We start from the raw sequence: 54332 nt of genomic DNA, 5'->3' as shown, positions 1-54332 counted from the left end.
CGCCGCGGTCGTCCCTCGGGAAGACGGGCGTGGCTACCGCGTCGATCTCATCGGACACGGCCTCGCACCGACTGCCGACTTCTTCCGGTCGCTGGAGATCACACCTGACTGGTCCGTCCAACGGGACGTCACGCTCGAAGAGGCCTACCTGGCGTTCATCACGAAGGTCGGAGCGGCGTGAGGACGCTGGCCCTGCTCACGTGGTTCCACGGGCGGCAGCTGCTCCGCATCCCGTTCTTCGCACACCAGTGCGTCTCGTCCGCCCTCGTGTTCGAAGTGCTGCGGACACTGGGGCTGTCCGGGTCCGGCCGCGCAGTCCCCCACGACCTGTGGTTGGTCGCTGGCATCGCTGGCGTGTGGTCGACGACGACCCTGGCCGTCGGGATCATCGGCTTCCAACGGTTCCAGGGCACGCTCGAGCACATGGCGATCAGCACGCTCCCGCCCGGGATCGTGTTCGGGAGCCTCGCTTCCGCAGCGGCGCTCATCGGTCTGGTGGGATTCCCGTTGACCCTCGCAGCGCAGTTCGTCACCGGCGGTCATCCGACCGTGACGGGCGGAAGCGTCGTCGTGATCGCCGCCTGCGTCATCGCGTGCAGCGCGTCGGCGTCCGTCCTCGCAGCGGTGTTCGTGGTCCTCCGCGGGGCAACGGTCTACGAGTCGTTGATCGTGACACCCGTCTGGTTGGCCTCCGGTGTGGTGATCCCGCTCGGTGCTCTCCCGGACTGGATCGTTCCGGTCGCCTACCTCTTCCCGATCACCTCCGCCGTGTCCGCCGCCGATCAGCCCGACCTGATGACCACCGTCGCGTTCTCCTTCCTCACGGCCGCGACTTCTGCCGTGTGGTTCGTCGCGGCCGGGATCGCCATGCGCGCGGCCGTCCGGAGGGCGACCATCTCCGGGACCCTGGGTCTGAGCTGATGCGAGGGTTCGTGAACGCCATGGTGATCGCAGTGCGGGCCCGGCCGGAGTTCCTGAACGGTCCGACGGTCTTCGTTGTCCTCATCGGGTCCCCGACGCTGCTCGCTGCGCTCTACCTCGCGGTCGCGTCCGCGAGCGGCACATCGAGCATCGAGCCGCCGGACGCGGTCGCTGCGGGCCTGGCGGTGGCTGGCGTCATGTCGACGATGTCGTCGTCCTCGCTGCTGAGCGCGGATCAAGTGCACGCGACCCTCCCCTTCATCGTGATCGCGCCAGCGAACCGCGCGCTGGTGTGGACTGCCCGCGTGTTCGTCGTGACCAGCATCGGGGTGGTCCAGGGAATCGTGAGCGTGGTCGCGAGCTTCGCCGTCACGAGGAACGCCCCCTCGATCGCCCAGGCCCTCCCGGTCTTCGGGCTCATCGTCCTCGCCGCCGTCGTCTCGGTCGGCCTCGGCCTGTCGATCGCCGCGCTGGGGCTCGTGCTCCGCGACAGCATGCTGGTCCCGAACATCGCTGAGCAGGGGCTGACCGTGCTGTGCGGCGCGGTCGCGCCGGTGGCGACGCTCTGGTCGCCCCTGCAGTCGATCGCCCAGGTCCTGCCCGTCGCACACGTGGTGGCAGCAGGGAGGGCAACGGCGACGGGCGGTCCACCGCTCCTGATGGAGTCCTCCCTCTCGGTCATCGCCGGGATCGCGTGGGGCGTGGTCGGGGTCGCGATCTGGCTGGTCCTCGAACGTCATGCACGCCGAACGGGTGCGATCGAGTCCATGTCCATCGGATGACGGGTGGCTCGTCGACCCGGCGGGCTGGGAGCGTTCGGAGACACCGGGCGTAGAACCGTGCCTGACGCTGCGTCGGAGCCCGGGGGACGGGTCGAGGCAGCGATCCGCAGACAGGGTGTGCAGCAGCTGCAACGACGCAGTGGAGCACGTCCGGATCATGGAGGTGATCCGGTGGAGGAACACGACCTGCTCGCCACGTCCTGGACGTGGGCTGGCCGCGAATCCGTCGACGAGCGTGTCAGCGCCGTCGGCCGAGCCGGGTTCTCCGGGCTCGCACTCGCACTCGACGACCTGCACGAGGTCCGTGCCACCACCGGGTTCGCCGCACTCCGGCGGATGCTCGACGACGCCGGCGTGGTCTGGGTCCAGGTCGGCACGCTCGGGGACTGGTGGCGCCGCGGTTCCGAGCACGACGCCGACCGCGGGGTGCTCCTCGAGGCTGCTGCGACCCTCCGCGCCTGGCAGGTCGTGGTCCGCGCCGACCACGCCGTGCCGGCCGTGCCGCTCCCCCGCATGGCCGAGGCATGGGACCGGCTCGCCGTCCAGAGTGAGGGCGTCGGGGCACGACTGGTCCTGGAACCGGAGCCGTGGTCGAACCTGGCCACTGCGGAGCGGGCCTCCCGCTTCGTCGCCGCCGGGCATCCGAACGGCGGACTGCTCCTCGACGCGATGCACGCGCTCCGCGGCGGCTCGACCCTGGCGTCGATCGGTCAGGGGGTCGTCCCGTCCACGCTCGCCGCCGTCGAACTCAGCGACGGACTCCTGCACATCCCGAACGGCATGACGCTGGCCGACGAGTCCCGGAACGGTCGCTACCTGCCCGGCACCGGGGCATGGGACCTGCCCGGGTTCGTCCGCACCGCCCGCGGCCTGGGCTTCGACGAGCCGTGGGGTGTGGAGGTCCGCACGCCCGCGCTCCGGGCGATGCCGCTCGCGGAGGCGCTCCGGGTGGCTGCTGCCGCGACCCGCGCCGTGCTCGACGCTGCCGATGCGCACGGTGGCATACCCGCACCGGCGATGCCGACCTCGCTCGCGCCGACCTCGGCGGTGGACTACGACGCACCGGGGAGTCGTGGTGTCCCGGGTTTCCCCGGCGTCGAGTTGCCCCGTCGAGCCGATCCAGCGACCTCCGCGTAGCGTGGCGGCCATGACTGATCAGGGACACCCCGGCAACGACGACGCGCTGCAGGCTTCGCAGGAGGCCATCGACGAGGCGAAGGCGGCTGCGGTCGACGCCGGCCATGCGGATGAGCGGGCTGCAGCCGAGGAGGACCTGCCGCTGGAGTCCGGCGGGGCACCCGCGGACGGCCCCGCCCCCGCAGCCTGACCTCTGGTCAACCGGTCAGGCTCGGCCGGAGCGTCAGTCGTCGACCTGGTCGCCGAGGAAGTCGGCGTAGGTGGCTTCGTGTTCGGTGCCGCCCGCGTCCACCATCTGGCGTTCGCCCGTCCAGCCGGCGGGCCCTGATGCCGACGTGCCGTCCTGGTCGTCCCGCTGGTCTGCGTCCGTGTCTCCGCGCTGCCCCTGGGTGAACGGCGGGAGGTACTTGCTCGCGTCCATGTCGCGTCCTTCCGTCCCGAGGACCGTAACAGCCACCCTCGGCCTGGCGTCGGTCCTCGGCGTGATCGTCCCCCGCGTGCGACGACAACGGGGGACGGAAGTTCGCCTGCGGCGGACCTCATGCCTGTGCATGCGGATTCCGGAGTCCGCATGGCGCATGATGCAGTCCCGTCACTCCCGCACGACGTCGCCCGGCTCCTTGTCGCTCCGCCAGCCACGCCACGACGGCTGCCGGAGTCGTCCGTCGCCCGTCCACTCCGCGAACTCGACTTCTCCCACGCGCTCGGGCCGGACCCAGTGCGCGTCCCTGGCGTCCGGTCGCGGGACGTCGACGAACGGTGGAGCGTCCTGCTCGAGGTCGGCGAGCACCGCCCCGATCTCGTCGAGGTCACGGTCGCGGAACCCGGTCCCGACCTTGCCCACGTAGACCAGACCGTCGTCGCCCGGGATCCCGAGCAGCAGGGACCCGATGCCCCCTTCGCGGCGACCGGCCCCGGGCTTCCACCCACCGACGACGACCTCTTGCGTCGCGTGGTGCTTCAGCTTCACCCAGGACTCGGAGCGGCGACCCTCGACGTACCGCGATGACCGTTTCTTCGCCACGACACCCTCGAGCCCTCGCTTCCGGGACTCGGTCATCGCCGCGGCGAGGTCGCCGTCGAACTCGGACGGGACGTCGATGGCGCCGCCGGGTTCGACGACCGTGCGCAGGGCTTCGCGCCGCGCGGTGTACCCGAGCCGGGTGAGTTCGTGCCCGTCGGCTTCGAGCACGTCGAACAGCAGCAGGTGCACCGGGGTCGCCGCCCGGGCAGCGCTGACCTCTCGCGGTCTCGTCAGTCCCATGCGGTTCTGCAACAGCTGGAACGACGGGCGCCCGTGCTCGTCGAGCGCCACGATCTCCCCGTCGAAGACCCCGTCCACGCCGGCGTGCTGGGCGAGTTCCTGCAGCTCCGGGTACTGGTCGGTCAGGTCGTTCCCGTTCCGGCTGCGGAGCCGCACCGTGCCGTCGCGCACCGTGGCCAGGGCGCGGACGCCGTCCCACTTCATCTCGAACGCCCACTGCTCGGGGTCCAGAGCGGGCTCGCCCTTCTGCAACGACGCCTGCATGGTACGGCGTTGATCCGGCACCGTGTCCGACTCGGCAGCCCGTTCGATCCGCGATCCGGCAGCCGGTCGTCCGGAGTCGGAGCTGGCACCGGTACTGGCGGGCTGGTCGCCGTCGGCGGTCGGCTGGTCCTTCGTCCGGTGGATGAGCCAGCTCTTCTCGTCCCCGGACCGGCCGCGCCCACGACCGCGGGTGTGCAGGAGCGCGAGTCGGCGGACGCCGTTGGTCCGGCCGTGCAGGGTGACGATCACCTCTTCGTCTTCGCGCCACTTCTCGAGCTCGTAGGTGCCGTCGTCCCAGATCGTCACCGTGCCACCGCCGTACTCACCCGCCGGGATGATCCCCTCGAAGCCGCCGTACTCCAGCGGGTGGTCCTCGGTGTGGACGGCGAGGTGGTTGGCACCGGGGTCGGTCGGTTCGCCTTTCGGCAGCGCCCAACTCACCAGGACGCCGTCGTGCTCCAGGCGGAAGTCGTAGTGGTTGCGGGTGGCGTGGTGCTCCTGGATGACGAAGGTGGGAGTGCCGTCGGTCCGGACGGTCGGGGACGCTTGCGGAACGGGCTCCGGGGTCTTCGCCGCGTCGCGCTTGGCGCGGTAGGTCGTCAGGCGGTCCTGCGGTTCCACGCGGTCCTGGGGATCCTGGGGATCCTGACGTTCCTGCATCGCCTGGCGTTCTCGGCGCTCGCGCTCGTTCACCTCCTCGGTCCGGGCGCCGTCCCAGTGCCCGGAGTCCGCACGCCCGACCCCGAGCGCAGCGGCGGCGACCGGGTGCAGCAGGTCGCCGAGGTCCGGCATCCGCTCGAGGACCTGGTCGAGGGTCAGGTGCGCCAGCCCGGGTTCGGTCAGCTCCTTCCACGTCCGGGGTGCCGCGACCGTCGGGTGCGAGCGGCCGCGCAGCGAGTACGGCGCGATCGTGGTCTTGTTGCCGTTGTTCTGCGACCAGTCGACGAACACCTTGCCGGCACGCTCAGCCCGGCTCATGGACGACAGCACCAGGTCGGGCATGTCCTGCTCCAGCGCCTTCGCCAGCTCGTGGGCGACGTCGGACACCTGCTGGGCGCTCGCCGTGCCGTCGAGGGCCGCGTACAGGTGGATGCCCTTCGACCCGGAGGTCACCGGGTACGGCTCGAGACCCATGCCCTGCAGCACGGCCCGGGCCGCGACCGCCACCTCGACGCACTCGGCCAGGCCGACGCCGTCCCCCGGGTCCAGGTCGAGCACGAGCCGGTCGGGGTTCTGGTGCCCTCCGCGCGGGCCGAACCGCCACTGCGGCACGTGCAGCTCCAGCGAGGCCTGCTGCGCCATCCACACCAGCGTCGGCAGGTCGTCGACGACGGGGTACTCGACGTCGTGGTGCTCGTGGTGGATGGTGTGGTGCCGGATCCAGTCGGGTGCCGAGTCGGGCAGGTTCTTCTCGAAGAACACCTTGCCGTCGACGCCGTTCGCCCAGCGCTTCCGGGTCATCGGGCGGCCGGTGACATGCGGGATCATCCACGGGGCGATCCGCTCGTAGTAGGCGACCACCTGCCCCTTCGTCGTGCCGGTCTCCGGGTACAGCACCTTGTCGAGGTTCGTCAGCGCGAGCCGCCGGTCCCCCACCTGCACCGTCGTCTTCTTGGCGACCGGACTCACAGCGCGACCCCCGTGGCACCGCCGACCGTCAGCGTGGTGCCCGACGTGTAGGACGACTCGGGACCGGCCAGGTAGACGTAGGCGCTGCCGAGCTCGACGGGCTGCGCCGGACGGCCGAACGGGGTGTCCTGCCCGTAGGCCGCGATCTCGTCACCGGGGTAGCTGATCGGCTGCAGCGGGGTCCACACCGGGCCGGGGACCACGGTGTTGGCCCGGATGCCCTTCGCCGCGAGCTGCCGCGCGAGCCCGTTCGTGTACGTGATGATGGCGGCCTTCGTGGCGGCGTAGTCGATCATCCGGTCCTGCGGCTCGTACGCCGACACCGAACTCGTCGTGACGATCGCGCTGCCCGGGGCCAGGTGCGGCACCACGGCGCGGGTCAGCCAGAACAACGAGTAGAGGTTGACCTTCATGGTGCGGTCGAAGTCCTCGGTGCTCTGTTCGGTGATGTCCGCGTGCACCTTCTGGTGTCCGGCGACCAGGACCAGCGCGTCGAGTCCCCCGAGCAGGTCGACGGCGGTACGGACGAGTTCGGTGCAGAACGCCTCGTCCGTCAGGTCGCCGGGCAGCATCACCGCCGAACGCCCGAGGTCGGCGACGAGGTCGCGGACCTCGGTGAGGTCGTCGATCTCCTCCGGCAGGGCGTTCAGGGCGACGTCGGCCCCTTCCTTCGCCATCGCGATCGCGGCGGCTCGGCCGATGCCCGAGTCGGCGCCGGTGACGAGGACGCGGTACCCACGCATGCGTCCGGTGCCCTGGTAGCTCGTCTCACCGTGGTCGGCGGGCGGGTCGAGCTCCGCCGCTCGCCCGGACCCCTGCTGCGTCTGCGCGGGGAACGGCGGCCGTGCGTACTGGTCTCGTGGGTCCTGCTTGTCGAGCTGGCTCATGGGCCCATCGTGCTCGCGGAACCGGACCGGCGACACAGGAGTGGCGACGTCCGTGGAGAACGCGGGACGTGCCTCCCGGCCGTGGAGGGGGAGACGTGCGCCGGGGCCGAGCGTCAGTCGGTCGAGACGACCCGGTGCCGAGTGCTGAGGAGCCGCCGTGCCGCGCCACGCCGGCGGTAGGACCCCACCAGGCCGACCGTCGCGACGACCGCCCACACGAGGACCAACGCCCAGTCCGCGCCGTCGCCGTCCAGCGCGGAGCCGGCCCAGAGGAGGGTGACCACCGCGGCACCCCACGCGCTGACCAGGCGCCCCGTGGTCTCGTCCTCGAGCTGACGGACCCGCGGTCGCCACACCGCGTCCGGGACCTCCTCCGGCACCCGGCCGGACCGCAACCAGGAGCCGGTCTCGACGACGGCGGAGCGCCCGCCACGGGACCACCACCGGCGCAGCTGCGCCACCGGCAACACCACGGCGAGCGCCACTCCGATGACCACGACGGTGACCCAGGGGAAGGGACCGTCGATGAGCACCCCGACCACGACCGCGATCCCCGCTCCGAGGAGCACCATCAGTCCGAGCTGCACCCACCCGCCGAGGTCCAGCCGATCGTCCACTCCCGCTGCCGCTTCCCCCGTCATGGGCGGCGACGATACGCCGGTCCCGACCCCACCGCACCTGGCGATCCGCTCGGAACCGGGAGCGGTGACCCGTCCGCACGAGCATCATGAGCGCATGAGGTCGATCTGGAAGGGCTCCATCGCGTTCGGGCTCGTCAACGTGCCCATCAAGGTCTACGCGGCGACCGAGACGCACGACGTCTCCCTGCACCAGATCCACGACGAGGACAAGGCACGCATCCGGTACAAGCGGGTGTGCGAGCTCGGGCACGAGGTCGAGTACGGCGACATCCAACGTGCCTACGACGACGGTGAGAAGACGGTGGTCCTCACCCCCGACGACTTCAAGCAGCTGCCGCAGGAGCAGTCGCACGAGGTCGAGGTCCTGGAGTTCGTGCCCGTCGACCAGGTCGACCCGATGATGTTCGAGAAGACGTACTACCTGGAGCCGGACTCCCGCTCCCCGAAGGCGTACGTCCTGCTCCGGAAGACGCTCGAGCAGACCGACCGCCTGGCGATCGTGCAGTTCACGCTCCGGCAGAAGACGCGGCTCGGGGTGCTCCGCGTGCACGACGACGTCCTGCTGCTGCAGGGGCTCCTGTGGGGCGACGAGGTCCGTGCTGCCGACTTCAAGGCCCTCGACACGTCGGTCAAGGTCAGCGCGAACGAGCTGAAGATGTCGTCGTCGCTCGTCGAGAGCATGTCGACCGACTTCGACCCGGACCGCTACACGGACGAGTACCAGGAGGAGCTGCAGCAGCTCATCGACGCGAAGCTCGAGGCGGGCGACGATGTCGACACCGCGGAGACGTTCGGCAAGGACGAGTCGGACGACGACGACACCGGTGGGGACGTCATCGACCTGATGGCCGCACTGCGCGCGTCCGTCGACAAGAACCGCGGGGGCGGAGCCCGGTCGGGAGGCTCGGGGTCGCGTTCCACGTCCGGCTCGCGATCGCGCACGGCCGGTTCCGACGACGACGCGGACGACTCGTCCGACCGGAAGCCGGCGGCGAAGCGGGCCTCGGCCGCGAAGGCCCCGGCGAAGGCGGCCCCGGCGAAGGCTCCGGCGAAGCGGTCGACCGCGAAGAAGGCCCCCGCGGAGGACGAGCCGGCTGCAGAGAAGTCGGCCGCGAAGCGGGCGCCGGCGAAGAAGAAGGCGAGTTGAGGGCCTCCCGGCCGGAGACGCTGACGGCTGCTCAGCTGCCCTGACCCGACCCACCCGTCCGCCGTCGCAGGACGAACGGCAGCGTCGTCCACAGTGCAGCCGTCCCGATGAAGACCGCGGCACCGCCGACCAGTCCGCCGCGGTCGCCGAGCACCACGTCGAAGACGAACAGCACCGTCCCGGCGAACAGCAGCGCACTGGCGAACAGGGCGACGAGCAGGATCGCGTTGCCGGCCCGGACCAGCTCGTGCTTCTGTCGCTGCCGGAACACCAGGCGGTGGGTCGCGACCGCGGACAGCGCGACCACGGTGACGACGACGGCCAGGACCACCAGCACGAGGTAGGTCGTCTCCTGCAGCTCGGTCAGGGAACGGAAGCGCTGCTGGAACGGCAGGGTCAGGAGGAACCCACCGAGGATCTGCGTGCCGGTCTGGACGATGCGGAGCTCCTGCTGGATGTCGGCCCAGTTCCGGTCCCAGCGCTCCGCCGAGGTCTCGTTGCGCCCGCGCTCCGTGCCGCGGGGCTCGCTGTCGGTCGTGCTCATGCGCCGAATGTACGCAGTGTCGTCGTCGCCGCCCGCAGCCGGGCCGTCATGCGCGTGTTGACACGAGCAGCGGGACACTGGACGGATGATTCCACAAGAGCCTGGCAGCCTGTTCCCATCGGCACGGCCTGCCCGCCGCTGGCGCGTCGGTCAGGAGCCGGCGACGGGGGCCCAGTCTCCACCCGAGATCACCGGCCCACCCGTCACCGTGTCCATCACCCGCCTCGTCGAACCGGAGCGCATCCCCGAGGTCACGCTGTGGGTGCAGTCGGGCGTGAACCTCGCCAACCGGTACCCGGGCTTCCTCGGCTCCGGGTGGGTCCGGTCCACGGCGCGGTCCCGCGAGTGGCACATGCTCTACCGGTTCGCGGACCACGACTCCCTGTCCACGTGGGAGGTCTCGGACGACCGCCTGCGCTGGCTGGACCTCGGTCGGGACCTGGTCGTGGAGTCCCGTGTCGAGAAGCGCACCGGCATCGAGGGGTGGTTCGACGTGCCGCAGGACGCCCCGGCGTCGAGCGCGCCGCCGCGGTGGAAGCAGGCCGTCAGCATCTGGCTCGGGTTCTTCCCGGTCAACCTGGTGTTCACGGTCCTGGTCGGGTGGCTGCTGCCGTCGTTCGCGGGCCTGGCCGCGCTCCCCCGGGTGCTCGTCACGACGCTGGTGCTCACACCGATCATGACGTTCTGGGTGCTGCCCTTCGTGACGAAGCTCATCCGCCCCTGGCTGCTGGCGCCGCCCCGCCGTCCCTGATCGCGAAACGCAACGTCGACGGCTGCCCGCAACGCAGTACCCTCGCGCGCCCTCGCCGACGTTGCGTTTCGCGGGGGTGGCGTCTTGCGGGGGCACAGGGCCAGCGGGCCGCGCCGGAAGCGGCAGCGCGGGTGGCGAGCGGGGCGGAGGTGGCGTCGTGGGTCTGCCGGAGTGCAGCCCAGCCCGCGGTCACGTCGATCGACTCCGGGTCTTCGATCGGTGCGGCGAGCACGTGCTGCGCCCAGGGCACGGCGTCTCCGGGCAGCCGCAGCTCCGGCGGGAACGCGCCGGTGTCCGCGGTGGAGGTCCGGGTGGGCGCGGCGGCATTGCTCGCCCGGTCCGAGGACCGCAGCGACATGAAGGCGACGTGGCGCGGCGGGGTGCCCGCGCTGATCGTGGTCGCCGCCGCCCAGCAACCGTGGTGCACCGTTCTGGGACGGTGGTCGATGTGGCACGAGGACTTGCTCAGGCGCACAGGTACTGTCTGCTCTTGTCGGACAGCAGCGGCACGCGGCTCGCGCAACGACCACTTCCTCAGGATCCTGCCGTCGGGCGGTTCCGTCGCCGCCGCGAGCCACGGCCACGGCCACGGCCACGGCCAGCCGAGGTGATGATCGCGGTGATGCAGATCACCACCCCTGCCATCAACCAGTCGCGGACTGTGCCCAGACCACCGGTGGCCGCGACGATGATCACGGCCGTCAGGACCGCAACCGGGAAGCAGGCGGCAACGACATTCGGCAGGAACCGGCCGGCGGACCAGGCTGCTCCGAAGAACGCGGCGACACACAGTGCGATGAGGAGGTCGGTCATCGAGGATTCCTTTCCAGAGTGAGCGGCGTCGACGAGTCCAACTCCCGACGCAGCAGAGCTGCGAGACGAGCGGATGCGGGCCACACGGTGAGTCGAACGGTGTGCCGCCCGCGGAGTGTCACGGTCTGCGTGCCGCGCTGCCTGGAGAACCCGACCCACCGGGACACGTCGACCGAGTCCGCCCTGACCACCCACACGGATCGGAACAGCGTCCCCCGCTGTGCGATGACCCACCGGCCGCCGGACGCACTGGTTGCGACCCGGATGTGACCGATGTGGCTGTCTGCCGCTCGGAGCAGGAGGAACGCCGCGGCCACAGCAACCAGCGCGAGCGGAGCCAGGGTCACAGACACGACGGTGGCGAGGAGCAAACTCCCCGCGACGGCGACCAGCACGACGGGCAGGGCTCGAGTTCGACGAGACCCGTCGACCAGATCAGCGGACGGCAGACCGGTGAGGAAGCGGAGCATCTCGACGGCTTGCGGCATGCGGGTCAATGGCAGCAAGAGGTTCCGGGTCACGAGCCCGCTGCCTCCTCGAACGACGGCACGGAGGACGACGCGGTTCCCGAGAAGCATCAACACGGGTCTTCGGAACTCGTACGCTGCAACGTCCTCCGACACGACGACACGCTGCTCCCTCTGCGCCAGCCCCGCGGCGAAGACCAACTCACCGCTCGGACTGCACGTCACTGAGAAGCCTCGGTACCGGACCCACGCGACGGTGGACCCGTAGACCAGGCTCCCGACGGCAACGATCCCGACGGCAAGGCCGGACACCACAGGATCGAGCCGAGCGATCTCACGCACGGATGGCAACACCGTTCTGGAGAGACCGAACCAGGGCAGGATCTCGGATGCGGCGGAGTAGACGCTCGGCAGGAAGAAGACGAATGCGCCGGTGCAGACCCCGATGAGCACGAAATCGGACGGTCGGAGAGGTGGAGTCACGACCCGTCCTGGCTCGGACTCCAAGATCGGCGCGACGTCGAGTACCTGTCCGGGGTCGAGCAGACCTGGGGTGGCCCGCTCCGCCCGGCTCTGACCGTGGAGCCGCACGAGGCGCGCAGCCTCGCCGGTCAGGAGGTCCTGGATCGTGACGGACGCCATCTCCGATGCCCGCAGTGTGATCCGGAGATCCGCGACACCGAAGGTGCGCTGCACCAGTGTCTGACCGACGGTCACGCTGACGACGGACCGCCACGGGAGGCGCTTCTCCTCGCGGCCGACGAGTCCTCGGAGGACCGTGATGCCGCGCCTGTTCGCCGCGTACCGCACGGTGCACCAGCCGGAGAAGACCTGCACCAGCCGCGTGTAGCCGTAGTAGACCAAGACGACCAAGAGCACCGTGTCCCAGGCAGATGGGAGCGCCGCCGTCAGCGTCACGCCGAACCCGACCACCAGCCAAGCGGATCGCATCACGACCGCGGCCCGGACGAGCAGGGAACGCGGGTGGGGACGACGAAGTGGAACACGATCAGACATCGTCAGCCCCGAGTTGCATCAGGCGCTCGACGTCCATGTCCGACATGGGCAGGAGCGAGACTTCCCGCGCTGGGGTGAACAGCACGCACTTGGCGACGCAGAGGTGCTGCAGGAGCGGACCCGCTTGACGGCGGACCAGCGTGATCTTCGATCCGGGGATGTGATCCACTGAGCGGAACACTGCTCCCCGGTACACGAGCACGCCCCCCGGAACGATCTCGACACGGAAGTTACGGACTGCGACCGGGATGACGAGCACAGACTCGATGACCGCACTGAGCAGAGCAAGTGCAGCCACCACCCAGCAACACGTTCGCCACGCCCCGGATGCCCAGACCGTGCAGAGGATCGCTCCTCCGGCGACGATGATGCCTCCCGCCCAGGCTTCGATCCGACCGACCATCCTGGCTGCGATCTCCGCCGCTCGCAGCGACTCACGGGCCTCGAAACCTCCGCGCCGTTCACCGCCGGCGGTTCGATGTCGCGTCACGGTACTGCTCTTCGAGGGTCTGGGCTTCGGAGACGAGGTGCGACAGCACCGCCCCGGAGGACAACGCCGTCCGGAACACCCGCGCTGGCTCCATCCCTCGCACCAGGATCGAACTGTCGGCGGTGACGACCACGTCCGCTCCGGCTGCCGTCAAGGCGCGGACGAGTTCCCCAGCCCGCGACTCCGCGCGGAGCCGGACCGAGTTCCGCGCCGGACTCCGGCCGTCGAGTGGGGACAGAGAACCGTTCGTCAGGAGCACCACGCGGGTGGCGATCCGCTCCATCTCAGCCATGAGATGCGAGGAGAGCAGCACGGCTCGTCCGGAACTGGCGAAGCCCCGGAGGAGTTCGCGCATCCAGAGCACCCCGTCGGGATCGAGACCGTTGAGCGGCTCGTCCAGCACCAGGACGTCCGGCTCATCGACCAGCGCCAGGGCGAGCGCGAGCCGCTGACGCATCCCGAGCGAGAGGTGCTTCACGCATCGGCGCTCCGCATCGCTGAGCCCGACGGTTGCCAGCGCCGCCTGCACAGAACCGCGGCGTACTCGACCGCGGGAGTACAGGTGTGCGATCACCAGGTGTTGACGACACGTGAGCCTGTCGTCAAGCCACGCCGGGTCGAGGAGCGCGCCGATCCGCAGAGGACCGTCCGTGGCATCTCCGAATTCGACGACGCCAGCTTGCGCCGTGTCGATACCAGCGACGATCCGGAGGAGGGTGCTCTTCCCGGAGCCATTCGCGCCGAGCAGTCCAAGTACCTCGCCAGGGCGGACTTCGAGGTCGAGGTCCGTGAGCACCTGGTGCCCCCCGAACCCTTGACGGACGCCGATGAGTCGGACGATGGGGTTCATCGGATGCCCCACCGTCGGATACTGACCAGACCGGCGATGAGGAGAGCGGTGTCCAGTCCCACGAATCGGAGGACGGCGGTCCCTTGCGTCGAGGGCTCCAACAGCGCAGCAGTGAGCGTCACCGGCGCGAACTGCAGGACCGAGACGCTGATACTCGGTGCCCATATCCCAGCGATCGCCACGAGGAGCGGCAGCGCCCAGACGACGGCCAAGTAGACGAACACTGCGGGGACGGGCGATCGCATGAGCATGCCGATCCCGGCGCCGAGCAAGACGAACAGGAGATGCAGGGCCGGGAGCGCCAGCCACGCAAGCGGCGATGCACGCAGGACGTCGTCTGTGCGAGAGGCCGCGAGCGGCACGAGCAACATCACCACGGCGAGCCCTGTGAGCACTCCTGCGGTGGCCAGCACCGCAGTCTTCGCGACGAAGACGAGCGTGCGATCGTTCATCTGCAGGAGTGTCAGTGCGAACTGACGGGATGACAGATCAGCCGCGGTGAAGAGCGCTGCCGCGAGTCCCAGGAAGAACGGGCTGACCTCTGCGCCCGACACAGCTGCTCGCACGACCGTCGCCGATGCCGCGGCCGGTGCGAGGACGAGGACCTGCCCCGCGCCGAGTGCGAGCGCTCCCAGGACGGCGATCGCCAGCAGAGCCATCTGGGAACGCAGGCTCACGAGCCGGTACCCCTCGCCTCGCCACGATCGCGACCATTTGGATCTGGTCGCCGCGTAGGTCGCCCGCCGTGTCATCGTTCCCACCCTCGAATTCCGGTCTCCGCCGCCCGGGAGATCCGGGATGGACACAACGTAGCCGATTTCGCGCGACGTGTATTTCTCACGCCACCTATCAGAATCCTGTATTTGACTTCGAGCGCGCCAACCTGCCACGGTCGTGCTCACCGCACCGACTGCGGTCGGGGAGACGCGTGCACGCGGGGACCCGGATGAAGCGAAAAACGAATCGAAGGGGGGCACAGCCATGGCTGTGTTCGCACGGATCCTCCAGCTGCTGGCGAGGTACGGAGCGCGGGCCGTCGCATGGGCGAAGGCCCACGTCCAGCAGGTCCTGAACTGGATCAACATCGGACAGGCGATCGACTGGATCGTGTCGAAGATCAAGCAGATCCTCGGCATCCGCTAGCAGGACGGCGAGGCCCGCCTGTTGCGGAGCCGGCCAGCGCCTGCGTTCGGGGAACCGAGCGCAGGCGCTGGCCTCGTTCGTGAGGGGAGACAGACGTCAGCTGCCACCCGGAGCGGTCAGCCGAGGACCGACAGCTGGTCCAGCCGCTCGAGGATCACGCCCTCGCGCAACGCCCACGGGCAGATCTCCAGCGCGGGCAGGTCGAAGATGTCCAGGCAGGCCTCGGCGACGAGCGCCCCCGGCACGACCTGGTGCGCCCGGCTCGGCGAGACCCCGGGCAGCGTCCCGAGCTCGTCGACCGACATGGTCAGGAGCGACGGCAGCCGGTCGCGGAGCACCGCACCGTCGAGCAGCCGGGGCACGAGCGGCCCTGCGGCAGACGGCGCTGCGCCGCAGATCCGGGCGATGGAGCGGAACGTCTTCGAGGTCGCGACCGCACGGTCCGGAGCTCCGGACCGCAGGAGCCGCCCCGCTTCGCGGGCGATCTCGATGCGGACCTCGTGCCGGACCCGACGCAGCTCGTCCTGGCTGGGGGTGCCGGCCGCGAAGTACGTGCGGGCCAGCCGCGCGGCACCGATCGGCATCGACCAGGCGACGTCGGGCGCCTCGTCCGCGCCGCCGGCGATCTCGAGTGACCCGCCGCCGATGTCGAAGACCGCGAGACGGCCGGCGGACCAGCCGAACCAGCGGCGCACGGCCAGGAACGTCAGGCGGGCCTCGTCCGACCCGGAGAGCACGGCGAGTTCGACACCGGTCTGCTCCTGCACGTGTGCCAGGACCGCTTCGGAGTTCACGGCGTCACGTACCGCGGAGGTCGCGAACCCGAGCATGTCCTCACAGCCGCGGTCCTCGGCGACACGGACGGACTCGGCCACGAAGTCCGTCAACGCGTCGATGCCCACCGGCGTCACCGCACCCCGGTCGTCCAGGTGCTCCGCGAGTCGCAGTGGTCGCTTGAACGACGACGCGGGCAGCGGGGCTGCGCCGCCGTGGGCGTCGACGACGAGCAGGTGACCGGTGTTGGAACCGATGTCGAGGACTCCGACGCGCATGCGCCCACGCTAGTGGTCGGGCGGGAGGCCCCGGATCACGTCCCGAGGAACGCCTCCAGCTGCGCGGTGGTCGGGTAGGACGCCTGTGCGCCGACACCGGTCGCCGCGTACGCACCGACACCGGCTGCGAAGCGCGCGGCCTCGACGAGCGCGTCCCCCGCGGCGAGCCGGAGTGCGACCGCCCCCATGAAGGCGTCCCCACACCCCGTGGTGTCGACCGCGTCGACGGGGACAGCGGGGACCTCGACCGGCGCGGCGTCCCCGTCGTGCACGACCGAGCCGTCGCCGCCACGGGTGACGATCGACCGGGCGACGCCGTGGTCCCCGAGGGCGGCGGCTTCGTGCTCGTTGACGAGCAGGACGTCGGTCAGGTCGAGGAGCTCCGGTGGGACGTCGCCGAACGGGGACAGGTTCGTCAGCACGGCCACCCCGGCAGCGTGTGCGGCACGGGCGGCGGCGAGCACAGCCTCCATCGGGACCTCGAGGCACAGCCCGAGGACGGCGGCGTCCCGGAAGAGGTCGGCGGGCAGGTCCTCGGCCGAGAACGTGGCGTTGGCGCCGCCGGAGATGACGATGGTGTTCTCGCCGCGGCCGTCGACCGTGATGACGGCGGTGCCGGTGGCCGTCCCCGGCCGGACGACGACGTCCCTGGTGTCCGCACCCGAGGCCGCGACGGAGTCGCGGAGCAGTGTGCCGTTGCCGTCGTCGCCGACCGCGCCGACCATGCGGACGGTTCCCCCGAGCCTCCCGGCCGCGACGGCCTGGTTGGCGGACTTGCCCCCGGGCAGGATCGCCAGGTCGGACCCGTGCAGGGTCTCCCCCGGCTGCGGGAAGCGCTCGGTGCGGACGACGAGGTCCGCGTTCAGCGACCCGACGATCACGATGGTGTCGGTCATCGGACGGTCTCCTTCTGCGGGGTGGCGGCCGTGGTCTCGGCACCCTCGGGACGGGGGATGAGGAACGAGGTCGCCAGGGCAGCGGTCGTGATCACGGCTCCGAGCAGCATCCCACCGGAGTACCCGGCGGTGCCCGAGGAACCGCCGACCCCGAGCGCGATCTGCAGCGCGGGCAGCACGGCGAAGCTGACGCCGGCGCCGAGGTTGAACGCGCCGGCGTTGAGTCCGGGCAGGAACCCGGGGTTCGAGTCCGGCGACAGCACGATGCCCAGGCCGTTGAGGATGATGTTCGCGATGCCGGCGTACGTGATGCCGATGAGCACGGTCGCGACGACGAGTACGGGCAACGAGTGCACGCCGACGATCGCCATCAGGATGGTCGCGACGATGCTGCCGACCAGCCCGACGCGCAGGACGGCCCGGTAGCCCAGCGTCGGGGCGAGCCGACCGGCGAACGGCCCGACGATCCAGCCGACCAGCGCGTACGGCGTGAGGAACACGAGGGAGGCGAGGTCGGCCTCCATCCCGAAGCCCGCGTCCCCGTTCTGGGCGAGCGAGGTGACGAGCCCGTTCACCACGGCGAACACGCCGGTCATGGTGAGGAACGTGGTGGCGAGGAGCGCCCAGGTGGCCCGCCGTCGGAGGAACCGGGTCTCCACGAGCGGTTCCCGCACCCGCGACTCGACCGTCCAGAACACGGCGAAGGCGACGAGGGCCAGGACGATGCCGCCGATGACGACCGCCGGGTCCGCGTCGCCGAGCTTGCCCGCCTCGTTGAACGCGGTCAGCAGCGCGCCGACCGAGACCACGAGCGGGACGACGCCGACCCAGTCCATCCGGGTGCCCTCGGACGGCTTCGACTCCACGCCCCAGATGGTGACGAGTGCCAGGGCGATCACAGTGACGACGGCGATGACCCAGAAGATGCCGCGGAAGCCGAAGTGGGTCGCGATCCAGCCGCCGGCGAGGGCGTCGATGCCCGCGATGCCACCGTTCACCGCGGTGAGCAGCCCGAGGGCGGCGCCGTAACGCTTCGGGTCCCGGATCTCGTTGCGCAGCACGAGCAGGCTGATCGGGACGACCGGGCCCGTCACGCCCTGGATGATCCGGCCGGTGAAGAGCATCGGCACGTTCACCGCGAGGGCGGCGACGACACTGCCGACGACCATCACCGCGAGCATCCCGACCAGCACGCGCTTGCGCCCGACGATGTCCGACAGCCGGGGCAGGAACAGGGAGAACAGCGCGGCGAGCGTGAAGTACAGCGTCTGCGAGAGACCGATCGTCGCGTCGTCGGTCCGGAGCTCGCGTGCCATCGTGACCAGCGCGGGGCTGAGCATGCTGGCGTTGAGCTGGAACGCGATGCACGCGGCGAGGAGCGCTGCGGTGAGCGCGCCGATCGACTTCGCCGGCATCGACTTCGTCGTCGAGGGGGTGCTCATCGCGCTCAGACCTCCGACGTGGCGCTCGGCTGCGTGGTCAGGCCCGCGTCGAGCCCGTCCGCCGCCGCACGGGGCGTCCAACCGGTGTCGGGCGTCTCGCCGATGCGCTCGAGGGCGTCGATCACCAGGTCCCAGAACCGGCCGTGGTCGAGCTCCATCGCGGCGCTGGTGTGGCAGTCCTCCGGCGCCGGGGAACGGAAGTCGGCGACGGTCATGCCGAGGGTCAGCGTGCCCTGGGTCTCGACGCGGATCGGGACCTTCACGGCGCGCACGATCGTCGGGTCGATGACGTACGCGACGGCGCACGGGTCGTGCACCGGCGGGGCGTCGAAGCCCTGGACGTCCTGGTACGCCTTGCCGAAGAAGTCGAGGAGCTCCCCCACGAACGCGGCGGGTCCGGTGCCGACGGCGGCGATGCGGGCGGCGACCTCGGGGGTGGCGAGCGCCTGGTGGGTGAGGTCGAGTCCGACCATGACGACCTCCCAGCCGGCGTCGAAGACGATCGACGCGGCCTCGGGGTCGATGACGATGTTGAACTCGGCGACCGGGCTCCAGTTGCCGACGTGGACACCGCCGCCCATCAGCACGACCTGCTTGACGCGCTCGACGATGCGGGGCTCCTTGCGGACGGCGAGCGCGATGTTCGTCAGGCCGGCGGTCGGAACGATCGTGACGGTCCCCGGCTCGTGCGCCATCACGGTGTCGATGATCAGGTCGACCGCGTGCCGCTCGTCGAGCTCGAACGATGGCTCCGGCAGGACGGGTCCGTCGAGGCCGCTCTCGCCGTGGATCTCCGGGGCGACCTCGACCTGGCGGAGCAGCGGTCGCGCGGCGCCGGCAGCGAAGGGCACGCCGGTGATCCCCGCGATCCGGGCCACGGCGAGCGCGTTCCGGGTGACCTTCGGCAGGGTCTGGTTCCCGACGACGGTGGTCACGGCGAGCAGCTCGACGTCCGGGTTGCCGTGCGCGAGCAGCATCGCGACGGCGTCGTCGTGGCCGGGGTCGCAGTCGAGGATGATCTTCGCGGGGGTGCGGGGGGCGTCGGTCACGAGGCTGCTCCACTTCGTCGGGGAGCCGTCGGCCCAGGGGTCGGGCCGGCCGGCAGGAGGTCGGGGCCTGACGCGCCATGCACACCGCGTCAAGCGTTTGACATCTCAGCGCATCAAGCGCTTGACGTCAAGTCGTGCGGATCTCGCGTTCCCACCGTCGCTAGCATCGACGCGTGCCCTCGTCCCCGCGCAGACGCCCCGCTCCGTCCGGCCGGGTGACCGCCGCGATGGTGGCCGAACGTGCCGGCACGAGCATCGCCACGGTCTCCCTCGTCGTCAACGGCAAGGACCGCGGGCGGGTCTCGACACCGATCGCCGACCGGGTCCGGGACGCCGTCGAGCAGCTCGGCTACGTCGTGGACCACGCGGCGAGCTCCCTGGCGCGCGGCAGCGGCGACCTCGTGGTGCTCATCGCGCCCGACCTGTCGAACCCGTTCTTCGCCGAGGTCATCCGCGGCGTCCGGGACACCGTCGGTGACCGCTTCCAGCTCGTGCTGTCCGTCACCGAGCGCGGCGCGCAGCCGGTGGACGCCGACGTCCGCCGCTTCGAGCGGCTCCGCCCCGCCGGGATCCTGGTCGACGCCCCGGCCGAGAGCGCATCGATGTCCGCGAGCGTCCCCGTCGTCCTGCTCGACGCACCGGGCGGCCCCGGTGCGGTCAACTACGACCTCACCGCCGGGGTGGAGGCGCTGGTCGCCCACCTCGCCGCGGCCGGACACCGCCGGGTCGCCTACCTCGACGGGACCTCACACGCGACGACGTTCGCGGTCCGCCGCACGCTGTTCGAGCAGGCGACCGCCACCGCCGGCATCACGACGTCGCCCGTGGCAGCACAGGCGGACCTGACGATCGACGCCGCGGCGACCGTCGTCGAGCAGGTCGTCGACGCGTGGCTCGCTGACGGGGTCACGGCCGTCGTCGCAGCCGCCGACACACTGGCGTACGGGGTCCTCCGGGTCGCCGCCGAGCGCGGCATCGCCGTCCCGGCGACCCTGGCGGTCGCCGGGTTCGACGACCTGCCCTCGTCCTCGGTCACCGCGCCCAGCCTGACGAGCGTCGCCCTCCCCGGTGCGGAACTCGGACGAGCGGCGGCGCTCCGGCTCCTCGCTGCACTCGACTGCGTCGACGCCCCGGACCCGGCGCTGCCCACCCGCCTGGTCCCCCGCGCGAGCACCGGGGCCTGAGACCGAGCAGACGTCGGACGGGAGGCTCCCCACCACCTGGTGGGGAGCCTCCCGTCCGACCGTCGGTCGCGTCTACTCGTCGTGCCGGGTCGTCGAGACCGATCCGGTCTGCGAGCCGACCCGCTCGGGCGACTCGGGCTCGGACCCGGCCGGCACGTCACCCCGCACCGCACCGTCGCGACGCGCTCGCTCGAGCGCGTCCGCCTCGTCGCCGCCGACCGCCTCGCCGCGGGCGACCATGCCGGCAGCGTCCGCCAGCCGTATCTGCGGGATGAAGAGCGCGAGCACGAGCGCCGCGGCGATGAACGGCAGCAGGTACCAGAACACCGGCGACAGCGAGTCGGCGTAGGCGTTGACGATGCCGTCCTGCACGGCCTGCACGGCCTGCGGCAGCTTCAGATCGCCTTCGCGAAGCAGTACGACCAGGGCATCGTCTCGGCGTACGGCTCGTACACGTCGATGCGGTTCCACCCGGTCTTCTCGTACAGCGCCACGGCCTCGGGCTGCTTGTCGCCGGTCTGCAGGACCAGACGCGTGGCCCCCTGCTCGCGGCCCACGCGGGCGCACTCGTCGAGGAGCGCGGTCGCGGCACCCTTGCCCCGGGCGGCCGCCAGGACGATGAGGCGCTTCAACTCGATCTCGTCTCCGAGTCGGCGGACGGCGATGTGCCCGAGGACGGTCCCGTCGTCGTCGACGGCGAGCAGGGACGTCACGACGGTGGACGGGTCGACCGACAGCACGCGGTTGCGCTCCGCGGTGACCTCGGGAGCCTCACCGGGGTTGGAGTCGCCGTACCGCTCGTGCATCTCCTCGTCCATGGTCGCGCGGAGTGCGACTCCGCGCGGGTCTTCCCAGGGCACGCGTTCGATGGTGATCACGATCGTCCATCCTGACACGCGACGGGCGGACGCGTGCGCACGGGTCGCGTCAGGAGAGCGAGCCGATCGGGCTGCCGTCGAGGTCCTCGAGCAGGGCCGCAGCGTCGTCGTACACGGCCGCGGCGCCGGCACCGCGCAGCTCGTCCCCGCCGATGCCGCCGGTCATCACGCCGATGCAGGTCACCCCGACGCGACCAGACGCCTCGACGTCCCACATCGCGTCGCCGATCATGACGGCACGCTCGGGGTCCACGCCCACCTTCTGCAGTGCGACCTCGATGATCCCGGGGTCTGGCTTCGCCTGCTCGACGTCCTCGCCGCTCGTCACCGCGGTGATCCAGCGGTCGGCGTCCAGGAGTTCCAACAGCCGGTCGAGTTCGTTCTGCGGGGCGCTCGTCGCGAGCACCACGGCGTGCCCGCGGCCGGCGACCGCCTCGAGCAGGTCACGCGCACCGGGCAGCAGCCGCAGCTGCGGCATGTGCTCGGAGTAGTAGGCGGTGTGGAACTGCTTCGCGGTGTCACGGACCTCGTCCGAGCCGTCCGGCAGCAGCGACTCCAGGAGCTTCGACGAGTCCATCCCGATCGCCCGGTGGATCCGCCAGGCGTCCACGGACTCGCCCGCCGCGCGGAAGGCCCGCCACCAAGCGTCGATGTGGGCGTAGTTGGAGTCGGCCAGGGTGCCGTCGATGTCGAAGAGGACGGCGGTGGTGGGGGTGTCGGACATGCCTCCACCCTGCTCCGTCGGCGGCGACCGTCGCCTCAGGTGGGCCCCCGGGCGCGGTGGACGCGCCGGACGACGGACGGGAGGCCCGGGACCGTCTGGTCCCGGGCCTCCCGTCCGTCAGGTGGTGACGTGTCAGGCGCTGCGGACGTCGTCCGCCGACGACTGCGCGTTGTCCTTCACGTCGGACGCGGCGCCCTGCGCCTCGTCCTTGACCGTCTGGGCGGCGTCCTGCGCGGTGCCCTTGAGGTCCTGCGCGTGCTCCTTGGCGGCGTCGACGAGCGGGCCGCTGGCGTCCTTGGCCTGCTCCTTCGCCTTGTCCAGGAGCGGTGCGGCCTTGTCCTTGAGGTCGCCCGCGAGTTCCTCTTCCTTGGTGGAGGAGGGCAGGAGCGACGACGCGAGCCAGCCGACACCGAAGGCGATGAGGCCCACGGCGAGCGGGTTGCCCTTCGCCTTCTCGACACCGCGCGAGGCGGCGTCCTTGGCGGAACCGGTCGCGTTCGACGTGGAGCCGGAGACGCTGGAGCGAGCCGAGCCGGCCGCGCCCATGACGGAGTCGCGTGCGCTGCCCGCCGCGCCCATCACGGAGTCGCGGGCGTCCTGGAACCGGCCCTTGACCTTCTCGGTCTGGCGGTGGGCGATCGACGACGGGTTGACCTTGTCGGCCAGGGCGTCGACGTCCGAACCGAGTTCGCCGCGGGTGCGCTCGATGTCGGCGCGGATCTCGTCTGGGGTACTCATCAGTTCCTCCCGTTGTTGGGCTTGAGTGTCTCGGGGACTTCCTTGACGGTCGCGACCGTCTGCGGCGCACCGTTGATCTGCTTGATCTCCTTGCGCCCGCGGGAGGCGAGGATCGCTGCGGCGATGGCGTAGATGACGGCGATGACCACGGCGGACCAGGCGTTGCCGATGAGGTAGCCGAGGCCCCACCATGCGGCGATCGACAGGAACAGCAGAGCGAACAGCCCGGTGACCCCGGCGCCGCCGAACATGCCGGCGCCCTTGCCCGCCTTCTTCGCGGAGTCGGTCAGCTCTGCCTTGGCGAGCGCGACCTCCTGCCGGAAGAGGGTCGAGAGGTCACGGGACACCTCGGAGAGGAGTTCGCCGAGGGGCGTCGATGCAGCACGCTCCTCGGCGCTCGGCTGCCCGGGCACCGTCCGACCGGTCGCGCCGGGGAACGGATCGGTCATACGAGCGGCCCCGTCCCGGCGGTGCCGGTCCCCGTGGTGCTCGTGCCGGTGACGCCCGTCGAGCCGAGGTCGGAGGTCCCGGTCGTCCCGGTGGTGCCGGACGCCTCGGCTTCCTTCTCGTGCTTGATCTCGGTCGTCAGCGCCTTGGCGAGACGGCCGGCGAGGATGCCCGCACCGGCGGCGATCGCGATGAAGGTGCCCGGACGGCGCGCTGCGAACGACTTCACGTCGTCGACGAGCGAACCCGGGTCACGGCCTTCGAGGTACCCGGCGAAGGAACCGGCACGGTTCGACAGGTCGCGGACGACCTTCGAGGCCAGGCCCTGCTCGTCGTCGTTCTCGGCCATCTTGCCGAGCTGCTCACCGATCGTGCGGAGTCCGCCGGCGGCGCGCTGCTGCTGGTCGGCAGCCTGGTCCTTGAGGGTGCTGGACGCCTGCCCGTAGAGCTGGCGTGCGTGGTCCGACACCTCGGAGGCGACGTTCGCGGCCTGCTCCTTGGCGGTGCCCGCGACGTTCGCGGCCTTCTCCTTGGCGTCGCCGGCGACGTCGGAGGCGGCACCCTTCGCGGCGTCGGCCTTGCCACCGCTCGAGCTGTCGTCGGAGCCGGTGCTGCTGACGCCGCTGCCGGTACCGGTCGCGGTCAGGCTGCCGGCGGGGACGGTGCCCGCGGGCAGCTGCTCGTCGGCGGGGATGGCGTCCAGCGGTTCGAGGTCGTCGAATCCGGTGGGGCGCGCGACGGGGGTACCGCTCGCGTAGGACGGGACCGTGACGCCGGGGTGGATCTCGTGACCCTCGGCGGCAGCCGTGGCGTCGTGGATGGGCGTCCCGGAGTCGTTCCCGGGTGGGTTCGTGGTCATGGTCGGCCTTCCGGTCTTCTCGTCGCGGCGGGCGGTGCACCCGCTGCGTTGGACACGAACCTGCGCGGAAGAGTCTGGGACGGGTTCCAGGAACGCCGATCTGCGCGGATTCCCGCTCGACCCTCCCCAGAACGCCAGTCGAGGAGCGACATGCCCCTCCTTCACAGCGACCGTCCGGTTGGCTGGAGGCATGCCATCCGTCTCGGTCGTGGTCCCCGTGCGCGACGACGCCGAGCACCTTCGACGGTGCCTGACGGCTCTGGCGGCGCAGACCCGGCTCCCGGACGAGGTCGTCGTCGTCGACAACGGCAGCTCCGACGACAGCGCGGCCGTGGCCCGTGCCGCCGGCGCCGTCCTCTGCGTCGAACCGGTCCGCGGCATCGCCCGTGCGTCGTCGCTCGGCTACGACACGGCCCGAGGGGACGTGATCGTCCGGCTCGATGCGGACTCCGTGCCGCCGCCGCACTGGATCGCGAGCGCGCTCGACCTGCTCGAGGACCCCGCCGTGGTCGCGGTCACCGGTCCGGGCCGGCCCGTGGACGCCGGGCCCCTCGTCCGGCTCGCCTGGCCGGTCCTCTACATGCAGCCGTACTTCGTCCTCATGCACGGCGCACTCGCTCGACCACCGTTGTTCGGGTCCGCGACAGCGATCCGCAGGTCCGCATGGCTCGCCGTCAGCGACCGGGTGCACCGGGACGACCCGGAGGTCCACGACGACGTCGACCTCAGCATGCAGCTGGACCCGTCGTGGCGGGTGCTGGCCGATCCCGTGCTGGCGGTGGGGGTGTCCGCGCGACCGTTCTCGAGCCTCCCGTCCGCACTGTTGCGTGCACGACGCGCGTTCCACACCTTCCGGGTGACCGGTCGGCGCGCCTCACCCTCACGCCGGTGGGCGCGACGGCTCCGGGTGGCCTGGCGGGCTCGTGACCACGTACGGGCGTGGTGGCGGGCGCGCTGACCGTCGACGCCACACCCGACGGCTGACGCGGCTCGTCGTGTCCGTCCCACCTCAGGGCAGGACGACCACCTTGCCGGCGATGGCCCCGTCGGCGGCCTCGGCGTGCAGGGCCGGCAGCGCGGTGAGCGGGATGCGCCGCGTGACCTCCACGTGCAGCGAGCCCTCGTCGACCAGGGACACCAGGCGTGTCAGACGGTCGCGGTTCGGCAGCACGAAGACGACCGCGGAGCGCACGCCACGTGATGCGTCGTCCGGGGCGGGCATCCAGGCGGTGGTGCTGACGACCGCGCCGCCGTCACCGACCAGGGCGACCAGTCGGGTGAACTCCGCGGGGTCGAGCGGGGCCAGGTTGAGGAGCACGTCGACCGGTTCGGTGACGGCGTCCAGCAGGTCCGTCGTGGTGTGGTCGACGACCTCGTCCGCTCCCGCAGCCCAGACGGCGTCGGCACTGCGGGGGCTGGCGGTCGCGACGACGTGTGCGCCGAGCTGCTTCGCCAGCTGGACCGCGTACTTGCCGACCACACCGCCCGCGCCGACGACCAGCAGGCGCTGCCCGGCCTGCAGCCGTCCGTCGTCGACGAGCGCCTGCCAGGCCGTCAGGGCGACGGAGGGCAGTGCGGCGGCGTCGGCGAGCGGGATGCTCGTCGGGGCGGGGACGAGGACGTCGGCAGGAGCGACGACGTACTCGGCCGCGCCGCCGTCCCGCTCCATGGGCAGGAACCCGATGACCGTGTCACCGACGGTGAGCCCCTCGACTCCAGCCCCCACGGCGTCCACCGTGCCGGAGACGTCGTAGCCGGGGACGTGCGGCAGCACGATCGGGATGGGGAGGGCCCCGGCGCGCATCCCGGCGTCGGCGGCACTGAACGCCGAGGCGGCGACCCGGACCCGGACCTCGCCCTCGGCCGGGACGGGCTGTGCGACGTCGACGTACCGGAGCACCTCGGGGCCGCCGATCTCCTGGAACTGGACTGCCTTCATGGTCGTTTCCTCTCCTTGTTGCTTCGAGTTCGAAGCACTTGTCAGGAAGGTACCACTGCTTCGAAGTTGAAGCAATGGGTAGGATCAATGCATGACCGAGACACCGCTCCCGCTCACCGGAGCGCAACTGACCGCCTACCTCTCGTTCACCGAGGTCAGCGCCCTGCTCCGACCCGCGGTCGAGAAGCAGCTCAAGGACGTCGGAGCGCTCAGCTACGTGCAGTTCCAGTTGCTCGCCCGACTCGGCGACGATCCGAGCGGCAGCCGGAGCATGACCGACCTGGCGGACGGCGTCGTCTACAGCCGGAGTGGACTGACCTACCAGGCGCAGCTGCTCGACCAGCGCGGGCTCGTCTCCAGGGCACCGTCGCCCGAAGACGAGCGCCGCGTCGTCGTCACGATCACCGACGCGGGCCGCGAGGTCCTGTCCGCCGTGTTCCCGGGACACATCGCGCTCGTGCGCGAACTCCTCTTCGCCTCACTGTCCGAAGCGGACGTCGAGTCGCTCGCACGGATCCTGAACCAGGTCGGGACGCGTCTCCGCGAGGCGCCGCCCCGCTCCGCCGCTCCGCGCCGTCGACGGGCCGACTGACGCGACGGTCAGCAACGTGGCGCGAGGAGCCTCGCGGCCCACATCGAACACCGTCCAGCCGGACGGCGTAGCGTCACTCGAGTCGCCCAGCCGGAAGGCACGCGAGGGACCCTGACCTCGTGGAGCGACGACTCGCGCCTGCCACTCCCGGAGGCACGCGCAGGCCGTGGACGCCCGCCCTGACCCGAACGGCGGCGGGCGTCCGCGAGTCCACTCGGCCAGGTGCCGGCCGGGAGGCTCGTCAGTGGCCGCCACCGTGCCTCTGCCGGTATTCCACATTGCTGTTCTTCATTGCAATGCGTCGGGAAGTCTTCTACGGTCGAGTTGTTGCGGCGCAACGACTCACCCAGGAGGAACGATGAATTCCGGCCCGACCACGATCACCTGCATCGCGACCACCGTTGCGCTGACGCTGAGCAGCCTGCTCTGGACGCCGGCGGTGGCGTCTGCCACCACTCGGCCGACGGAGCTGGACACGGCCGCCGCAGCGCGAGCGTCGAACCCTGGTGTCGTCGCTGAAGCCATCCGGGAAGCAGACGCTGCCGGTGCGCTGACGAGTGATGTGACCAGCGCCGACGGCACTCGCCTCGTGACGATCTCCGCGGGGCACCTGGACCTCGATCTGACCGTGCCCGGTCGGGACCACCGACTCGGAGCAGGAAAGGACAAGAACGGCGTCTTCGTCGACTTCAACTCGTTCGATCAGCAGGTGATCATCGGCGGAGGCGGAGTCGTCGCCGCCGAAGGGCTGTGTGCGCTCGGTCCGGCGGTGTGTGTCATCGCCAACGTCGTCGTCCTGCTTGCCTTCACCGCCATCAGCAACAACGGTGGCGTCAAGTGCGGGAAGAAAGTCCTGCGAGTCCACGCTTCAGGCAAGCCAGCCCCGTTCTGCGCGTGACCGGGCTGAACCGCGCAGTCACCGCGACGGTGAGGGTCGTCTCGAGCATCGGGTTCGCAGCGTTCCTGGCGATGTGCACGCTCCTCGCAGGGGCTGCACTGTCAGTGGACCTCCGGGAGGACGGACATCCCGTGCTGAGCGCGGTCGCGAGTGGCACCGGGATGGCCCTCGGCGGCGGCAACCTCGGTTGGGCGGTCCGGCGTCGGCAGCGGCGAGCACAGCGGACGCACTCCGGCGAATGAGGAGGCCTCGCGGCCTGTCGGGACGGCCGCCGCTCAGCCCGCCGCCGGGTCGGCCAGCAGTGACGTGAACGCGAGCTCGGCCGCACCGCGGAAGAGCACACTGCCGACGAGCTCCGCCGGGACGATCCGCAGGTCCTCGCCCATCGCGGTCATCGTCTGCGCGCGCACGGCGTCCTCGAGTCGGGGCCCGACGTGCCGCAACAGCGTGCCGAGGAACCCGCCGAGCACGACGACGTCCGGGTTCACCGTGTGCACCACGTTGCGGATGGCGACGGCGAGCGCCGTGACCTGCCGGTCGACGACGGCCGCCAACTCCGGCCGGGGACCGTCGGCGAGGACGTCGCCGAGCCGGTCGGCCTGGTCGATCCCGAGTCCGGCGGCATCGAGCAGCGCTGCCTGCGAGGCCTCCGTCTCCAGGCACCCGACGGCCCCGCAGTGGCAGCGGATCCCGTTCGCCGCGACGAAGGTGTGGCCGAGCTCCCCCGCGTACCCGGCGGCACCGGCGAGTGGGCGGCCACCGGTGATGATCCCGCCACCGATGCCACTCGCACCGCCGTTGACGTACACGACGTCGGTGGCCCCGCGCCCGGCACCGTAGAGGAACTCCGCGGTGACGCCGAGGTTCGCGTCGTTCGCGGCCAGTACCGGCAGCCCGGTGCGCTCGGCGAGCGGAGCGGCGAACGCCTCGTCACGCCAGGCGAGGTGCGGGGCGTACCGGACGACACCGTCACCGACCCGGACGATCCCGGGGACCGACACCGCGACGCCGACGACCCGTCGGCCCGCGGTCCGTTGCCGCTCGGCCGCAGCCGCGACCAGGTCGGTGGCGATGGCCAGCGCTTCGTCCGGTGTCGAGACCGAGGAGGTCCGGACGGTCCGCCGCTCGTGTTCGGTGCCGTCGAGGCCGATGACGGCCAGGGTCACGGCGTCGATCTCGGGGACGATCCCGAGGGCGACGACCTCGGCCGAAGCGGAGACGGTCGCACTCGGACGTCCGACGCCGGTGGCGGGCGGCGCGTCCCCCTCGACGACCAGGCCGAGGTCGACGAGTTCGCCGACGAGGGCGGCGACCGTGGAGCGGTTCAGTCCGGTCTCACGGGTGAGGGCGGAGCGGGGCATCGGTCCACGCTCGTGCACGAGTCGCAGGACCCGGGCGAGGTTGCGGCGCCGGACGACGTCCGTGGTGCGCGCAGGACGGGAGGCTGTGCTCGCCTCCGACATGTCCGCTCCGATCGTCCGTCCCGCCAGCGTAGTGCGGCCGGCGGGGGCGGCCGCGTGCCGCGCTGTCCGCTCGGTTCGCTCGGTTCGCGCTGAGCGACAGTCCTCGTGGTGGCGGCCGCGAGGACTGTCGCCCAGCGCGAACGGACGATCGCGTGTCAGCCGGCGGCCGTGACCGTGCCGTCGTCAGCGAACGCGATCGGGTACGTGACCGCCCGGCCGGCGGGGGACGTCACCACCACGTCACGGGTGCCGGCACCACCGGCGCCCGGGAACGCCCGGAACTCGAGGGCCTTGTGGTAGTCGTGGTCCGGCCGGTCGGTGCGGGTGGACAGCGGCAGGACCGCGCCCTCGCGGACCCAGAGCGGGAGGGTGTCGAAGCCGTGCCGCTCGCGCCGCCAGACCCCGCCGGGAACGACCTCGCCCGTGAACCAGTTCGTCCACGAGCCCGCCGGGAGCCAGTACTCGACGTCGCCGGACTCGCTGAACACCGGCGCGACGAGCAGGTCCGGTCCGAGCAGGTACTGCCGGTCGCAGTACGCCGCGGTCGGGTCGTCCGGGAACGCCAGCGGCATCGGACGCATCACCGGGATGCCCCGCGCCGACGCCTCGAGCCCGGCCGCGTACAGGTACGGCATCAGCCGGAGCTTCAACTCGGTGAAGGTCCGCGTGACGTCGACCGCTTCCTCGTCGAACGCCCACGGCACCCGGTAGGAACTGCTGCCGTGGAAACGGCTGTGCGATGAGAGCAGCCCGAACTGCACCCAGCGCTTGAAGACGGCCGGGTCCGGGGTGCCCTCGAAGCCGCCGATGTCGTGCGACCAGAAACCGAAGCCGGACAGCGCCAGGGACAGGCCGCCGCGCAGGGTCTCCGCCATCGACGGGAACGACGAGGTGTTGTCCCCGCCCCAGTGCACCGGCATCTGCTGGCCGCCGGCGGTGGCGGAGCGGGCGAACACGACCGCGTCACCCTGGCCCTTGGTCTCCTGCAGCACCTCGAACACGGCCTGGTTGTACAGCTGGGTGTACCAGTTGTGCATCCGCTCGGGGTCGCTGCCGTCGGCGTAGACCACGTCGAGGGGGATGCGCTCGCCGAAGTCGGTCTTGAAGCAGTCGACGCCCTGCTCGACGAGTGCCCGGAGTTTCGACTGGTACCAGGCGGTGGCGTCCGGGTTCGTGAAGTCGACGAGCCCCATGCCGGCCTGCCAGAGGTCCCACTGCCAGACGGTGCCGTCGGGGTTCATGACGAGGTAGCCGCCTTCGACCGCCTCGTCGAACAGCGCCGACGCCTGCCCGATGTACGGGTTGATCCACACGCAGACCCGCAGGTCCTTGTCGTGCAGTCGTCCGAGCATGCCGGTGGGGTCCGGGAACACCCGGGGGTCCCACTCGAAGTCACACCAGGTGAACTCGCGCATCCAGAAGCAGTCGAAGTGGAACACCGAGACCGGCAGCTGGCGGGCGGTCATCTCGTCGACGAACGAGGTCACGGTCGCTTCGTCGTAGTCGGTCGTGAACGAGGTCGACAACCACAGGCCGTAGGACCACGCCGGCACGTGCGCCGGACGACCGGTGAGCTGGGTGTACCGCTCCAGGACGGCTGACGGGCTGCCGCCGCCGATGACGTGGAACACCAGGGACTCCCCCGGCACCGAGAACTGCACGCGCTCGACGGTCTCGGAACCGACCTCGAAGGAGACGTGCCCGGGGTGGTCGACGAGGACGCCGTACCCGCGGTTGGTCAGGTAGAACGGCACGTTCTTGTACGACTGCTCGCTCGAGGTGCCACCGTCGGCGTTCCAGATGTCGACGGTCTGCCCGTTCTTGACGAGCGGCCCGAAGCGTTCGCCGAGCCCGTAGACGAGCTCCCCCACGCCCAGGTCGAGCTGCGCGTGCACGAACCGGTCAGACGCCGGTGCGTCCGCGCCTTGGACCCGGGCGTTGCCGACCACCCCACGGGAGACTTCGGCGCCGGGGTCGAGGGTGACGTACCCGAGCGACTTGTGCCCGGAGTTGGTGAGCACCCGCTCGGTGCCGTCCGCGTCGGTCGCCACGAACCGCAGGTCCCAGGGCGCTCCGCGGGTGACGACGGCCGACAGGTCTCCGGAGGTGAGGGTCCCGACACCGTCCTCGACCGTGGCGGAGCCGTGCCCCGCCTCCTGGCCGACCAGGTCGAAGGAGAGCTCCGGACGCGGTGCCCGGAAGTGCTCGACGCGGACGGTGACCACGCCCTCCATGGGGCTGGACAGTGAGACGGTGAGGGTCGGACGGTTGAGGGTGTCGCCCCGCGACGCGATGACCTTGGTCGGCGCCGTGACGACCAGGCGGTCACCCTCGGGCGACTGCCGTGCGTCGATGTCGTACGCCTCGGCGGCGTACACGGGGTGGACTCCGGGCCTGAGCTGCCAGAACCCGTCGGTGAACTTCATTACTTGACCGCTCCTGCCGTGATGCCGCGCGCGAGGGTGCGCTGGAAGATGAGGAAGAACACGAGCGTCGGGATGAGGCCGAGCAGGGCCGACGCGCTCGTGGTGGTGACGTCCATCAGCCGGTCGCCCTGCAGCAGGGAGATCGCGACCGGAACCGTCTGGTTGTCGTTGCTGACCAGGAAGGTCAGGGGGATGAGGAACTCGTTCCACGTCCAGATGAAGAAGAAGATGAGCAGGACGGACAGGGTCGGGCGGCTGATCGGGACGATGACCCGCCAGAGCACACGCCAACGACCGGCGCCGTCGAGCGCGGCGGCCTCGAGGATCTCCTTCGGGAAGGTCCCGTAGACGCTCGAGAGCAGGTACGTGCCGAACGCGGACTGGATCACCGTGAAGACGATGATCACGCTCCACACGTTGTCGTACAGTCCGATGCCCTTGAACATCATGTAGAGCGGGTAGAGCAGCACCTCCTGCGGCAGCATGTTCGCGAGCATGAACAGCACCACGATCCAGGTGCGGTAGCGGACCCGGCCGATGCCGATCGCGAACGCGTTGAGGATCGAGATGAGCACCGCGAGCAGCGCCACCATGCCGCTGATGAAGACGCTGTTCCAGAGTTTCAGCGGGAAGTCGACCCGGTTCCAGAACGTCGTGATGCCGTCGAAGGACAACTGCGTCGGCCAGGCGAGCGGACCGCCGGCCGCGTAGTCCGCCGGCGTCTTGAACGAGTTGAGCAGGATGAGCAGGAACGGCGCGGCGATGAGCACCGCGATGACGATCCCGCCGGCGAGGACGACCCAGTCGGAGGGCCGCTTGACCCCGCCTTCGCCCGGTCGCTTGCGCGGCTTCGCCGTCGGGCGGGAGGCCCGGCCCGCGTCCGCCGTGACGGTCGCCCTGGTGCTGGGTGCGGACACGGTCATCGTGCCTCCTCCTTGCGTTCGGCCCGGTTCTGGGCGGCGATGAACCCGATGGCCACGATCACGATGACGACCGTCAGGGCGGTGGCGATGGTGGCGCCGTACCCGACCTGCTGCGCCTGGAAGAACTGGCTGTACGAGTAGTAGCTCGGCACGATCGTGGCGTTGCCGGGGCCGCCGCCCGTCAGGGCGTAGACGGGCCCGAACACCTTGAGCGCCGCGATCGTGCAGGTGAGCACGACGACGAAGATCTCGGGCCGGATGATGTGCACGGTGATCGAGCGGAACCGCTGGAACCAGTTCGCACCGTCGAGTTCGGCGGCTTCGTAGAGCTCCGGGTCGACGCGCTGCAGGGCCGCCATGAAGACGACGACCGGGTAGCCGATCTGCACCCACACGAGCACGACCGCGACCGAGAGCAGCGCGGTGTCCGGGCTGCCGAGCCAGTTGTGCTGCAGACCGTCGAGTCCGACCGCGCCGAGCACCGCGTTGAGCGCACCGTTCTCCGGGCGCAGGATCCACCCGATGACGATCGCCGCGATGACGGCCGGCAGGATCTGCGGCAGGTAGTAGGTGGCGCGGAGGAAGCTGGCGAGCTTGCCGCCGAACTTCTTGCCGATCACGTCGAACAGCGCGGCGGCGAGGACGAGCCCCAGGCTGGTGGGGACGATCACCATCGCCAGGATCATCACGATGCTGTTCCGGAACGAGATCCAGAACTGCCCGTCGGCCATCAGCCGGCGCCAGTTGTCGAGCCCGGTGAACTGCGGCGGCAGGATCCCGCGGTAGTTCGTGAACGACAGGTACACGTTCCACCCGAGCGGCACGAGGATGATCGCCGCCAGCAGCACGAAGCCGGGGAGCAGGTAGAACCAGTAGCTGCCGCGGCCGGAGGCGGGCATGATCACGCCGTCGTCGCGGCGGCGGGGGCGGGGCACGCGGCCGCGGAGCGGCGCGAGAGGAGGACTGGACGCCATCGTCGGGCTTCCCTTCCGGGGAGTGGGGTGGTGCGGGTGAGGGGCCCGGGAGGCGCGTGACGAGTCGGACTCGTCACGCGCCTCCCGGGTGGCCGCGTCAGCGACCGGGGTGGTGCAGGTGACCGGAGGGTCGAGACCGTCAGGTCAACCCGTGACGGCCTTCACGCCGTCGGCGTACTGCTGGCCGAGCTCCTCGTTGACCTGCTTCGGCGAGCTGCTGCCGTTGAGGACGCTCTGCAGACCGGCGTTCAGCTGGTCGTAGAACGTCGACGTGGGCCAGTCGGGGTAGTACGCCAGACCGTCACGCTCGGTGAGCGTGTTGAAGTTGGCGATGAGTTCCTTGCTCTTCTCGTCGGTGATGTCGGACTCGGTCGCCGCGACCGGGACACCACCGTTGTTGCCGATGATCGCCTGCATCTCGGGACGGAGCGTGATGTCGATGAACTTCTCGGCGAGCGTCTTGTTCTTCGCCTTGGTCGGGACGACCCAGAGGTTGCCGGACGAACCGGGCGACATCTCGGCGCCCGGGTACAGGAAGGTGCCCCAGTCCTGCTGCATCTCGGTGCCGAAGCGGCCGTACCACCACGAGCCGGAGAAGAACATCGGGTACTTGCCGCTGATGAAGGCGGTGCCCGCGTCCTCGGCCTTCATGCCGGTGGCGTCACCGGAGATGTAGCCCTTGTCGGTCCAGTCCTTGATCGTCTTCGTGGCGTACGAGATCTGCTCGTCGGAGAAGTCCACCGGGTTCTTGTACAGCTGGTAGTCGTCGACCCAGCTGCGGTCCGCCTTGGACAGTGCGAGCTGGTACCAGAGCTGGCCGAGCGGGTACTCCGCGGCGGACTCGGCGAGGGGTGTGACGCCCTTCGACTCGAACGTGGCCATCGCCTTCTCGAGGTCGGTTTGGGTCTTCGGGACCTCGACGCCGTACTTCTCGAAGAGCTCCTTGTTGTAGTAGAACTCCACGTACTCGCCGTAGTCCGGCACGCCGTACCAGGAGCCGGAGCCCATCACGCCCTTGTCGTCGTAGCGCGCGGTGGTCTGCAGGGACTTCGCCAGCTTGTCGTCCCAGCCGTACTTCTCCACCGCGTCGTCGAGCGGGCTGAGCAGGCCCTGGCTGGCGAGCAGGCCGGCGGTGGCGTTGCCCTTGTTGTACTCGATGAGGTCCGGCGCCTGGTCGGAGTTCAGCGACTGGCTGGCCGTCTTCCGGATCTGCTCGAAGCTCTTCTCCTGGAACTCGACCTTCGCGCCGGTCTCCTTCTCGAAGACCTTGATGGACTCCTTCCAGGCCTTGCCCATGGCGGAGTCCTCGGACTCGAAGTGCCAGAGCTTCAGCGTCTTGCCGTCCTCGTTGCTGCGGTCGTCGGCGCTCCCACCGGCGGAACAGCCGGTCAGGACGACGGCGGTCGCGGCGAGCCCGGCGAGTGCGCCGAGCAGGCGTGACTTCTTCATGTCGCTACTTCCTCGTAGTTGTTGGGGTGTCGCAGTATCGAAGCGCTTCGACAGTGCACGGCCGAAGACGCCGGTGGAGCCGTGTCCGGTCAGTGCACCGGTCGGATGGACCCGCGGTCGATGAACCGCGGTCGGAGGAGTGTGACGCCCGGTTCACGGACACCGTCGACCTGACGGACGGCGCCCTCCACGGCGCCGCGACACATCTCCTCGAGCGGGAGGGGGATGGTGGACAGGGGGACCTCGAGCGCGTCGGTGTCGTAGCTCGCGCAGGCGGCGACGACCGAGACGTCCTCGGGGACACGGATGCCCCGGGACACGAGGTGGGCCAGGACGGCCTCGACGACGGGCTCGTTGCAGTGGAACACGAGCGCCGTCATGTCGGGCAGGCCGGCGAGCAGCTCGTCGGCGGCCGCACGCTGGTCGACGCGGTCGAGGGACGGGTACAGGGCGAGGGTCGCGATGCCGGCGGACCGGCACTCGTCCTCGAACGCGTCGGCGAACCGACGGATGAAGCCGGTGTGCCGCTCGACGTAGGTGGCGGGGTGCCCGATGACCCCGATGCTGCGGTGCCCCGCGGCGGCGAGCGCCCGGACGGATTCACGTCCGGCCTCGGCGAAGTCCAGGTCGATGCAGGTCAAGCCCGTGGTGTCACCCGGGACGCCGACGAACGCGGCCGCGGCACCGGAACTGCGAACGACCTCGGCCCGCTCGTCGTCCGTGGACACGCCGAGCACGACGACCCCGTCGACCAGCGAGCTGTCGACCACGCGACGGATGCCGGTGACCTCGTCGTCGCGGGCGAGCAGGAGGACGTCGTCGTCGTGCGCCCGAGCAGCCTCGACGACCGCTGTGACGAAGCGCATGTGCGTCGGCAGGTGCGCGTCCTCCCGGATCGGGGCGGACAGCGCGAGGATGTTCGTCCGGGCCCCGGCGAGCATCCGGGCACCGGCGTTCGGGCGGTAGTCCAGGTCCGCGACCGCTCGGTCGATGCGCTCCCGGGTGGTGGCGGAGATGCTGCGCTTGCCGGAGAGGGCGTAGGAGACGGTCGAGATCGACACGCCCGCGGCCTTCGCCACCTCGTGGATCGTCACCATGCGCGCACCTCCTCGTGCTCGTTCGTCGCTGCTGTCGGGCGGCTCGTGGAGGGCTTGTGAAGCGCTTCGACGAGCTCGCGACGGCGACGCTAACAGCGTCGAAGCGCTTCGCGCAACCCATTTGTCGGCGATGCCAACAAATGGAGCGCGCCATGTGCCCACCTCCCGTCGGCATCGGACGCGCCCGCCGCTGGGAGAGCGGGGCCGGACATCACGGATCGGCATCATCCGGACGACGACGAGGGTGTGGAGGCGGGTTCCCCTGCCAGGATCGACCGCATGGGGGCACGCAGCGCGCACGTCATCACCGCACTCGTCATCGGCACCGTCGGGGTGGTGACGCTCAGCGGGTGCACGGCCGACGAACCAGTACCGACGAAGACCGTGACTGTCAGCGCGACGCCCCGGGCGCTGCCGCCGGGCGACACCGACGTCAGCGCCGCAGCGGTGTGCGGGCAGGTGAGCGCCGTCGAGACCATCACGTTCAACGCCGCCGACGCACACCAGCGCGGTGTGCTCGGGGACGAGGCGTACCGGTCCCGTCTCGACGCCGCGCGCTTCGTCTACGAACGGCTCCCGTCCGTCGGCGACGTCGGCACCTCGGTCGCCGCACTGCAGACGTGGCTGACGGACCACCCGGCCACCGATTCGGCGCTCGCGCTCGACCCGGACGACGTCGGGCTGCAGGACGCCGTCGCGTCGGTCGGGGCGGCCTGCGGCGCGGCCGGGTCGCCGGTCGCCATCTCGGCGGCGTCCGGCGGCTGACGGGAACGCGGTCCCCTCGCGCCGACCGACCGATCACCGCGCCGGACCTGCCGCTGCGATGCCCGTCCGCCGGGCTACGCGAGCGGGACCGCCGCCGGCCGGGAGGCCCGGCTCACCACCTCGACGACGCCGTGCGTCCGCCCCGCGGTCACGATGGACTCCATGACGTCGAGCACGTGGAACGCCAGGTCACCGGAGGCCCGGTGCGACTCCCCCGACGCGATCGCCCGCGCCATGTCGGCGAGACCGACGCCCCGTCCAGCGTCGGGGAACCCGGCGAGGACGGGCAGTTCCCGGAACGTCCGGTCCGCAGGCGTCGCGATCCGGGTCGGGTCGGAGAACCGGTTCGGATCGGCGACCGACAGCGACCCGGCGGTGCCGTGCACCTCGAACAGCGGTGCCTCGGTCGCCCACACCTCGAACGACACCGTGAGCGTGGAGACGACCCCGCCCTCGTGCTCCAGGATCGCGACGACGTGGGTGTCGACGTCGACGGGCAGGACCTGCCCGGCGTTCGGCCCGGTCGCGACCGTGCGCTCCCGGGTCGACCGGGTGGTGCTCCCGCTGACGCGCACGACGGACCCGAAGAACGTGACGAGGCTGGTCAGGTAGTACGGGCCCATGTCCAGCAGCGGACCGCCGCCGGGCTGGTAGTAGAAGCCGGGCGCCGGGTGCCAGAGCTCGTGGCCGGGCGCGCTCCACGACACCGCGGCCGCGACGGGCGTGCCGATCCGACCCTCGTCGAGTGCGGCGCGGGCGGTCTGCACACCGGTGCCGAGCACGGTGTCCGGCGCGCTGCCGACCCGCAGGCCTCCGGTCTGGGCGGCGGCGAGCACCGGAGATGCCTCGGCGGTGCTCAGCGCGAGCGGCTTCTCGCCGTAGACGTGCTTGCCCGCAGCGAGTGCCCGGAGTGCCACCTCGGCGTGCGCCGCCGGGACCGTCAGGTTCAACACGACGTCGACCTCGTCCGACTGCAGGAGCTCGTCGACCCCGAGGGCGTGCACGCCCTGCTCGTCGGCGACCGTCGCAGCCCGGGCGGTGTCGAGGTCGGCGACCGCGGTGAGCCGGAGGTCGGGCAGCGACGGGAACTGCTCGAGGTACTGCCGGCTGATGTTGCCGACGCCGACCATGCCGACGCGGAGGGGTGCGGCGTTCATCGGGCGGCCCACAGCAGACCGCGCTCGATGATCGTGCGGACGGGTTGCGACTCGACGATCTCGATGCGGTGCCCGGGCGCCGAGACGAAGATCCGCCCCTTGCCCCACTGCCGGGTCCAGATCGCCGGCGAGGTCACCGGGCGGTTCCAGGCGTCCCAGCTCCGGGCCTCCTGGGTGGTGGTGGCGAGCACGTCGTCGTACTCGTCGCTGAGCACCCAGTACTGCTCGCTGACCAGGTCGAAGTCGTCGATTCCCTGCGTGATCGGGTGCTCGCGGCCGAGGTCCGTGACGTGCACCGTGTAGGGGATGTAGTTGTCGGACTGCTCGCCGACGCGCTCGGACGGGTGCTTGCCCGCGTGGTGGGCGAACTGGCCACCGATCATGTGCAGGTAGTCGGCGTTGTCCCGGTACGAGTCCGCGATGCCGCCGTGCCACCCGGCCATGCCGGTGCCGGCGAGGACGGCGCGCTGCAGGCCGTCGAACTCCTCCTTCGCGATGGTCGACATCGTGTTGACCTGCACCACGAGGTCGACCGTGTCCATCACGGCCTGGTCGGCGTAGACGGCGGTGCTCTCCTCGACACGGACGTCGAAGCCGTTGTCGCGGAGGAACGGGATGAACAGCTCGGTGGTCTCGACGGGCATGTGCCCGTCCCAACCGCCGCGGACGACGAGTGCCTGGCGTTGCATGGGTGCTGCTCCTGAGAGATCGGGGGAGGGAGTGGTCATCGCGCGGGGATGGTCGTCCAGGCACTGCCGTCGGCGGCGCTCCGCTGCACGGCGTCCAGGACGTCCTGCACGTGCAACCCCACGGCGAAGGACGGCTCGGGCTGCTGTCCGGAGGTGATCGCGGTGACGAAGTCGACGACCTCGTGGACGAACGTGTGCTCGTAGCCGATCGTGTGCCCGGTCGGCCACCAGTGCGCCATGTACGGGTGCTCCGGTTCGGTGACGAGCACCCGGCGGAACCCCTGCTCCCCCGCCGGAGCGGCCTGGTCGTACACGCGCAGTTCGTTCATGGCCTCCAGGTCGAAGGCGATCGCTCCGGTGGACCCGCTGATCTCGATGGTCAGACCGTTCTTCCGCCCGGTCGCGTACCGGGTGGCCTCGAACGAGGCGACGGTCCCGCCCGGCCGGGCCGCGCCTCCCGTCAGTCGCCCCAGGAACCACGCCGCGTCGTCGACGGTGACCCGGCCGCGCTCCTCCGAGGCCGTGCCGGACAGGCCGACGCCGTCGGCCAACAACGGGCGCTCGTGCACGAACGTCTCGAGCGTGCCACTCACGGAGCCGAGCGTCGCCCCCGTGATGTGCTCGACGAGGTCCACGGCGTGCGCGCCGATGTCGCCGAGCGAGCCGGACCCGGCGAGGGACGCGTCCAGCCGCCACGTCATCGGACCGGTAGCGTCGGTGAGCCAGTCCTGCAGGTACAGCGCACGAGCGTGGCGGACCTCGCCGATCCGGCCGGCCTGCACGAGCTGCCGGGCGAACGCGAGGGCGGGGACGCGCCGGTAGCTGAAGCCCACCATCGAGCGCACCCCGCGCGTCGCGGCCGACGAAGCGGCGGCGACCATGGCCTCCGCCTCGGCGACGGTGTTGGCGAGCGGCTTTTCGCAGAGGACGTGCTTGCCGGCCTCCAGGGCGGCGATCGCGACCTCGGCGTGGGAGGACCCCGGCGAGCAGACGTCGACGACGTCGATGTCGGGGTCGTCGACGACGCGACGCCAGTCGGTCTCGGCGCGTTGCCAGCCGAAGCGGTCGCGGGCCGCCTCGGTGCGCTCGAGGTCGCGGCCGACGACGACGGTCATCTCGGGCTCCCGGTCGAGCGGGAAGAAGCGCGGTGCCACCCGCCAGGCCTGCGAGTGGGCGGCTCCCATGAAGCCGTGGCCGATCATCGCGACCCGCAACCGGTCCTCCGTCATCGCATGCTCCCTCGCATCGTGCGTCTGCGGTCGACGCTACGGACGGGCGGGTGGCCGGGACAAGCCGGACGGGAGGACCGGAAAACTTTCGTGGCCGTCTCGCGCCTGCGCGTGGCCGGGTCAGCTGCCGTCGGGTCGGTCGCCGACCTGGGGCGTCGGGTCAGACCGTACCGGCCGCGACGTCGTCCGCGGTGAGCCCGACGGTGTCGTCGACCAGCCGGACCACCACCGTGATGGTGTCGGGGCGGGGGCCGGGCTCGGCGTCCACGACGGAGCGGATGCGTTCACCGACCTCGCGCACGGTCTCCGTCGCGGGTCGAGCACCGTCGACCGCGACCTCCGCGGCGATCCGGACGGCCCCACCGCCGCGGTGGACGTCCACCATGGTCCCCGGCTGACGGAGTTCGAGCTGCGCCGCGACCGCGTCCGCCGCGACCCGCACGATCGACTTCGCCGGGAACACGTGGCTCACGCCGTCGGTCGCACGCGCGACGTCGGTCAAGCGGCGGGACAGCTCCTGGTCGTCTGCCACGGATGCTCCTAGGGGACGTAGACGTCGTCGAAACGGACGTCGATCTGCTCGATGACGAGTTCGGTGTGACGGCTGAGCACGTCCGCCACGCGACGTCGGAGGCGGTCGGCGGTCTGCTCGGCGACCTGGCCGTAGGCGATGGCCGCGGTCAGGTCGACGGTGATCGGCGTGCCCGGGGTCGAGACGTCACCGGTCAAGGTGCACCGTCCCATCACGATCCCGCCGGTGGTGTCACCGGCGCGGCGGATGAGGTTGCGGACCGCGGCCTCGGTCAGCACGAGCCGCAGCCGCGGGTCCGGGTGGCTGACGGGGACGTCCCGTCCGGACGTGATCTCCGCCCGGATCGTGGTGAGCAGGCCGTCGATCCAGGCGTTCTCGCGGTCGGGGTCGGCGTCGGCACGACGCTGCATGGCGTCGACCGAGAGCTCGCGGAGGCGCTGCATGTTCGACAGGGCGAGACGGCAGGCGGCGGACGACTCGATGTCCGGGTCCTGGGGGGTCCGCCCGCGGTCCAGGTACTCCGCGAGCTCGTCGAAGGTGTGGCCGTCGAGGTCGGCGTCGGGCAGGACGTCGGCAGGCAGGGTCTGGTCGTCGTCGCTCATCGCCACGCCTCCATCTCCCGGAGCAGGAACTGCCGTGCCCGAGCGAGGAGCCCTCGGACCGTCGAGACGGGCAGCTCGAGCGCCTCGCTGATCTCCTGGTAGCTGTACCCGGCCGTCTCCCGCAACAGCCAGCAGCGTCGCTGGTCGGCAGGGAGCCGGTCCAACGCAGCCCACATCGCGTCGAGCTGCAGCCGCGCCTCGACGATACGCTCCGGGCTCTGAGCCGGGTCTGCGGGAGGTTCGATCTCGTCGACGTCGTCGTGGTGCCGGCGTCGGCGGAGGCGGTCGATCGCCTTCCGGGTGACGATCTGCATCATCCACGGCCGGAAGCGGGCGGGGGTGTCGAGGTCCGACAACCGACGCCATCCAGTGAGGAACGACTCCTGCACGACGTCGTCGGACTCGACGTTCGATCCGAGCATCTGTTCGGCGTAGACGCGCATCAGCGGACCGTGACGACGGGCGAGGACGGCGAAGGCCGGTACGTCGCCGTCCACGGCGCGGACGACGAGCGTCGAGTCCTCGGCGCGGCCGAGCGGGTCGTCGTCGCGCATCCTCACCTTCCGCCGGTCCAGGGGTTCGTCCGTCCGGTCGACGGCCGCATCCGAGCATGCTCCGTCGTCCCCGGACTCGCCCGCACGGATCGGATTCGTGACGGAATGCCCGGTCGGTCCGTCCAAGAAGGGGGACCTCGCGACAGGAAGCAGACGATGCACGACCGACCGACTACCGATCCCCGCTCCGTGAAACCTGTCGGACGCGCGGGACCGGACCGTGACGAGCGCTGCCCGAGCCGTTTCGACAGCTGGCACTGCGGGCTCCCGCAGGGGCACGGCGGACTGCACGTCGCCGAGGAGCCCCAGGGTCGGACCACCTGGAACGACGCCCTGGACGGCCGCGACCTCGGCTTCCTCTGACGCCCGCTTCTCGGCGCGGCCTCAGACCGTGTCGTCCGGACATCCGCACGAGCGTCGGAGGACGAGTTCGCCGGGGAACAGTTCGTGCGCGTGGTCGCGGTCGGTCGCCAGCAGACGCGTGACCGCGCTCCGCGCCATCTCGTCGACCGGCTGCCGGAAGGTCGTCAGGCCCGGCCAGGCGTACTCGGCTTCCGACGAGCCGTCGAAGGACGCGATCGCGACGTCCTGCGGCACCCGGATGCCGCGCTCGTGGAAGGCCCGCAGCACCCCGACCGCGGTCCGGTCGGACGCGACGAAGAGGGCACGTGGTCGGTGGCCCCCGTCGTGCGCACCGGTGCCGACGCGGGCCCGGTCGTCGGCGATGCGGTGTCCGGCGGCCCGACCGCCCGGACGGGTGACCTCGGCCGCCACGAACGGCCCGGCCGGCACTCCGGCCGCCGCACAGGCCTGCAGCCACCCGATGTACCGGGGCTCGGTCGGGTCGTCCTGTCCCACGAAGCCGACCGATCCGTAGCCGTGCTCGAGCAGGTGCGTCGTCGCCGCGACCGCTCCCGCGCGGAGGTCGGTGCCGAGACTCGCGACCCCGCGCTCGCGGCTGGCGACGTTGAGGGAGATCCACGGCAGCCCCACGCCGTCGAGCGCCACGCTGTCGAGCGCGGTGTCCCCCGCGAGCACCAGCACCCCGTCGATCTGGCGCGCGGCGAACTCGCGGAACCGGGCGAGCACCTCGTCCGGTCGGAACGACGTGGCCGTCGTGTACAGGGCGTACCCGCGGTCGCGGGCCGCAGCCTCCAGGGTGCTCGCGTACTCGCCGAAGAACGGGTTCGTGAAGACGGGGTCGCTGCTGCTGGGCACGAGGAAGGCGAGGGTGTCCGCGGAGCCGGAGCGGAGGGCGCGTGCGGCCTGGTTCGGTCGGTACCCGAGCTGTTCGACGGCGGCCAGCACCCGCTCCGCCGTGGCGGCGGCCACCGGTGCCGTGCCGTTCAACGTGTAGCTGACGACGGCGTCGCTCACCCCGGCGAGCCGGGCGACGTCACGTCGTGTCGCCTTCCGCGGGGCCGACGTGCCGTTCGTCATGCCCTGCTCCGCACAGAGGCCGGCCCAGGGCGGCGCACACGCGGCCACGCCGCCCGACCGGTCATGCTCCGGACAGCTCGCTCCGGACCGGCAGCGGTGACCCGACGGGCACCGGGGCGTCCCCGAAATCCGGGATCGGCAGCCGCTCGCCGTCCCGCAGCGCGGACTGGAACGCGATGAGGCCGGGGAGCGTGTACCGGGCCGCGACCCAGGCGTTGACGGTGGGCAACGTGCCGCCGTCGACGGCGCGGACGAAGTCGTCGACCAGGAAGCGGTGGCTGCCCTCGTGTCCGTCCGGGGCGACGTCGAACTCGGCCGGGAGGCGCTCGGCCTCCGTCGCGTGGACCTTCGCGTGCCCGGAGCTGAACGCCTCGCGGAGGGACGGCGCGATGTCGGCCAGCAGCGGGTCGTCGGGGCCGATCGCGGGCTCCGAGGCGAGCAGGTCGGAGACGTCCTGCACGCCGTCCTTGTCCTGCCAGACCGAGGTCGCGGCGAGCTGCTCGAAGCTGCCCTCGGTGCCGAACCAGCGGAACCGGCTCTCGCGGATCGGCGACGGGTAGCCGACACGACGGAACTCGTTGATGCGCATCGAGCCCCCGCCGTCCAGCTCGAACAGTGCGGTCATGTTCGAGAAGTCGTTGTCGAACATGCTGACCTGCTTGTCGAACACCCCGTCGTCCCGGTCGTCACGCACGCCGATGCAGCTGACGCTCGTCGCGTGCCGCGGCATAGCACCGAGGACGCCACCGATCGCGTGGGTCGGGTACCACATGGGCGGGTAGCTGGCGGTGGCCTTCCAGTCGTCACCACCACTGAACTTGTAGGCGTCGTAGAACCCGAGGTCCATGTCGTGCAGGTAGTCGCCCTCGGCGTAGAACACCCGGCCGAAGGCTCCCTGTTCGGCCTTCTGCCGCGCGAAGACCGTCGCCGGGTTGTACTGGCTCGTCTCGCCCATCATGTAGGTCAGCCCGGTCGCGCTGACCAGGTCGATGACCTCGGCGATCTCCTCCCGCGTCACGGCCATCGGCACCGCCGAGTACACGTGCTTGCCGGCCTGCAGCGCGCGGGCGACGATCGGCCCGTGCGTCCAGCGCTGTGTGAACACGGCGACCGCGTCGATCGCGGGGTCGGCGAGCATCGAGTCCAGGTCGGCGTACGTGCCGGCGAGACCGAGGTCCTCGACCAGCCGCTGCGCGCGGCCCTCGATGACGTCGGTGGCGTACACGGCCGAGATGCCGGGGTGCAGCTGGAACAGAGCGGCGAAGTGGGACGAGAACTGGCCGGCACCGACCATGCCGAGGGTGAACGTCATGTGCTGTCCTCCTGTGCGTCGTTGCACGCCGCCGGGTCGACGGAGCGTCCAGCAAGTGTGGCGGCGAGGGTTTACTCGTGTCAGCTGTCAGCGGGATCCCCTGACCAGCCGAGCGGCGACGAGCATCACTGGGGTAACACCGCCGCGGCTCGCGCCCGTTCCACCACCGCACGAATCACGTCCGTCTTCGCGTCCGCGTAGTCGTTCATGTCGTCCCACGTCCCGCTGAGCAGCGCCCGCTTCGTCGCCTCGTACAGCGCTCGGTCGTCCGGGTCCGTCCGCAGCCGGTCGCGGAGCAGCAGGTAGTCGTCGACCGCCGTCGCACCACGTCCGTAGACGTGCACGTGCACGTCTCGCGTCGGCGTCCGCACCAGACGGTGGCCGGGCTCACGCACCCGCAGCTCGTACCCGGCCCTCAGGAGCGGCCCGAGGTACGCGGACTCGTCGGTGACGTCCGGCACGACGACGACGAGGTCGACGATCGGTTTGGCGGCGAGGCCCGGCACCGAGGTCGACCCGATGTGCTCGACCTGCACGTCGAGCGGTGCGACCGCGCGGAGGATCCGCTCCCGGTGCTCCGCGAACGTCACCGCCCAGCCCGGGTCGTGTTCGTGCAGTCCGACACGCAGCGCCTCGGGTCCGCCCACGATCTCGACGGTGGTCACGTCACGGCGCTCGACGGCGGTCGCGTCGCGACGGACGGGAGGCTCGTCCCCCGCCCCGACCCCGGGTGCGGCCGTCGAGTCGCGGACCACGAGCGTCGTGGCGAGCTCGACCCGGACCGGCTCGTCCGGCGCACCACTGGCGTGCCCGTCCGTGCCCACGCCGGCGTGCTGGCGCAGCGCCATCCGCGTGGCCCGCAGCGCCATCCGAGTGGCCCGCTCCGCCATCTCCCGCAGGGGCTGCCGGATCGTCGTCAGCGCGGGTCGTGCCCATCGTGCGGGAGCGACGTCGTCGAACCCGACGACGGACAGGTCCCCCGGCACCCGGAGCCCGAGCGACCGGGCGGCGTCGAGCACGCCGAGAGCCTGCAGGTCGTTGCCGGTGACGATCGCCGTCGGCCGGGGAACGGCGGCCAGCAGTTCACGGGCGGCACGTTCGCCGTCCTCGCGGCTGAACCGGGCGACGACGACGGACGGACCGTGTGTGCCGGACGGGTCGGGCGTGACGGAGGTTCGGCGCGCCTCCAGTCCGGCTGCGGCGAGCGCCGCACGGTGTCCTGCCAGCCGGTCGACCGCGCAGGCCATGTCGATCGGCCCGGCGATCGCCGCGATGTGGGCGTGCCCGAGGTCCAGCAGGTGCTGCGTCGCAGCCGCTCCCCCGGCGGTGTTGGTCGCACCGACGACGGGGACGTCGGCGGGCGGGTCGCCGACCGGGTCGACGACCGTGAACGGGATGCCGCGAGCGCGGAGCTGGTCCCGGCGGCCAGCGGTGAGTGCCGAGAACTGCAGCACGATCGCCGCGGGTCGTCGGTGCAGGACGCCGGTGATCCAGTCCTGGCCGACGGCGTGGTCCGGGCCGAGCGCGGAGAGGGACAGCGCGTACCCGTGCTCCCGCGCGACGGACTCGACCCCACGGACGATCTCGATCGACCACTCGCTGGCCAGGTCCTCGACGACGAGCTCGACGAGCGACCCGGGACCGGGCGGGGTGTCGCGCTGGGCGTAGCCGGAGCCGGCGAGCAGGCGTTCGACGCGCTCCCGGGTGGGTTCGGAGACGCCGGGGCGGCCGTTGAGGACCTTCGACACGGTGGCCAGGGACACCGACGCCTTGCGCGCGATGGCCTCGAGCGTGGGGCGGGAGCCGGACCGTTCCGCGGGGTCGATGAACATGTGCCGAGTATCCCAGGGCCGATCGGAGCGCTGGAGGCTGCGCGGCGGATCTGTGGAGGAGCGCCGGTACCGACAGGCCGGCGCGGGCTGGCTGCGCGACCACGTCGGTCTCGCCGAGCAGCTCGACGGTGTGCCCCGCATCCGCCGGGCAGCGCAGCCGGAGCGCGTGCGGGGCAGGTGCCGGGACCCGTGGCCCGAGGACTGGGGCGCGCGGACCGAGCCTCACCGCCGGGATACTGCCGGTGCACAGCCCCGTCCATCCGGGGGGCTCACGACGAACCGAGGCTGCGATGACCACCGATGCCCGCTCCGCCGGAAGCGCCGACGAGATCGACGCCGACACCGCGATCGCGCCCGACACCGAGTCCAGAGCCGACAACGACCCCGCTGTCGACGACCACCTGGAGCAGGCCCGGCTCCGTGCGCACATCGCCGCGGTCACGATCGAGCTGATCCGGACCGGTGAGACGCTGCGGCCGGACAGCGCTGCGGTGTCCGAAGCCGCCGGCGTCGATCAGGAGGTGGTGCAACGACAGTTCCCGACCTGGGAGAGCCTGGTCGCGGTCGCGGTGATGCGGTGGCACGAGGGCCGGATCGCACCGCTGCTCGCGACGGCCGGTGGTGGTGGCGCCGTCGTGTTCCTGGAGCGCCTGATCGCGGCGAACCTGGCGGACCCGCGGATGATGCGACTGCTCGTGAGCACGCTGACGGCCGGTGCCGACGCGGCGAACCCGGCGGCGCCGTTCTACCGCAACCAGTACGCCGGGTTCCACCGGACCGTGCGCGGACTGTTCGAACAGGACGTCCTCGCCGGCCGCGAACCCGCGACCATCGATCCGAGGCGCGCGGCCGACCAGCTGCTCGCGCTCTACGAGGGACTGCAGCTCCAGGGCATGCTGCGGGATGGTCTCGACGTCCTGGCCGCGTTCCGCGACGTGACCGGACGGCTCCGTCGCGGCTGGGCGGCCGGTGTCGGCGGGGAGGCCGCCGACGGGGTCTACGACATCTGACCGCCGGACGGGAGGTGCGGCTCGGGCCCGGCCCCGGCCTCCAGCCCGACCGGGGGTTGCGCTCGGCCCCCTCGTCGCATATGTTCTCGCTGACAACAAATCCGCTCGACGACGATCGGCAGACCCCCATGGCAGTGCAGCCCACCCGCGACGACAAGTTCTCCTTCGGTCTCTGGACCGTCGGTTACAACGGCTCGGACCCCTTCGGCGGCCCGACGCGCCCCCAGCTCGACGTGGTCGAAGCGGTCGAGAAGCTCGACGAGCTCGGCGCCTACGGCCTCACCTTCCACGACGACGACCTCTTCGCGTTCGGCTCGACCGACGCCGAGCGGCAGACCCAGATCGACCGCCTCAAGGGCGCGCTGGAGTCGACCGGCCTCGTCGTCCCGATGGTGACCACGAACCTCTTCTCCGCCCCGGTCTTCAAGGACGGCGGCTTCACCTCGAACGACCGCGAGGTCCGCCGTTTCGCCCTCCGCAAGGTGCTGCGCAACGTCGACCTCGCCGCCGAGCTCGGTGCCGAGACCTTCGTCATGTGGGGCGGCCGCGAAGGCGCCGAGTACGACGCCGCCAAGGACGTCCAGGCCGCGCTCGAGCGCTACCGCGAGGCCGTCAACCTCCTCGCCCAGTACGTCACCGACAAGGGCTACGGCATCAAGTTCGCCATCGAGCCGAAGCCGAACGAGCCCCGCGGCGACATCCTGCTGCCGACGCTCGGCCACGCGATCGCGTTCATCGACACCCTGGAGCGCCCGGAGCTCTTCGGCGTGAACCCCGAGGTCGGCCACGAGCAGATGGCCGGCCTGAACTTCACCGCCGGCATCGCGCAGGCGCTGTACTCGGGCAAGCTCTTCCACATCGACCTCAACGGGCAGCGCGGCATCAAGTACGACCAGGACCTCGTCTTCGGTCACGGCGACCTGCAGAACGCGTTCTCGCTCGTCGACCTGCTCGAGCACGGCGCACCGCAGGGTGGCCGCGCCTACGACGGCCCCCGTCACTTCGACTACAAGCCGTCCCGCACCGAGGACATCACGGGCGTCTGGGACTCGGCCGCCGCGAACATGCGCATGTACCTGCTCCTCAAGGAGCGCGCGCAGGCCTTCCGCGCCGACCCCGAGGTCCAGGCAGCGCTCGAGGGCGCCAAGGTCACCGAGCTCGCCAAGCCGACGCTGAACGAGGGCGAGAGCTACGACGCGTTCCTCGCCGACACCTCGGCGTACGAGGACTTCGACGCCGACGCGTACTTCGGCGGCAAGGGCTTCGGCTTCGTCAAGCTGCAGCAGCTCGCGATCGAGCACCTCATGGGCGCTCGTGGCTGATCTCGCCTCCAGCGCGACCGACCCCGGCGATGAGGACCTCCTCGTCGCCGGGGTCGACTCGTCCACGCAGTCCTGCAAGGTCGTCGTCCGCCGGGCCGCCACCGGCGAGGTCGTCCGGACCGGACGCGCCGCCCACCCCGACGGCACCGAGGTCGACCCGGCCGCCTGGTGGGACGCTCTCGGCGTCGCCGTCGCCGACGCCGGCGGGCTCGGCGACGTCGCCGCGATCGGCATCGGCGGCCAGCAGCACGGCATGGTCGTGCTCGACTCCGCCGGTCGCGTGATCCGCCCGGCGCTGCTGTGGAACGACGTCCGCAGCGCGGCCGCCGCCGCCGAGATGGTCGAGGACCTCGGACGGGAGGCATGGGTCGCCCGCACGGGTCTCGTCCCGGTGGCATCGTTCACGGCCACGAAGCTCCGCTGGCTCCGCGACGCCGAGCCGGAGCACGCGGCCCGCGTGGCCGCCGTCGCGCTGCCGCACGACTGGCTGTCCTGGCGCCTCCGCGGCTACGGCCCGGCGGACGAGAGCTCCCTCGGCCCGGACCTGGACGCCCTGGCGACCGACGGTTCGGACGCCAGCGGCACCGCCTACTGGGACCCGGCACGCCGTGAGTACGACCCGGAGTTGTTCGAACTGGCCCTGGGGCGTCCGCTGCGCGGAGCCGAGACCGGTGACGACGGCGACGCGGTGATCGTGCCGCGCGTGGTCGCGCCGTCCGAGGCGATGGGCACGCTCGAGCAGGACGTCGACCTGCCGGGCGGTGCGCGGGCCCCGCGCGGGCTCGTCGTCACGGCGGGCGCGGGCGACAACGCGGGCGCCGCACTCGGCCTCGGCCTGGCGGCGGGCGACGTCGCGGTGTCCCTCGGGACGAGCGGCACGGTGTTCGGCGTGACCGACACCGCGATCGAGGACCCGACGGGCACGGTCGCGGGTTTCGCGGACGCCACGGGTACCCGGCTGCCGATCGTCACGACGCTCAACGCGGCACGGGTACTCGAGGTGATCGGCGGCCTGCTGGGCGTCGACCACGCCGAACTCGGTCGACTGGCACTGCAGGCGCCGGCCGGTGCTGACGGGCTCGTCCTGGTGCCGTACTTCGTCGGCGAGCGCACCCCGAACCGGCCGGACGCCACCGCCTCGCTGCTCGGTATGACGCCCGGCACGACGGACCGGGCGCACCTGGCCCGCGCCGCGGTGGAGGGCATGCTCTGCGCCCTCGCCGACGGCCTGGCCGCGGTCGAGCGGACCGGCGTCACCGTGGAACGGCTGCTGCTCATCGGCGGGGCCGCGCAGAACGAGGCCGTCCGCGTCGTCGCGGCGCAGGTCTTCGGCCGCGAGGTCCTGGTGCCCGAGCCGGGGGAGTACGTCGCCGCGGGCGCTGCGCGACAGGCGGCGTGGGTCGTCACCGGGGAGCTCCCCGGCTGGTCGATCCCGACGACGTCGATCCCGGCGGACCCGCACCCCGAGGTGCTCGAGCGGTACCGCGCCGCCGTCGGCTGACCGCACCGCGTCGACTGACCGCAAAACGCAACGTCGGCGTCGAGACGCAACGCGATCGCGTTGCGGGACGACGCCGACGTTGCGTTTTGCGGCCGCCGCTCAGTACGGCCGCGGCGCGGGCTTCGACCGCACGTGGGCCCGCTCCCCCTGCGGCCCGTACAGGCAGAGCACCTCGGTCACCTGCGTCGAGACGTTGCCGACCCAGTGGGGGGTGTGGGTGTCGAACTCCGCGACCTCGCCCGGGCCGAGGTCGAACACCTCGTCGCCGAGCACCAGCCGGAGTCGGCCGGACAGCACGTAGAGCCACTCGTAGCCCTCGTGGGTCTTCAATGTCGTGTCCGAGCCGTGGTCGTTCGGCTCGATGAGCTGCTTGAACGACCGCACTCCCCCGGACCGCTTCGTCAGCGGGATCACGACACGGCGACCGTGTCGCTCGGGCTTGAGGTGCACCCGCGGGTCCCCGGTCGGCGGCGCCCCGACGAGGTCGTCGAGCGGCACCTGGTACGCTCGCGCCAACGGCAGCAGCAGTTCCAGGGTGGGCTTCCGCTGTCCGGACTCCAGCCGCGACAGGGTGCTCACCGAGATGCCGGTCCGCTCCGCGAGTGCTGCGAGCGTGACGTCCTGCCGGGTGCGGAGCGCCCGGAGTCGCGGGCCGACCGCATCGACGACGTCAGCCGTCGTCGGTTCGGTGGGGCGCGCCTCCCGATCGGATGTCATGCCGCCGATCTTGCCACAACGGCAACAGCACTTGCCACTTCGATCCCGGGCGACCGAAGATCGCCGCATGTCTGAACACTTCGACGTCATCGTGGTCGGCGGCGGCCCCGCCGGCCTGTCTGCTGCACTCATCCTGGGGCGCTCGCGCCGCTCCGTCCTGGTCGTCGATGCGGGTGAACCCCGCAACGCCCCTGCCGAAGGCGTCCACAACCTGCTGGGGCAGGAGGGCACCGCACCCCGCGACCTCGTCCGCATCGGCCGACAGGAAGTTGCCCGCTACGGGGTCACCGTCACGGACGGGAGGGTCGTGGCCGCGTCCGCCACGCCCGTCACCGACGACGACGCGCTGGGGTTCCGGCTCACCCTGGACTCCGGCGAGGTCGTCACTGCCCGCCGCGTGGTCGTGGCCGGCGGTGCGGTCGACGTGCTGCCCGACGTCCCCGGCCTCGCGGAGCAGTGGGGCCGCGGAGTCGTGCACTGCCCGTTCTGCCACGGGTGGGAGGTCCGCGACCGACGGATCGGGGTCCTCGTCACGACTGCCGCCGGTGCACATCAGGTGCAGATGTTCCGGGCGCTGAGCGACGACGTCACGGCCTTCGTGACGGATCCCGACCTGCTCGACGACACCGTCCTGGCCGGCTTCGCCGCTCGTGGCATCCGGGTGGTGCGGACCCCGGTCGTCCGCGTGCTCTCCGAGGGGGACGCACCGTCCGGGGTCGAGCTGGCGGACGGGACCGTCGTCGAACTCGATGCCCTGGCCGCAGCGAGCCGGGTCGAGGCCCGGGTCGAGTGGGCCGCGGGACTCGGGCTGACGCCGGTCGACCAGGAGGCCAACGGCGTGCTGTTCGGCCGGGTGCTCGCGGTCGACGGGGCCGGGCAGACCGAGGTCCCCGGTGTCTTCGCCGCCGGCAACGCGGCGAACGCGATGCTCACGGTGGTCGCCTCGGCCGCGGCGGGGTCACAGACCGGGGCCATGGTGCACGGCGACCTGCTGCGGGCGGAGGTCGCGGCAGCCATCAGTGCCGGTACCGGTACCGGTACGGCACGCTGATGCTCAGCGCAGCGGGGTGAGCGTGCTCTCGAGGAGCAGGTCCTTCGCCGGCCCGCGCGCGCGCCAGCGGACGCTCCACCGGTCGGTCGTCCCGACGAGCAGGCCCGTGTAATCGTCGGGGGCGCAGGCGTGCTCGACCTGCGAGCCCCACACCCAGTCGTGGAACGGACGGCCGTCGGCGAAGAACACCCGCCACGGGCCGTCCGGACCGCAGCCGTCCGGGCCGCGTCGGACCGTCAGCGTCCGCCACACCGGGGTCGTGCGGTCACCGAGGACCATCGTGCCGGTCTCGTGCCAGCGCACCGTGTCGTCGTCGACCGCGGTGAGCTCGGTCGTGCCGGTGACGGTGCCGCGCAGGTCGGCGAGCCGCTCGTGCACCCTCCGCCCGAGCGCCCAACGGCCGAGCAGGTCGGTGGGCGTGAGTGCGTCCGTCACTCGACCCGGTAGCCGGCCTGGGCGGCCAGCAGCGGAGCGAGCGTGAACAACTGCTCGCCGCCGATCGTCGCGCCGCGCATGCCGTCCAGTCGCTCGAGTCGGTCGAGGTCGGCGCCGCGCAGGTCGACGTCCTCGATGCGGGTGTTCGTGCCCGCGAACTCGCGGACGGTGCTGCCCGGGAACGAGACCCGCAGCAGTCGGGCGTCGGCGATGTCGATCTCGTCGACGACGCAGTCGCGGAAGACCACGTCGGTCAGCGTCGAGGCGCGGAGGTTGACGAATCCGAGCTTCATGCCGACGAACTCGACGCTGGCCAACGAGCTGTCGTGCAGTTCAGCCGAGCCGACACGGCCGCCCGCGATCCGGACCTCCCGCCAGGAGCTGCTGACGGCACGGAGCACGGGGGCGTCGAGGACCTCGACGACGCTGTCCCGGATCCGGAAGCCGCGCAGCTCCGCGTCACCGGCACGGAGGGTCTCGATGACGCACTCCTCGACCTCCAGGTCGGGCAGCCGTTCACCGGACAGGTCGAGGACGCCGATGCGCTTGCCCTCGATGCGGTCGCCGGTCAGGACGTCGCTGGGCCCGGGCGTCCAGTCCTCGAGGTCCGTCGGTCCAGTGAGGGTGATGCGGGGCGCCGTGACGCCGGTCTTCCGTGCCATGCGCCCAGTCTGCCGCGGACGGCAGGCCACCGCCGACGGGCCCGTCAGTCTTCGGGCTCGTCCGAGCGTGCGGCTGCACGCAGGGCATCGGCCATCCGACCGGTGAAGTCGATGAACAGTTCGAAGGACTCGGGTGCCACCGCGCTCTCGAGCACCCCGCGGTAGGCGGCCCGCACGGAACCGAGGACCGCGACCGCGTCGAGCGTGAGCTCGATGCGGACGCTGCGTCGGTCATCGGGGTTCCGGACGCGGTCGAGGAGTCCCTGCCGGGTGAGCCGGTCGAGGAGCGCGGTCACAGCCCCGGTCCCCATCTCGAGGTACCCGCCGAGCTCCTTCGGCGTGCGGTCGTCGTCGACCGCTCCGAGGAACTGCAGCGCGCGGAGGTCGACCGGGTTCAGGCCGTGCCGGACGGCGAGGTGCTGCATGAGGTGCGCGTGCTCGACCTGTGCGCCGTAGAGGGTCGCCACGGCCTCGTCGAGGAGACGGTCGAAGTCGGCGGTCGAGGGGCGCCGAGGAGGTGCGGTCACAAGGCGACCCTAGTCGACATCCGTTCATCACGGAGATTGACAAACTCGAAAATCGAGGCGTACAGTCGCAGATGCCTCGAAAATCGAGGTGACATGATCAGGATGGAACCCGGAAATGCGTCGCCCTACCCGCACCCTCGCTCGCCTCGGCACCCTCGCCGTGATCCCCGCCGCGCTGCTCGCCGCCGGTGTGGCCGTCTCCACGGCGAGCTACTCGGCCTTCTCGGCGACCTCGTCCGACGGTGCCGACAACTGGTCGATGGGCACGGTCGCGCTGACGAACGACGCCTCGAACGGCGCGTTGTTCTCCGCGTCGAACCTCAAGCCCGGGTCCACCGGCACGAACTGCATCGCGGTGACCTCGAGCGGCAGCCTGCCGAGCGCCGTCCGCATGTACGCGAAGGACGTCACCCAGACCAAGGCCCTGGCCTCGTCCGTGACCCTGCAGGTCAAGCAGGGCACCGGCGGCGGCTACGGCACCTGCGACGGGTTCACCGCGGCGACGGGCACCGACGGCACCCTCTACGACGGGTCGCTCGCGACCTTCGCGTCGACCCGGAAGGACTACGCGTCCGGTCTCGGCACCTGGAAGACCGCGGGCACCAAGCCCGAGACGCGGACCTTCCAGATCACCTACACCGTCTCCCCCGACGCGCCGGCGACGCTGATGGGCGCCACCGCCAGCCTCGGCTTCACCTGGGAAGCCCAGAACCTCTAGTCCCCGCCCACCACCGCACGCCCACCGGACAGGAGGATCGGGATGCGCTCGTCGTCATGGCTCCGGTTCACGGTCGTGCTCGCGGCTCGTGGCGTCATCGCCGCGCTCGTCGGCGTCGTGTTCTGGGGCATCGCTCCGCTCGCACTCGGATGGCACACCACCACCGTGATGACGGGCTCCATGCAACCCACCCTGCTGCCCGGTGACGTCGTCGTGAGCAAGCCGGTCCCGGCCCACGACGTCCGAGCGGGTCAGGTGCTGCTCTTCCCGGACCCAGACCACGCCGGGGTGCTGCGCCTGCACCGGCTCCAGGACGTGGACGCCCACGGCGACCTCGTCACCAAGGGCGACGCCAACCCGGAGCCGGACTCGACCGCCGTCGCGCGGTCCTCGGTCGTCGGGGTCGGGTACCTGCGTGTCCCGCTCGTCGGGCTCCCGGTCGTCTGGGCCGCGGAGCACCGGACCGTGCCCCTCGTCGCACCTGTCTCTTATACACATCT

The 54332-nt window shown here is 71.3% G+C and carries 60 protein-coding genes and 1 pseudogene (1 of these 61 running past the window's edge); 21 read left to right on the top strand and 40 right to left on the bottom strand.

What is annotated here, in order from left to right; genetic code table 11:
* The 5 genes from DEI89_RS14950 to DEI89_RS14930 all read left to right on the top strand — a co-directional run.
* Positions 1-181, top strand: partial view of an ABC transporter ATP-binding protein gene (locus DEI89_RS14950; protein ID WP_258366321.1) — the final stretch only. It extends 743 nt beyond the left edge of the window; 181 of the gene's 924 nt are visible here — the last part of the coding sequence; the start codon falls outside the window, past its left edge; it ends in the stop codon at positions 179-181.
* Positions 178-921: an ABC transporter permease gene (locus DEI89_RS14945; RefSeq protein ID WP_181421688.1), complete on the top strand. Its 744-nt coding sequence runs from the start codon at positions 178-180 to the stop codon at positions 919-921. Before DEI89_RS14950 ends, DEI89_RS14945 begins: the two co-directional genes overlap by 4 nt.
* Positions 922-941: 20 nt before the next feature.
* Positions 942-1703, top strand: coding sequence for an ABC transporter permease (locus tag DEI89_RS14940; RefSeq protein WP_181421687.1), 762 nt, complete (start codon positions 942-944; stop codon positions 1701-1703).
* Positions 1704-1874: 171 nt separating this feature from the next.
* Positions 1875-2840, top strand: a complete 966-nt coding sequence (locus tag DEI89_RS14935; RefSeq protein ID WP_181421686.1) for a sugar phosphate isomerase/epimerase — start codon at positions 1875-1877, stop codon at positions 2838-2840.
* A gap of 10 nt (positions 2841-2850) precedes the next feature.
* Positions 2851-3030: a hypothetical protein gene (locus DEI89_RS14930; protein ID WP_146236822.1), complete on the top strand. Its 180-nt coding sequence runs from the start codon at positions 2851-2853 to the stop codon at positions 3028-3030.
* A gap of 33 nt (positions 3031-3063) precedes the next feature.
* Here DEI89_RS14930 and DEI89_RS14925 read toward each other — a convergent pair whose 3' ends face one another.
* The 4 genes from DEI89_RS14925 to DEI89_RS14910 form a co-directional block, all read right to left on the bottom strand.
* Positions 3064-3261, bottom strand: coding sequence for a hypothetical protein (locus DEI89_RS14925; protein ID WP_110904844.1), 198 nt, complete (start codon positions 3259-3261; stop codon positions 3064-3066).
* Positions 3262-3432: 171 nt separating this feature from the next.
* Positions 3433-5997, bottom strand: coding sequence for an ATP-dependent DNA ligase (locus DEI89_RS14920; RefSeq protein ID WP_110904843.1), 2565 nt, complete (start codon positions 5995-5997; stop codon positions 3433-3435).
* Positions 5994-6884 (bottom strand): SDR family oxidoreductase, encoded by an 891-nt coding sequence (locus tag DEI89_RS14915; RefSeq protein ID WP_110904842.1) that lies wholly within the window; start codon positions 6882-6884, stop codon positions 5994-5996. Before DEI89_RS14915 ends, DEI89_RS14920 begins: the two co-directional genes overlap by 4 nt.
* A 113-nt stretch (positions 6885-6997) precedes the next feature.
* Positions 6998-7525 (bottom strand): hypothetical protein, encoded by a 528-nt coding sequence (locus tag DEI89_RS14910; RefSeq protein WP_146236821.1) that lies wholly within the window; start codon positions 7523-7525, stop codon positions 6998-7000.
* Positions 7526-7619: 94 nt separating this feature from the next.
* On the opposite strand from DEI89_RS14910, the gene DEI89_RS14905 reads away from it, so the two are divergent.
* Complete coding sequence (locus DEI89_RS14905) at positions 7620-8672, top strand: Ku protein (RefSeq protein ID WP_110904840.1); 1053 nt, start codon at positions 7620-7622, stop codon at positions 8670-8672.
* Positions 8673-8703: 31 nt separating this feature from the next.
* Here DEI89_RS14905 and DEI89_RS14900 read toward each other — a convergent pair whose 3' ends face one another.
* A complete protein-coding gene (locus DEI89_RS14900) occupies positions 8704-9216 on the bottom strand; it encodes a DUF6328 family protein (RefSeq protein WP_110904839.1) in 513 nt (170 codons plus the stop codon).
* A gap of 208 nt (positions 9217-9424) precedes the next feature.
* Here DEI89_RS14900 and DEI89_RS14895 point away from each other — a divergent pair, with 208 nt between their 5' ends.
* The gene (locus DEI89_RS14895; protein WP_258366322.1) at positions 9425-9967 is read left to right on the top strand and encodes an antibiotic biosynthesis monooxygenase; all 543 of its coding nucleotides are present in this window, start codon (positions 9425-9427) and stop codon (positions 9965-9967) included.
* Between the two features lie 534 nt (positions 9968-10501).
* Here the strand turns inward: DEI89_RS14895 and DEI89_RS14885 are convergent.
* Genes DEI89_RS14885 through DEI89_RS17855 form a run of 5 tightly spaced genes read right to left on the bottom strand, consistent with a single transcriptional unit; the run spans position 10502 to position 14281 of the window.
* Positions 10502-10780: a hypothetical protein gene (locus DEI89_RS14885; protein ID WP_110904837.1), complete on the bottom strand. Its 279-nt coding sequence runs from the start codon at positions 10778-10780 to the stop codon at positions 10502-10504.
* Complete coding sequence (locus DEI89_RS14880; RefSeq protein ID WP_181421685.1) at positions 10777-12198, bottom strand: PH domain-containing protein; 1422 nt, start codon at positions 12196-12198, stop codon at positions 10777-10779. The genes DEI89_RS14885 and DEI89_RS14880 overlap by 4 nt, the downstream gene beginning before the upstream one ends.
* A 58-nt stretch (positions 12199-12256) precedes the next feature.
* A complete protein-coding gene (locus tag DEI89_RS14875) occupies positions 12257-12667 on the bottom strand; it encodes a PH domain-containing protein (protein ID WP_146236820.1) in 411 nt (136 codons plus the stop codon).
* A 58-nt stretch (positions 12668-12725) separates the two neighbouring features.
* The gene (locus tag DEI89_RS14870) at positions 12726-13604 is read right to left on the bottom strand and encodes an ATP-binding cassette domain-containing protein (RefSeq protein WP_181421684.1); all 879 of its coding nucleotides are present in this window, start codon (positions 13602-13604) and stop codon (positions 12726-12728) included.
* Positions 13601-14281: a hypothetical protein gene (locus DEI89_RS17855; RefSeq protein WP_181421683.1), complete on the bottom strand. Its 681-nt coding sequence runs from the start codon at positions 14279-14281 to the stop codon at positions 13601-13603. Before DEI89_RS17855 ends, DEI89_RS14870 begins: the two co-directional genes overlap by 4 nt.
* 304 nt (positions 14282-14585) lie before the next feature.
* Between DEI89_RS17855 and DEI89_RS14865 the strand changes: the two genes are divergently transcribed.
* Entirely contained in the window at positions 14586-14747 is a 162-nt protein-coding gene (locus DEI89_RS14865) for an aureocin A53 family class IId bacteriocin (protein WP_110904833.1), read from the top strand.
* A 116-nt stretch (positions 14748-14863) separates the two neighbouring features.
* On the opposite strand, the gene DEI89_RS14860 is transcribed toward DEI89_RS14865, so the two are convergent.
* From DEI89_RS14860 to DEI89_RS14845, 4 genes are read right to left on the bottom strand one after another with little or no spacing between them, the layout of a single operon-like run.
* Positions 14864-15799, bottom strand: a complete 936-nt coding sequence (locus DEI89_RS14860) for a Ppx/GppA family phosphatase (protein WP_110904832.1) — start codon at positions 15797-15799, stop codon at positions 14864-14866.
* A gap of 35 nt (positions 15800-15834) precedes the next feature.
* A complete protein-coding gene (locus DEI89_RS14855; RefSeq protein WP_110904831.1) occupies positions 15835-16695 on the bottom strand; it encodes a ribokinase in 861 nt (286 codons plus the stop codon).
* Positions 16692-18137 (bottom strand): MFS transporter, encoded by a 1446-nt coding sequence (locus tag DEI89_RS14850; RefSeq protein ID WP_110904830.1) that lies wholly within the window; start codon positions 18135-18137, stop codon positions 16692-16694. The genes DEI89_RS14855 and DEI89_RS14850 overlap by 4 nt, the downstream gene beginning before the upstream one ends.
* A gap of 5 nt (positions 18138-18142) precedes the next feature.
* Positions 18143-19114: a nucleoside hydrolase gene (locus tag DEI89_RS14845; RefSeq protein WP_375537628.1), complete on the bottom strand. Its 972-nt coding sequence runs from the start codon at positions 19112-19114 to the stop codon at positions 18143-18145.
* Between the two features lie 245 nt (positions 19115-19359).
* On the opposite strand from DEI89_RS14845, the gene DEI89_RS14840 reads away from it, so the two are divergent.
* Entirely contained in the window at positions 19360-20370 is a 1011-nt protein-coding gene (locus DEI89_RS14840; RefSeq protein WP_258368956.1) for a LacI family DNA-binding transcriptional regulator, read from the top strand.
* A gap of 72 nt (positions 20371-20442) precedes the next feature.
* Here the strand turns inward: DEI89_RS14840 and DEI89_RS18175 are convergent.
* The 6 genes and pseudogenes from DEI89_RS18175 to DEI89_RS14810 form a co-directional block, all read right to left on the bottom strand.
* Positions 20443-20742, bottom strand: a pseudogene (locus tag DEI89_RS18175) (MFS transporter); the annotation flags it as partial.
* A gap of 23 nt (positions 20743-20765) precedes the next feature.
* Positions 20766-21248, bottom strand: a complete 483-nt coding sequence (locus DEI89_RS14830; protein ID WP_258368955.1) for a GNAT family N-acetyltransferase — start codon at positions 21246-21248, stop codon at positions 20766-20768.
* A 49-nt stretch (positions 21249-21297) separates the two neighbouring features.
* Positions 21298-21972 carry an HAD family hydrolase gene (locus DEI89_RS14825; RefSeq protein ID WP_110904828.1) on the bottom strand — a complete coding sequence of 225 codons (675 nt, stop codon included), beginning with the start codon at positions 21970-21972 and terminating at the stop codon, positions 21298-21300.
* Between the two features lie 132 nt (positions 21973-22104).
* Positions 22105-22710, bottom strand: a complete 606-nt coding sequence (locus tag DEI89_RS14820; protein ID WP_309146535.1) for a DUF3618 domain-containing protein — start codon at positions 22708-22710, stop codon at positions 22105-22107.
* Positions 22710-23159 (bottom strand): phage holin family protein, encoded by a 450-nt coding sequence (locus DEI89_RS14815; protein WP_110904827.1) that lies wholly within the window; start codon positions 23157-23159, stop codon positions 22710-22712. Before DEI89_RS14815 ends, DEI89_RS14820 begins: the two co-directional genes overlap by 1 nt.
* Positions 23156-24016, bottom strand: coding sequence for a hypothetical protein (locus DEI89_RS14810; protein WP_110904826.1), 861 nt, complete (start codon positions 24014-24016; stop codon positions 23156-23158). The genes DEI89_RS14815 and DEI89_RS14810 overlap by 4 nt, the downstream gene beginning before the upstream one ends.
* Positions 24017-24206: 190 nt before the next feature.
* Here DEI89_RS14810 and DEI89_RS14805 point away from each other — a divergent pair, with 190 nt between their 5' ends.
* Complete coding sequence (locus DEI89_RS14805; RefSeq protein ID WP_110904825.1) at positions 24207-24974, top strand: glycosyltransferase family 2 protein; 768 nt, start codon at positions 24207-24209, stop codon at positions 24972-24974.
* 51 nt (positions 24975-25025) lie between these two features.
* On the opposite strand, the gene DEI89_RS14800 is transcribed toward DEI89_RS14805, so the two are convergent.
* On the bottom strand, positions 25026-25955 hold the full coding sequence (locus tag DEI89_RS14800; protein ID WP_110904824.1) for an NADP-dependent oxidoreductase: 930 nt from the start codon (positions 25953-25955) through the stop codon (positions 25026-25028).
* Between the two features lie 91 nt (positions 25956-26046).
* On the opposite strand from DEI89_RS14800, the gene DEI89_RS14795 reads away from it, so the two are divergent.
* From DEI89_RS14795 to DEI89_RS14785, 3 genes are all read left to right on the top strand, one after another.
* Positions 26047-26547 carry a MarR family winged helix-turn-helix transcriptional regulator gene (locus DEI89_RS14795; protein ID WP_110904823.1) on the top strand — a complete coding sequence of 167 codons (501 nt, stop codon included), beginning with the start codon at positions 26047-26049 and terminating at the stop codon, positions 26545-26547.
* A 244-nt stretch (positions 26548-26791) separates the two neighbouring features.
* Complete coding sequence (locus DEI89_RS14790) at positions 26792-27445, top strand: hypothetical protein (RefSeq protein WP_146236818.1); 654 nt, start codon at positions 26792-26794, stop codon at positions 27443-27445.
* On the top strand, positions 27442-27687 hold the full coding sequence (locus DEI89_RS14785; protein WP_110904821.1) for a hypothetical protein: 246 nt from the start codon (positions 27442-27444) through the stop codon (positions 27685-27687). The genes DEI89_RS14790 and DEI89_RS14785 overlap by 4 nt, the downstream gene beginning before the upstream one ends.
* A 33-nt stretch (positions 27688-27720) precedes the next feature.
* Here the strand turns inward: DEI89_RS14785 and DEI89_RS14780 are convergent, their stop codons facing one another.
* The 6 genes from DEI89_RS14780 to DEI89_RS14755 form a co-directional block, all read right to left on the bottom strand.
* Positions 27721-28908, bottom strand: a complete 1188-nt coding sequence (locus tag DEI89_RS14780) for an ROK family transcriptional regulator (protein ID WP_110904820.1) — start codon at positions 28906-28908, stop codon at positions 27721-27723.
* A 155-nt stretch (positions 28909-29063) separates the two neighbouring features.
* Positions 29064-31334, bottom strand: a complete 2271-nt coding sequence (gene yicI / locus DEI89_RS14775) for an alpha-xylosidase (RefSeq protein ID WP_110904819.1) — start codon at positions 31332-31334, stop codon at positions 29064-29066.
* The gene (locus DEI89_RS14770; RefSeq protein WP_110904818.1) at positions 31334-32257 is read right to left on the bottom strand and encodes a carbohydrate ABC transporter permease; all 924 of its coding nucleotides are present in this window, start codon (positions 32255-32257) and stop codon (positions 31334-31336) included. The genes yicI and DEI89_RS14770 overlap by 1 nt, the downstream gene beginning before the upstream one ends.
* Complete coding sequence (locus DEI89_RS14765) at positions 32254-33156, bottom strand: carbohydrate ABC transporter permease (protein ID WP_110891462.1); 903 nt, start codon at positions 33154-33156, stop codon at positions 32254-32256. Before DEI89_RS14765 ends, DEI89_RS14770 begins: the two co-directional genes overlap by 4 nt.
* Before the next feature lie 219 nt (positions 33157-33375).
* The gene (locus DEI89_RS14760) at positions 33376-34680 is read right to left on the bottom strand and encodes an ABC transporter substrate-binding protein (RefSeq protein WP_110904816.1); all 1305 of its coding nucleotides are present in this window, start codon (positions 34678-34680) and stop codon (positions 33376-33378) included.
* 89 nt (positions 34681-34769) lie between these two features.
* A complete protein-coding gene (locus DEI89_RS14755; RefSeq protein ID WP_181421682.1) occupies positions 34770-35777 on the bottom strand; it encodes a LacI family DNA-binding transcriptional regulator in 1008 nt (335 codons plus the stop codon).
* 279 nt (positions 35778-36056) lie between these two features.
* Between DEI89_RS14755 and DEI89_RS14750 the strand changes: the two genes are divergently transcribed.
* Positions 36057-36542, top strand: coding sequence for a hypothetical protein (locus tag DEI89_RS14750; protein WP_110904814.1), 486 nt, complete (start codon positions 36057-36059; stop codon positions 36540-36542).
* Positions 36543-36616: 74 nt separating this feature from the next.
* Here DEI89_RS14750 and DEI89_RS14745 read toward each other — a convergent pair whose 3' ends face one another.
* The 6 genes from DEI89_RS14745 to DEI89_RS14720 all read right to left on the bottom strand — a co-directional run bounded on the left by DEI89_RS14745 (position 36617) and on the right by DEI89_RS14720 (position 41305).
* Entirely contained in the window at positions 36617-37699 is a 1083-nt protein-coding gene (locus tag DEI89_RS14745; RefSeq protein ID WP_110904855.1) for a Gfo/Idh/MocA family protein, read from the bottom strand.
* Positions 37696-38388, bottom strand: coding sequence for a ThuA domain-containing protein (locus DEI89_RS14740; protein WP_110904813.1), 693 nt, complete (start codon positions 38386-38388; stop codon positions 37696-37698). The genes DEI89_RS14745 and DEI89_RS14740 overlap by 4 nt, the downstream gene beginning before the upstream one ends.
* A 35-nt stretch (positions 38389-38423) precedes the next feature.
* Positions 38424-39617, bottom strand: coding sequence for a Gfo/Idh/MocA family protein (locus tag DEI89_RS14735; protein ID WP_110904812.1), 1194 nt, complete (start codon positions 39615-39617; stop codon positions 38424-38426).
* A 160-nt stretch (positions 39618-39777) separates the two neighbouring features.
* Positions 39778-40149 (bottom strand): hypothetical protein, encoded by a 372-nt coding sequence (locus tag DEI89_RS14730; RefSeq protein ID WP_110904811.1) that lies wholly within the window; start codon positions 40147-40149, stop codon positions 39778-39780.
* Positions 40150-40157: 8 nt separating this feature from the next.
* Positions 40158-40751, bottom strand: coding sequence for a hypothetical protein (locus DEI89_RS14725; protein ID WP_146236817.1), 594 nt, complete (start codon positions 40749-40751; stop codon positions 40158-40160).
* The gene (locus DEI89_RS14720) at positions 40748-41305 is read right to left on the bottom strand and encodes an RNA polymerase sigma factor (RefSeq protein WP_110904854.1); all 558 of its coding nucleotides are present in this window, start codon (positions 41303-41305) and stop codon (positions 40748-40750) included. The genes DEI89_RS14725 and DEI89_RS14720 overlap by 4 nt, the downstream gene beginning before the upstream one ends.
* A gap of 189 nt (positions 41306-41494) precedes the next feature.
* Here DEI89_RS14720 and DEI89_RS17850 point away from each other — a divergent pair, with 189 nt between their 5' ends.
* Positions 41495-41668, top strand: a complete 174-nt coding sequence (locus DEI89_RS17850) for a hypothetical protein (protein WP_181421681.1) — start codon at positions 41495-41497, stop codon at positions 41666-41668.
* Between the two features lie 21 nt (positions 41669-41689).
* Here DEI89_RS17850 and DEI89_RS14710 read toward each other — a convergent pair whose 3' ends face one another.
* The 3 genes from DEI89_RS14710 to DEI89_RS18265 form a co-directional block, all read right to left on the bottom strand.
* Positions 41690-42745 carry a LacI family DNA-binding transcriptional regulator gene (locus tag DEI89_RS14710; RefSeq protein ID WP_110904808.1) on the bottom strand — a complete coding sequence of 352 codons (1056 nt, stop codon included), beginning with the start codon at positions 42743-42745 and terminating at the stop codon, positions 41690-41692.
* Between the two features lie 61 nt (positions 42746-42806).
* Entirely contained in the window at positions 42807-44057 is a 1251-nt protein-coding gene (locus DEI89_RS14705) for a Gfo/Idh/MocA family protein (RefSeq protein ID WP_110904807.1), read from the bottom strand.
* Positions 44058-44182: 125 nt separating this feature from the next.
* The gene (locus DEI89_RS18265; protein WP_181421680.1) at positions 44183-45889 is read right to left on the bottom strand and encodes a GrpB family protein; all 1707 of its coding nucleotides are present in this window, start codon (positions 45887-45889) and stop codon (positions 44183-44185) included.
* A 290-nt stretch (positions 45890-46179) separates the two neighbouring features.
* On the opposite strand from DEI89_RS18265, the gene DEI89_RS14695 reads away from it, so the two are divergent.
* From DEI89_RS14695 to xylB, 3 genes are all read left to right on the top strand, one after another.
* Complete coding sequence (locus DEI89_RS14695; protein ID WP_110904806.1) at positions 46180-46899, top strand: TetR/AcrR family transcriptional regulator; 720 nt, start codon at positions 46180-46182, stop codon at positions 46897-46899.
* Between the two features lie 128 nt (positions 46900-47027).
* Entirely contained in the window at positions 47028-48221 is a 1194-nt protein-coding gene (gene xylA / locus DEI89_RS14690; RefSeq protein ID WP_110904805.1) for a xylose isomerase, read from the top strand.
* Positions 48214-49722: a xylulokinase gene (gene xylB / locus DEI89_RS14685; protein WP_110904804.1), complete on the top strand. Its 1509-nt coding sequence runs from the start codon at positions 48214-48216 to the stop codon at positions 49720-49722. The genes xylA and xylB overlap by 8 nt, the downstream gene beginning before the upstream one ends.
* 99 nt (positions 49723-49821) lie before the next feature.
* Here xylB and DEI89_RS14680 read toward each other — a convergent pair whose 3' ends face one another.
* Positions 49822-50439 (bottom strand): helix-turn-helix domain-containing protein, encoded by a 618-nt coding sequence (locus DEI89_RS14680; RefSeq protein WP_110904803.1) that lies wholly within the window; start codon positions 50437-50439, stop codon positions 49822-49824.
* A 67-nt stretch (positions 50440-50506) separates the two neighbouring features.
* Here DEI89_RS14680 and DEI89_RS14675 point away from each other — a divergent pair, with 67 nt between their 5' ends.
* Entirely contained in the window at positions 50507-51490 is a 984-nt protein-coding gene (locus DEI89_RS14675) for an NAD(P)/FAD-dependent oxidoreductase (RefSeq protein WP_110904802.1), read from the top strand.
* A gap of 3 nt (positions 51491-51493) precedes the next feature.
* Here the strand turns inward: DEI89_RS14675 and DEI89_RS14670 are convergent, their stop codons facing one another.
* The 3 genes from DEI89_RS14670 to DEI89_RS14660 are packed head-to-tail and all read right to left on the bottom strand — an operon-like array spanning position 51494 to position 53114.
* A complete protein-coding gene (locus DEI89_RS14670; RefSeq protein WP_110904801.1) occupies positions 51494-51925 on the bottom strand; it encodes a DUF6314 family protein in 432 nt (143 codons plus the stop codon).
* A complete protein-coding gene (locus DEI89_RS14665) occupies positions 51922-52587 on the bottom strand; it encodes a pentapeptide repeat-containing protein (protein WP_110904800.1) in 666 nt (221 codons plus the stop codon). Before DEI89_RS14665 ends, DEI89_RS14670 begins: the two co-directional genes overlap by 4 nt.
* Positions 52588-52631: 44 nt before the next feature.
* Positions 52632-53114 (bottom strand): MarR family winged helix-turn-helix transcriptional regulator, encoded by a 483-nt coding sequence (locus DEI89_RS14660; protein ID WP_258366325.1) that lies wholly within the window; start codon positions 53112-53114, stop codon positions 52632-52634.
* Positions 53115-53229: 115 nt separating this feature from the next.
* Here DEI89_RS14660 and DEI89_RS14655 point away from each other — a divergent pair, with 115 nt between their 5' ends.
* Together DEI89_RS14655 and DEI89_RS14650 are read left to right on the top strand one after the other, a co-directional pair.
* Positions 53230-53832: a hypothetical protein gene (locus DEI89_RS14655; protein ID WP_110904799.1), complete on the top strand. Its 603-nt coding sequence runs from the start codon at positions 53230-53232 to the stop codon at positions 53830-53832.
* 42 nt (positions 53833-53874) lie between these two features.
* Positions 53875-54332 (top strand): signal peptidase I (locus DEI89_RS14650; protein ID WP_110904852.1); only part of this gene is annotated, 458 nt, incomplete at its 3' end.

It is taken from the genome of Curtobacterium sp. MCBD17_030 (assembly GCF_003224255.1).
Lineage (GTDB): Bacteria > Actinomycetota > Actinomycetes > Actinomycetales > Microbacteriaceae > Curtobacterium.
Note: the sequence above shows the minus strand (reverse complement) of the source record. Positions and strands in the feature narration are given on the sequence as shown.

What these genes read in the sequence shown, in the direction of transcription:
- DEI89_RS18265 (WP_181421680.1), bottom strand. Translation starts at nt 45,889, where the DNA reads ATGTTCATCGACCCCGCGGAACGGTCCGGCTCCCGCCCCACGCTCGAG.
- DEI89_RS14915 (WP_110904842.1), bottom strand. Translation starts at nt 6,884, where the DNA reads ATGAGCCAGCTCGACAAGCAGGACCCACGAGACCAGTACGCACGGCCG.
- DEI89_RS14925 (WP_110904844.1), bottom strand. Translation starts at nt 3,261, where the DNA reads ATGGACGCGAGCAAGTACCTCCCGCCGTTCACCCAGGGGCAGCGCGGA.
- DEI89_RS14705 (WP_110904807.1), bottom strand. Translation starts at nt 44,057, where the DNA reads ATGACGTTCACCCTCGGCATGGTCGGTGCCGGCCAGTTCTCGTCCCAC.
- DEI89_RS14930 (WP_146236822.1), top strand. Translation starts at nt 2,851, where the DNA reads ATGACTGATCAGGGACACCCCGGCAACGACGACGCGCTGCAGGCTTCG.
- DEI89_RS14885 (WP_110904837.1), bottom strand. Translation starts at nt 10,780, where the DNA reads ATGACCGACCTCCTCATCGCACTGTGTGTCGCCGCGTTCTTCGGAGCA.
- DEI89_RS14745 (WP_110904855.1), bottom strand. Translation starts at nt 37,699, where the DNA reads ATGAACGCCGCACCCCTCCGCGTCGGCATGGTCGGCGTCGGCAACATC.
- DEI89_RS14760 (WP_110904816.1), bottom strand. Translation starts at nt 34,680, where the DNA reads ATGAAGAAGTCACGCCTGCTCGGCGCACTCGCCGGGCTCGCCGCGACC.
- yicI (WP_110904819.1), bottom strand. Translation starts at nt 31,334, where the DNA reads ATGAAGTTCACCGACGGGTTCTGGCAGCTCAGGCCCGGAGTCCACCCC.
- DEI89_RS14905 (WP_110904840.1), top strand. Translation starts at nt 7,620, where the DNA reads ATGAGGTCGATCTGGAAGGGCTCCATCGCGTTCGGGCTCGTCAACGTG.
- DEI89_RS14865 (WP_110904833.1), top strand. Translation starts at nt 14,586, where the DNA reads ATGGCTGTGTTCGCACGGATCCTCCAGCTGCTGGCGAGGTACGGAGCG.
- DEI89_RS14710 (WP_110904808.1), bottom strand. Translation starts at nt 42,745, where the DNA reads ATGACGAACGGCACGTCGGCCCCGCGGAAGGCGACACGACGTGACGTC.
- DEI89_RS14910 (WP_146236821.1), bottom strand. Translation starts at nt 7,525, where the DNA reads ATGACGGGGGAAGCGGCAGCGGGAGTGGACGATCGGCTGGACCTCGGC.
- DEI89_RS14795 (WP_110904823.1), top strand. Translation starts at nt 26,047, where the DNA reads ATGACCGAGACACCGCTCCCGCTCACCGGAGCGCAACTGACCGCCTAC.
- DEI89_RS14815 (WP_110904827.1), bottom strand. Translation starts at nt 23,159, where the DNA reads ATGACCGATCCGTTCCCCGGCGCGACCGGTCGGACGGTGCCCGGGCAG.
- DEI89_RS14940 (WP_181421687.1), top strand. Translation starts at nt 942, where the DNA reads ATGGTGATCGCAGTGCGGGCCCGGCCGGAGTTCCTGAACGGTCCGACG.
- DEI89_RS14850 (WP_110904830.1), bottom strand. Translation starts at nt 18,137, where the DNA reads ATGAGCACCCCCTCGACGACGAAGTCGATGCCGGCGAAGTCGATCGGC.
- DEI89_RS14720 (WP_110904854.1), bottom strand. Translation starts at nt 41,305, where the DNA reads ATGCGCGACGACGACCCGCTCGGCCGCGCCGAGGACTCGACGCTCGTC.
- xylA (WP_110904805.1), top strand. Translation starts at nt 47,028, where the DNA reads ATGGCAGTGCAGCCCACCCGCGACGACAAGTTCTCCTTCGGTCTCTGG.
- DEI89_RS14695 (WP_110904806.1), top strand. Translation starts at nt 46,180, where the DNA reads ATGACCACCGATGCCCGCTCCGCCGGAAGCGCCGACGAGATCGACGCC.
- DEI89_RS14750 (WP_110904814.1), top strand. Translation starts at nt 36,057, where the DNA reads ATGGGGGCACGCAGCGCGCACGTCATCACCGCACTCGTCATCGGCACC.
- DEI89_RS14825 (WP_110904828.1), bottom strand. Translation starts at nt 21,972, where the DNA reads ATGTCCGACACCCCCACCACCGCCGTCCTCTTCGACATCGACGGCACC.
- DEI89_RS14735 (WP_110904812.1), bottom strand. Translation starts at nt 39,617, where the DNA reads ATGACGGAGGACCGGTTGCGGGTCGCGATGATCGGCCACGGCTTCATG.
- DEI89_RS14780 (WP_110904820.1), bottom strand. Translation starts at nt 28,908, where the DNA reads ATGTCGGAGGCGAGCACAGCCTCCCGTCCTGCGCGCACCACGGACGTC.
- DEI89_RS14820 (WP_309146535.1), bottom strand. Translation starts at nt 22,710, where the DNA reads ATGAGTACCCCAGACGAGATCCGCGCCGACATCGAGCGCACCCGCGGC.
- DEI89_RS14900 (WP_110904839.1), bottom strand. Translation starts at nt 9,216, where the DNA reads ATGAGCACGACCGACAGCGAGCCCCGCGGCACGGAGCGCGGGCGCAAC.
- DEI89_RS14675 (WP_110904802.1), top strand. Translation starts at nt 50,507, where the DNA reads ATGTCTGAACACTTCGACGTCATCGTGGTCGGCGGCGGCCCCGCCGGC.
- DEI89_RS14845 (WP_375537628.1), bottom strand. Translation starts at nt 19,114, where the DNA reads ATGCTGCTCGCGCACGGCAACCCGGACGTCGAGCTGCTCGCCGTGACC.
- DEI89_RS14860 (WP_110904832.1), bottom strand. Translation starts at nt 15,799, where the DNA reads ATGCGCGTCGGAGTCCTCGACATCGGTTCCAACACCGGTCACCTGCTC.
- DEI89_RS14765 (WP_110891462.1), bottom strand. Translation starts at nt 33,156, where the DNA reads ATGCCCGCCTCCGGCCGCGGCAGCTACTGGTTCTACCTGCTCCCCGGC.
- DEI89_RS14805 (WP_110904825.1), top strand. Translation starts at nt 24,207, where the DNA reads ATGCCATCCGTCTCGGTCGTGGTCCCCGTGCGCGACGACGCCGAGCAC.
- DEI89_RS14870 (WP_181421684.1), bottom strand. Translation starts at nt 13,604, where the DNA reads ATGAACCCCATCGTCCGACTCATCGGCGTCCGTCAAGGGTTCGGGGGG.
- DEI89_RS14855 (WP_110904831.1), bottom strand. Translation starts at nt 16,695, where the DNA reads ATGACCGACACCATCGTGATCGTCGGGTCGCTGAACGCGGACCTCGTC.
- DEI89_RS14880 (WP_181421685.1), bottom strand. Translation starts at nt 12,198, where the DNA reads ATGCGATCCGCTTGGCTGGTGGTCGGGTTCGGCGTGACGCTGACGGCG.
- DEI89_RS14875 (WP_146236820.1), bottom strand. Translation starts at nt 12,667, where the DNA reads ATGGTCGGTCGGATCGAAGCCTGGGCGGGAGGCATCATCGTCGCCGGA.
- DEI89_RS14770 (WP_110904818.1), bottom strand. Translation starts at nt 32,257, where the DNA reads ATGACCGTGTCCGCACCCAGCACCAGGGCGACCGTCACGGCGGACGCG.
- DEI89_RS14755 (WP_181421682.1), bottom strand. Translation starts at nt 35,777, where the DNA reads ATGGTGACGATCCACGAGGTGGCGAAGGCCGCGGGCGTGTCGATCTCG.
- DEI89_RS14810 (WP_110904826.1), bottom strand. Translation starts at nt 24,016, where the DNA reads ATGACCACGAACCCACCCGGGAACGACTCCGGGACGCCCATCCACGAC.
- DEI89_RS14800 (WP_110904824.1), bottom strand. Translation starts at nt 25,955, where the DNA reads ATGAAGGCAGTCCAGTTCCAGGAGATCGGCGGCCCCGAGGTGCTCCGG.
- DEI89_RS14725 (WP_146236817.1), bottom strand. Translation starts at nt 40,751, where the DNA reads ATGAGCGACGACGACCAGACCCTGCCTGCCGACGTCCTGCCCGACGCC.
- DEI89_RS14655 (WP_110904799.1), top strand. Translation starts at nt 53,230, where the DNA reads ATGCGTCGCCCTACCCGCACCCTCGCTCGCCTCGGCACCCTCGCCGTG.
- DEI89_RS14665 (WP_110904800.1), bottom strand. Translation starts at nt 52,587, where the DNA reads ATGGCACGGAAGACCGGCGTCACGGCGCCCCGCATCACCCTCACTGGA.
- DEI89_RS14740 (WP_110904813.1), bottom strand. Translation starts at nt 38,388, where the DNA reads ATGCAACGCCAGGCACTCGTCGTCCGCGGCGGTTGGGACGGGCACATG.
- DEI89_RS14680 (WP_110904803.1), bottom strand. Translation starts at nt 50,439, where the DNA reads ATGACATCCGATCGGGAGGCGCGCCCCACCGAACCGACGACGGCTGAC.